Origin of the sequence: Enterobacter cloacae complex sp. P40C2, from assembly GCF_014930695.1 — a bacterium.
GTDB lineage: Bacteria > Pseudomonadota > Gammaproteobacteria > Enterobacterales > Enterobacteriaceae > Enterobacter > Enterobacter pasteurii.
Window position 1 is genome coordinate 1 of record NZ_JADBRP010000009.1, and the last position, 56,723, is coordinate 56,723.

The following is a 56,723-nucleotide window of genomic DNA, read 5'->3' on the forward strand; positions in this document are numbered from 1 at the left end:
CGCTGTAATTCATTTATTTTCCTGAAACAACATTCGTCGCTTTCGGTAAAAAAATTACTGGGGATCCCTCAGCCCACCGGGAGAAGGCGCGAACAAAAAAAACGGTAACGCCTGTTACCGTTTTTTTTACCTGGCAGCCGCCACCGGGCAACGTTCTCAATCCCGGCGCGCGATATCCGCAAATTGCGCGTCCAGCATTTTCGCCAGATCGCCGGCGGCCAGCTCGATATCCAGCCCGCGTTTGCCGCCAGAAATATAGATCGTCTCAAATTCCTGTGAAGGGGCATCGATCAGCGTCGGCAGGCGTTTTTTCTGCCCCAGAGGGCTGATGCCGCCCACGAGGTAGCCGGTGGTACGTTGCGCAACCGTCGGGTCCGCCATATCCACCTTTTTCGCACCCAGCGCCTTGGCGACTTTCTTCAGGTCAAGCTGTCCGGCGACGGGCGTTACCGCCACGGCGAGGTGCTTCATGTCCCCGTTCACCGCGACCAGCAGCGTTTTATAAACCCGGTCCGCGTTCAGCCCCAGCTTGCGCACCACTTCATCACCAAAGTTGGTTTCGTTCGGATCGTGATCGTAGGTGTGGATCCGGAAAGTAATGTTGTTTTTTTCGAGTAATTTAACGGCGGGAGTCATGGCTATCCTTCCTGCGACAGACGATTAATGCCAGCAGCATTCGCCTGACGTTTGTCTAAAAAATAGCACCATCTTGCGCAATAGTATTGGCAGTGATGGTCACTTTGAGCGACAATCGGCTCAACCGAAGGTCACTTCGGCATAATAAAAACGATGAAATTCCTCTTTGACGGGCCAATAGCGATATTGGCCATTTTTTTATTTCAGCAGCGACGGCAGGTTCCCTTCTCCGTACAAATGCAGCGCGCCAACCGCGACAACATAGTGACCGGCAGGCAGGGCGTGCAGCGTTTCCCGCCATGCGCGGTTGCGCGCGTTCATCAGTACGTCATACAGCGATTCGCTGAACGTCGACGGTAGCGCAAGCCTGCTTCCCGTGGGCGGTGCATCCAGCCACCAGCCAATCATCGTTTGCAGCAGACGCGCGTTGGTGTGCCAGTGGGTCAGGGTGTCATCCAGCAGCATCAGGCCGTCATCGGGAAGCTGTCGCAGGAGAGCGATCTGGCTGTCCGTGCCTTCCAGTTCGATGACCGGGAGGTTGCGCGCCCTTGCCGCGTTAAGCAGCTGATAGTCTATTCCGAAATCGCCGCGTAGCCCAAGGCGCTGCGCCTGTGTCGCCTGCAACACCATGGCAATTTGCCACAGGGGCAGGGTGTCGAGCATGGAGAGCGAGACCCCGGTTTCGTCCGTGAGGCGCGTCAGTTCGCTAAGCTGCGCTTCGCTGAGGCGTTCCGCAAGAGGGCGGTCGCTCTCCAGCCCCGCAAACGGTGACTCATGACCCGAGATATCGGCCTCAACGACCAGCGCGTCGGCGTTCCTGAGCAGTTTTATCAGGCCGGCTGGCAGCGGGGACATGTCCTGCGTGCCCATATGGATGCTGCCAACGAGGTGCAGATGTTGCCCGCCGGGAAGAGAGATATCCATACCGGGCCAGGGATAGCGACGGGGGAAAAGGGCGCGAAACGATGCTTTTATACGATTAAACAGACCCATACGCGCTCCATGAACGGAAAGGTTCATGCTAGCGCGTAGGAGAACAAGGTTCAATCCTTCGGTTTAAACCGCAGCAGACGGTTGGCGTTACTCACCACGGTAATTGACGAGAGCGCCATCGCCGCACCCGCAACCACCGGGTTCAGCAGGGTGCCGGTCAGCGGCCACAAAATGCCGGCAGCAATCGGAATGCCCAGCGAGTTATAGACGAACGCTCCGAGCAGGTTTTGCTTCATGTTGCGCAACGTGGCTTTCGATATCGCCAGCGCATCCGCCACGCCCATCAGGCTGTGGCGCATCAGGGTTATCGCGGCGGTTTCAATGGCGACGTCGCTCCCGCCACCCATGGCAATTCCCACGTCAGCCTGAGCCAGCGCCGGAGCGTCGTTGATGCCGTCACCCACCATCGCCACCTGACGACCTTCGTCCTGCAGCTTCCTGATGGCGTCCGCTTTGCCATCCGGGAGTACGCCAGCGATTACCTCGTCAATGCCTGCTTCTTTGGCGATGGCGTTAGCGGTGGTCGGATTATCGCCGGTCAACATCACCAGGCGGTAGCCCGCACGGTGCAGGCGCTGAAGGGCGTCCACGCTGTCCTGGCGTAGCGGGTCGCGCACGGCAAGCAGCGCCGCCGCCTGACCATCAATCGCCAGCAGAACCGGCGTCGCGCCCCGCGAAGCCTGCGCGTTCAGCTCATCTTCGAACGCGGACGTATCAACACCGTTTTCATTCAGCAGCGCCTGATTACCCAGCAGCAGCGCGTGCCCTTCGGCTTCACCGCTGACGCCTGAACCTCGCAGCGTGCGGAAGTTGCTTACCTGCGGCAGGCGGATAGTTCCGGCCTTCTCCGCGATGGCGCGGGCCAGCGGGTGGCTGGAACCTTGCTCCAGCGCGGCGGCAAGGCGCAGCGCGTCAGCCTCCGGGAAGCCAGCGGTTTTTACCGCCACCACCTGCGGCTTGCCTTCGGTCAGCGTACCGGTTTTATCAAAGACAATCGTATCCAGCGTGCTCGCCCGCTGCAGCGCATCGGCATCACGGACCAGCACGCCAAACTCGGCGGCGCGCCCGACGCCAGAGATAATCGACATCGGCGTTGCCAGGCCAAGCGCGCAAGGGCAGGCGATGATTAGCACCGTGGTGGCGATTACCAGGGTGTAGACAATCTGCGGTGCCGGGCCGAAGAAATACCAGATTGCCGCGCTCAGCAGGGCAATACCGACTACCACCGGCACAAAAATGGCGGAAATTTTATCGGCAAGCTGACCAATCTCCGGCTTGCTGCTCTGGGCCTGGCGGACCATGCGAATGATGCGCGACAGGGTAGTGTGGCTACCGACGGCGCTGGCGCGGAACAGCACGCTGCCGTCCTGCACCACCGTACCCGCATGCACCGCGTCGCCCTGCGATTTCTGCTGAGGAACGGGTTCCCCGGTCAGCATCGCTTCATCAAGCCACGCGTCGCCCTGGGTGATTTCACCGTCAACGGGCACGCGGTCGCCGGTGGTCAGGCGCAGCGTCATACCCGGCTGTACCTGGGCGAGCGGCACGCTTTGCTCCCCGTTGTCCGTCACCACGCGGGCCGTCGGCGGGGTTAAATCGAGCAATCTTTCCAGCGCCTTCGACGAGCGCTGACGAGCGCGCGCTTCCAGCATATGGCCCAGGTTAATCAGGCCGATAATCATCGCGCTGGCTTCATAATAGAGATGGCGGGCTTCCATCGGGAACCACTGGGGCCAGACGTTTACGCTCATCGAGTACAGCCAGGCGGCGCCCGTTCCGAGCGCGACCAGCGTATCCATCGTCGCCGTGCGGTTTTTCAGGCTTTTCCAGGCGCTGGTATAAAAATGGCCGCCTGCAAACACCATCACCGCAAGGGTAATGAGGCCAATCACCAGCCACAGCGTGCGGTTATCAGCGGTGACCATCATGTTGTCACCCATCATGCCCCACACCATCACCGGCATACCGACCAGCAGGGCGACAATCGCCTGCCAGCGGAAGCGCTTCATGGTAGCAATAGCCGTTTCCTGCTGGCGCTCGCGGCGCTCGGCATCGTCTTCGATGGCCTCAGCCCCGTAGCCCGCTTTTTCCACGGCCTGCACTAAATCTGCGGCGGAGGCACTGCCCATCACCAGCGCGGTGCGCTCCGCAAGGTTTACCCGTGCCTGTGCGACGCCCGGAACCGCCTGAAGGGCATTCTGTACGCGTGAAACGCAGCTGGCGCAGCTCATGCCGTTGATCAGCAGCTGTTGGCTGTCATCAATATCATCCGCTGCCGGAAGCTCAGGAGTGGCCGCTGTCAGTGCTTCCGACGGGGATGATGACTCTGCCAGCGGTTTAGCCTTTGGGTGGCTTAACTCCGCCCCGTAACCGGCCTGCTTAATGGTATCAATCAGGGCGTCGGCGCTGGCGCTGCCGGTTACGGCGGCACGATCGATAGTCACCTCTGCGCTTTCGACGTCAGGACGCTGTTCCAGGCTTTCTTTAACGCGTTTGACGCAGTGGCCGCAGGAGAGGCCATCCAGCGTCAGGTCAATAGTGTGAGACATAACAAAACTCCCGTATAATAGTCTGGTCAGTTGTTGACCGGAGTAACGCTTTTCGCTAACTGTTATGAAGGTTAAACCTTCCATCAAGGGGAAGGTCAAGGGGGAAATGTGAATATCAGTGATGTTGCGAAAAAAACCGGCTTAACCAGCAAAGCGATTCGCTTTTATGAAGAAAAAGGGCTGGTGACGCCACCGTTGCGCAGTGAGAACGGCTACCGCAGCTATACGCAACTGCACCTTGATGAACTGACGTTACTGCGCCAGGCAAGACAGGTGGGGTTTAACCTCGAAGAGTGCGGCGAGCTGGTTAACCTGTTTAACGATCCGAAGCGCCACAGTGCGGACGTGAAAAAACGCACGCTGGAAAAGGTGGCAGAGATTGAACGCCACATCATCGAGCTACAGGCGATGCGCGAACAGCTGCTGCAGCTGGCTGAATCCTGCCCGGGGGACGACAGCGCCGAATGCCCGATTATCGATAATCTTTCCGGCTGCTGCCATCGTAAAACGCATGCTTAACAGGCCTTAACCCGCAGGGTTATCCCTTCCACCGCAATGACCTCAACCCGCGTTCCGGCGCTGAGGTCATCGTCGGCCATCACCGGCCACGAGCTGTCGCCCACGCGCATATGGCCGCGTCCGTTGATCAGCGCGGTATCGAGCGTAAACCGTTTACCCACGATCTGCTGCCCGCGCTGGTTGAGATGCGCATCGACCGGTTTCTGCGCCTGTACCCGTTTGTTCAGCCAGCGCCACCACAGCCAGGCGGCCACCAGCGTCAGGCCGGCAAACAGGGCGCCCTGCCACTCCCAGCCGACAGGCAGCAGCCAGACGAGCAGCCCGGTAATCACCGCGGCAACGCCGCTCCAGAGCAGGTAACCGTTGCCGCCAAGCATCTCGGCGGCCAGCAGCAGGCCGCCAAGGCTTAGCCAGAACGCATGAGGATGTGCAACGATGAGCTCAATCATTTTTTACGCTCGTTTCCGCTGTCTTTGATCAGTTCGGTAATCCCCGCGATAGAGCCCATCAGGCTGCTGGCGTCCAGCGGCATCATCACCACCTTGCTGTTGTTCGCGGAGCCAATCTCCTTCAGCGCATCGGTATATTTTTGTGCGACGAAGTAGTTCACCGCCTGAATGTCCCCGGCGGCGATCGCCTCTGACACCATCTGCGTGGCGCGCGCTTCTGCTTCTGCGGAACGTTCACGCGCTTCCGCCTGCAGGAAGGCGGACTGCCGCTCGCCCTCGGCTTTCAGGATCTGCGACTGTTTTTCCCCTTCCGCTTTGAGGATCTCGGCCTGACGCACCCCTTCGGCTTCCAGAATATAGGCACGCTTGGTACGCTCGGCCTTCATCTGGGCGTTCATGGAGGCGATCAGCTCTGCCGGTGGGCGCACGTCGCGGATCTCAATGCGGGTGACCTTAATCCCCCACGGATTGGTTGCCTGATCGACAATATGCAGCAGGCGGGTATTAATGCTGTCGCGCTGGGAGAGCATCTCATCCAGCTCCATCGAGCCAAGCACGGTACGGATGTTGGTCATCGTCAGGTTGACGATGGCCAGCTCCAGGTTGCTCACCTCATAGGCCGCTTTCGGCGCGTCAATGACCTGAATAAAACAGACCGCGTCGATGGTGACGTTGGCGTTATCCTTCGAAATGACTTCCTGCGAAGGGATATCAAGCACCTGCTCCATCATGTTGATCTTGCGGCCAATTCGGTCCATGAACGGGACGATCAGGCTTAACCCAGGCTGAAGGGTGGTGGTATAACGGCCAAAGCGCTCAACGGTCCACTGGTAACCCTGCGGAACAATCTTGACGCCTGCGCCAACGATAACCAGCGCAACGAAAATAAGTACGGGTATAACGATGAGCATAAAAACCTCCTGTTTTGCATGCTGTAACGAGAAAAACGGCGTAATTGTTGAACGTAAGTATATCGGCTAACGGGCTGGATTTCGCCCCTGTAAAGAGGTGGGAACCGGACTGGTAAAAATAAAACGCCCCGCCCGGAGAGCAGGGCGCAGAATATTAGTTTTCTGAGTGGGTGTAACTGAAGTCGGTGATAAACCCGTCACCGGCGTCAGCAATGGCTTTCGATAACCCCTGATAGTATTTTTCCAGCCCGATGGCCTCTATCTGGCGGATCTGCTCGCGAATGGGGGCGCAAAACAGGATTGCGTTACCCGCGCCGACGCGTTTGTTATTGGGCGGCAGATCCCCCGCGATCGCCTTAAACCAGGTTCTGATCCCCTGCTTTAAGCTGTGCGGTGCCCTGGCGAGATCCTCCCGGCCGGTCAGCACCTGTAGGGTCGGAAATTCGTTAGCGTTAACGGCCGCTTTCATACGCGCGAAGAACGCGGTGAAAAGCTCGAATGAGCTGAGATCCGTAACGCGAGGCTTGGTGGTTTTGCCGTTTTTATTCCCCATTTTTCCGGCAGGCGCCGCGGGGGCCGGCACCACGTTGACCTTATGCAGGTCCAGACCAAACAGCAGGTTACAGTGCGCGCGGCGCTCTTTGAGCGGGTAGGACATCAGCACCTCGATAAACTCGGTCGCCTTTACCTCGGCCAGGTCATGGTTGATCAGCCACTGGGAGCGGGCAAATTCCGCAGGCGTGACGAACCAGTCCGGCACGTCGGTAAAGCGCCTGGATTTACCCTTGCCGTCAAATTCCAGAAAGTAGGCCCCGTCATCGAAAGCAAAATAGCAGTTCTTAAAGCTGCCAATCGTGGTGTTGACGATGAGCGCCTTCTTAACAAAATCGACCACCTCTGCACCCATAACAAAACGCGTGAGTTCCGAAGAATTGATGACTTCCATTAATGTTTCGACATCAGGAACGCCTGGCTTCAGGGAAGAAAACTCGTAAAAGATATGTGTCATGCGGCTTACTACCTGTAGTGATAGAGGTGACAATTAGCAAACAAAAAGTTTAACACTAGCCATAGCTTAAGGCTATTCGCACTGTGAACCTGAAAGGATTATGCTACAGGCTGTTCATACAAAAGCGGTTAATGGAATCGGAATGGATAATAAAAAAAATCTTCTGGATATCAGGGACGTTGGGTTTCGCGTGGGGGACAACACGATCCTTCAGCACGTCGATTTTTGCCTTGCACCGGGTGAGTTCAAGCTTATTACCGGGCCATCCGGCTGCGGCAAAAGTACGCTTCTCAAAATCGTGGCGTCGTTACTGAGCCCAACGGAGGGAACGATCCTGTTTGAAGGCAAGGATATCGCTACGCTTTCACCGGAACACTATCGCCAGCAGGTGTCCTACTGCGTGCAAACGCCGTCGCTGTTTGGCAATACGGTTTACGACAATCTGATTTTTCCCTGGCAAATCCGCAGCCAAACGCCTGAACCTGAGAAGTTTACCGCCGATCTGGCCCGGTTTGGGCTTTCGAAGGAGACGCTGACCAAATCGATCAATGATCTGTCGGGCGGGGAAAAGCAGCGCGTATCGCTGATCCGTAACCTGCAGTTCTTGCCGAAGGTGCTGTTGCTGGACGAGATCACCAGCGCGCTGGATGACGCCAACAAGCGCAACGTCAACGACATTATTCATCGCTACGCCCGGGAACAGCATATTGCCGTGCTCTGGGTGACGCACGATTCTAACGAAATTACCCATGCGGATGACGTCATCACGCTCGTGCCGCAGGGCGGAAAAATGCAGGAGGCTGGCCGTGGGTGAACATAATATAACGAACGAATCGCTGGCGCTGTCGATGGTGCTGGTGCTGGTGGCGATTGTAGTGAGCTACCGGGAAAAGCTGGGGCTGGAAAAAGACATCCTGTGGAGTATCGCCCGAGCGGTGATCCAGCTCATCATCGTTGGCTATGTGCTGAAATACATCTTCAACGTCAACCATGCGGTGTTGACCCTGCTGATGGTGCTGTTTATCTGCTTTAACGCGGCGTGGAACGCGCAAAAGCGCAGTAAATACATCGATAAAGCCTTTATCTCTTCGCTTATCGCCATCACTACCGGAACCGCATTAACGCTGGCCGTGCTGGTACTGTCCGGATCGATCGAGTTTACCCCGATGCAGGTGATCCCCATTACCGGGATGATTGCCGGTAACGCGATGGTGGCGGTGGGGCTGTGCTACAACAACCTGGGGCAGCGCTTCAGCAGCGAGCAGCAGCAGCTTCAGGAAAAGCTGAGCCTGGGGGCAACGCCGAAGGTGGCCTCGGCGCAATTGATCCGCGACAGCATTCGTTCATCGCTGATCCCAACCGTGGATTCCGCAAAAACGGTGGGGCTGGTGAGCTTGCCGGGGATGATGTCAGGGCTGATTTTTGCCGGCATCGATCCGGTCAAAGCGATTAAGTATCAGATTATGGTGACGTTCATGCTGCTCGCAACGGCGAGCCTGTCGACGATCGTTGCCTGCTACTTAACCTATCGGAAATTCTACAACTCACGTCACCAGCTGGTGGCGTCATCGTTGAAAAACGAGCGGTGAGGGGGCCCGGTAAGCGCGAGCGCTACCGGGCATCCGGCATCAGTACAGCAGCGCGTACAGCTGACGACGATACTTCGACGCCAGCGCGTCGCCGGTGCCGAGCGCCGCCAGGATATCCTGGAATACCTTACGCGCCTGCCCGTCTGCGGCGGCCAGATCCGTTTGCAGATGGCCGAACAGCAGGGCTAGCGCCTCTTCGTTGCGGCCGACCTGATGCAGCTGGAGCGCAAGCTGGCTTGCCAGCGCGGCATCCGCCGGGTTATCCGCCACCTGCTGCTGGAGCTGCTGAATTTCCGGGGTATCGGCCGCCTGCTTCAGCAGTTCAATCTGCGCCACCAGCCCCTGATAACGGGTGTCCTGATCCTGCATTGGCACCGTTTTCAGAACCGCTTCCGCGTCTTCCGGGCGGTGCAGCGCAATCTGGGTCTCAGCCAGCAGCAGACCAATCTGGCTGTTCTGATTCGATAGCTGCCACGCGTCTTTTAACAGCGGCAGCGCCTCGTCGTATTTACCTTCCTGCATCAGCGCCATGGCTTCCTGCGCCTTCAGCTCTTCTTCGCGCGGCAGGACTTTGTCCAGCAGGGCGCGGATCGCCTCTTCCGGCTGCGGCCCCTGGAAGCCGTCGACCGGCTGCCCGTTCTGGAACAGGTAGACGGTTGGGATCGCACGAAGGCCAAACTGGGAGGCCACCATCGGCTCGGCATCGCAATCCAGCTTCGCCAGGATGAACTGACCACCGTATTGCGCTGCAAGGCTTTCCAGGACTGGCGTCAGCTGCAGGCAGTGTTGGCTGCGTTCAGACCAGAAGTAGAACAGCACCGGTGTAGTCATCGACTGTTCGAGCGTCTGTTGCAGGTTAGCTTCAGTGATGTTGACGATATTCTGTACGGACATGCGGCATTCTCTTTTGTCGGTTTACTCTTTACATGGGGGTAAGCGTCGTCGCTTCAACTCAACCCTGCAAAATTTTGTCCATCATCCGTCCCGGCAGCAGGCGTTTTAACCAGCCGACGGCATGGGTCACCAGCGTGACCGGATAGCGCATTTTTGGGTTGTCGCTCTCGAAAGCGTGGCGTACTTTGGCGACAACCGCTTCCGGCCCAAGCGTAAAACGCGCGGCAATACCGGGGTTTTCGACCGGTTTGTCCGCCTGCGTCTGGTTAACGTTTTCCGTAAAGCGGGTGCGGATGGGGCCTGGCTCAATCAGGCTGACCTTGATCCCGCTGTGGCGCAGCTCCATGCGCAGCGCATCGGACCACGCTTCAAGGGCATACTTGCTGGCAGCGTAAGCACCGCGGCCCGGCGTGGAGATCAGGCCCATGACCGAGGAGGTCATCACGATACGCCCTTCGCCGTGCGGCAGCATGGCGGGGAGAAGGCGCATGGTGAGCTGATGCGCGCCGAAGACGTTAGCGGAGAACTGCTGCTCCAGCTGTTCCCGTGAGAGGGTCTGTAGCGGACCGTACACGCCGTAGCCCGCGTTGTTGAACAGGCCGTAAAGACGGTTGTTGGTCAGGGCGATGACCTCATCGGCGGCCTGCTCCACGCTCTCTGGCGAATCCAGATCCAGCAGGATGCCGGTAAGTCCAAGCCCTCTCATGCGTTCCACATCATCGGGTTTGCGGCAGGCTGCCAGCACCCAAAACCCCTGACGCTTCAGTTCAAGGGCGCTTTCAAGGCCAATTCCGCTGGAACATCCTGTTATTAAGACCGATTTTTGCATAACTTTACCTGTCAGGTTCTCAGCTGTTTGACGAGTCATGTTTTACTAAAGGTGCCAGCCGGGTTGCCATCCAGTCGGCAATAAACGGCTGGGCATCGCGATTGGGGTGAATGCCATCGTCCTGCATCCACTGGGGCTTGAGGTAGACCTCCTCCATGAAAAATGGCAGCAGCGGAATATCAAACTCTTTGGCAAGCTTAGGATAGATAGCGCTAAACGCCTCATTATACCGACGGCCGTAGTTAGCGGGCAGGCGAATTTGCATCAGCAGCGGCCGGGCGTTAGCGGCCTTAATCGTCTGCAGAATGGTACGCAGCGTTTGCTCCGTCTGCTGCGGCTGGAAGCCGCGCAGGCCGTCGTTGCCGCCCAGTTCAACCAGCACCCACCGCGGTTGATGCTGCTTAAGCAGGGCAGGCAGGCGCGATAAGCCCTGCTGCGACGTATCGCCGCTGATGCTGCCGTTAACGACAGACGTCCGGGACTGCCATTTGTCATTGAGCAGGGCGGGCCAGGCCGCACTGGCGGCCATGCGATAGCCCGCGCTCAGGCTATCGCCCAGAATCAATAACGTGTCCGCAGCCGCCGCGCGGAAGGTCATCAGCATCAAAAACAGGAAGGGCAAATGCCAGCGGAAAACATTGTTGAAGTTCATCGTCTTAAGAAGTCCGTCGGTCAGGGAGAACACGAGCTTTCCATCCTCACCGGAGTTGAACTCGTTGTCAAACGTGCCGAAACCATCGCCCTCATTGGTGAATCCGGTTCCGGCAAGTCCACGCTGCTGGCGATCCTGGCCGGTCTGGACGACGGCAGCAGTGGGGAAGTGAACCTTGTCGGCCAGCCCCTTCATGCGCTGGATGAAGAGGCGCGCGCCGCGCTGCGTGCCCGGCATATCGGGTTTGTGTTTCAGTCCTTCATGCTTATCCCAACCCTGAACGCGCTGGAAAACGTCGAGCTGCCGGGCCTGCTGCGCGGTGAAAATACCCGTGAAAGCCGCGACCACGCCAAAGCCCTGCTGGAACAGCTGGGGCTGGGAAAACGTCTCGACCACCTTCCGGCGCAGCTTTCCGGCGGTGAGCAGCAGCGCGTGGCGCTGGCCAGGGCGTTTAACGGACGCCCGGAGGTGCTGTTTGCCGATGAGCCTACGGGCAACCTCGACCGCAAAACCGGCGACAGAATTGCCGACCTGCTGTTTTCGCTCAACCGCGAGCACGGCACCACGCTGATTCTGGTCACCCACGATCCGCAGCTGGCCGCCCGCTGCGACCGCCGCCTGCGGCTGGTGAACGGTATTCTTGAGGAGGAAGCATGATTGCCCGCTGGTTCTGGCGCGAATGGCGCTCGCCCTCGCTGCTGATTGTCTGGCTGGCGTTAAGCCTGGCGGTAGCCTGCGTGCTGGCGCTCGGCAGCGTCAGCGACCGCATGGAAAAAGGGCTCAGCCAGCAGAGCCGGGAGTTTATGGCCGGGGACAGGACGCTGCAAAGCTCTCGCCCCGTGCCGGCGGGCTGGATCGAGGCAGCGCGCAAGGAGGGGCTGAAGGTAGGGGAGCAGATCACCTTCCAGACCATGACCTTCGCCGGTGATACGCCGCAGCTTGCCAGCGTGAAGGCCGTGGACGATATCTATCCGATGTACGGTGAATTACAAACCAGCCCGCCGGGGCTAAAACCGACCACCGGTACGGTGCTGCTGGCATCGCGCCTGATGGCGCTGCTGAACCTCAAGCCCGGCGACAGTATCGACGTTGGCGACGCAACCCTTAAAATTGCCGGGGAGGTAGTGCAGGAGCCCGACTCCGGGTTTAACCCGTTTCAGCTCGCGCCGCGTCTGCTGATGAACACCGCCGACGTGGCGAAAACCAGTGCTGTTCAGCCGGGAAGCCGCGTTACCTGGCGCTATAAGTTTGGCGGCACGCCTGCGCAGCTGGAGGCGTATGAAAAATGGCTCCTGCCGCAGCTCAAGCCGGAACACCGCTGGTACGGGCTGGAGCAGGATGAAGGGGCGCTCGGCAAATCCCTCGAACGTTCTCAGCAGTTCCTGCTGCTGTCGGCCCTGCTGACCCTGCTGCTGGCCATAGCGGCCGTTGCGGTGGCGATGGGGCACTACTGCCGCAGCCGTTACGATCTGGTGGCGATCCTCAAAACCCTCGGCGCGGGACGTGCGCAGCTGCGCAGGCTGATCGTCGGCCAGTGGCTGATGGTGCTGGCGCTGTCGGCCGCTACCGGCGGGGCGATAGGGCTGCTGTTTGAAAAGCTGCTGATGGTGCTGCTCAAGCCGGTGCTGCCCGCCGCGCTGCCCCCGGCCAGCCTCTGGCCGTGGCTCTGGGCCATCGGCGCGATGACGGTGATCTCCCTGCTGGTGGGGTTACGCCCGTACCGGCTGCTGCTCGCAACGCAGCCGCTGCGCGTGCTGCGCCGCGATGTGGTGGCGAACGTCTGGCCGCTGAAGTTTTACCTGCCGGTGATAATTGCGGTGGCGGTCGGGCTGCTGGCCTGGCTGATGGGCGGCAGCACGCTGCTGTGGGCGGTGCTGGCGGGCGCGGTGGTGCTGGCGCTCCTGTGCGGCGCGCTGGGCTGGCTGCTGCTCAGCCTGCTCAAAAAGCTGACCGTGAAATCGCTGCCCGTGCGGCTGGCGGTGAACCGTCTGCTGCACCAGCCGTGGTCCACCCTCAGCCAGCTTTCGGCGTTTTCGCTGTCGTTTATGCTGCTGGCGCTTCTGCTGGTGCTGCGCGGGGATCTGCTGGACCGCTGGCAGCAGCAGCTTCCGCCGGAAAGCCCGAACTATTTCCTGATCAACATCGCTCCTGAGCAGGTGACGCCGCTGAAGGGCTTCCTGTCCGAGCACCACATTATCCCCGAGTCGTTCTACCCGATCGTGCGTGCCCGGCTGACGCAGATCAACGGCCAGTCGACGGAGGGAAATAAAGATGAGTCGCTCAACCGCGAGCTGAACCTGACCTGGCAGGCGAAGCGGCCGGACCACAACCCGATTGTCGCGGGCAGCTGGCCGCCTGAAGCGGGAGAAGTCTCAATGGAGGAGGGGCTGGCGACGCGCCTGAACGTGAAGCTGGGGGATACCGTGACCTTTACCGGCGACACGCAGGACTTCAGCGCCAGGGTTAGCAGCCTGCGCAAGGTCGACTGGGAAAGCCTGCGGCCTAACTTCTTCTTCATCTTCCCGCCGGGCGCGCTGGACGGGCAGCCGCAGAGCTGGCTGACCAGCTTCCGATGGGAAAACGGCAACGGCATGCTTACGCAGCTCAACCGGGAGTTTCCGACGGTGAGCCTGCTGGACATCGGCGCGATCCTCAGACAGGTCGGGCAGGTGCTGGAGCAGGTGAGCCGCGCGCTGGAGGTGATGGTGGTGCTGGTGACGATCTGCGGCGTGCTGTTGCTGCTGGCGCAGGTGCAGGTCGGCATGCGTCAGCGTCACCAGGAGCTGGTGGTCTACCGCACGCTGGGCGCAGGCAAGCGACTGCTGCGCGCCACGCTCTGGAGCGAGTTCGCTCTGCTTGGGCTGGTGGCGGGCCTGGTGGCGGCCATCGGCGCGGAAACCGCGCTGGCGGTGCTCCAGTCGAAAGTGTTCGATTTCCCGTGGGAGCCTGACTGGCGGCTGTGGCTCACGCTGCCTGTCTGCGGCGCCGTTCTGCTGTCCCTGTGCGGCGGCTGGCTCGGTACGCGCCTGTTAAAAGGAAAAGCGCTGTTCCGCCAGTTTGTGAGCTAGTTTACCCTCGTGATGGTTACGCGCCGGCTTATGTGCTGGTGCGTAACCCTTTAACGGCACAAATCGTTAATCACCCTACGTTTAGTAGCACAAAACATTAAAAACCCGCCCACACAGTGCGAATATTTCCGGTTAATATTCACCAGCTAAATATTTAGCAGCGTGTCTATCAAGGAAAAATAATGACTATAAGAAAAACAGCGCTGGCGACAACGATCGGCGCAGCAGTGGCATTGGCTTCTTTCGCATCTCAGGCGGAAATCACCATTCTGAAACAGGATCCGCAGGCGGGTAACCCGCTGAGCCGACTGAACTTCACCGTTGGCGGCAGTATCCGTCCACAGTTCCAGAACATGACCGGCGATGACGGCAAAAACAGCTACAAGCGTAACGGCTTTGACGGCGGCACTCGCTTCCGTTTCGCAGCGGACTACTACCTGTTTGATGACATCAGCTGGATCACCTATTACGAGCTGGGTGTGAACATTCCGGCGCAGTTTAACTGGGATAATCACTACGCCGACGGCGCGCACGACACCTCTCGCCGCATGCTCTATACCGGCCTGAAAAGTGACACCTGGGGTACGCTGACCTTCGGCCAGCAGAACAGCGTGTACTATGACGTGGTGGGCGCAAAAACCGATATCTGGGACTACGACATGATCGGTCAGGCACCGGGTAACGGGATCAACGGCGACTACGACGGCTCTTATCGTTCACGTCAGATGCTGAAATACAAGAAAACCGTGGGCGATGCAGATATCTATGCCTCTTACCTGTTTGAGGACAGCGAATACCTGCCGGGCAACGGCCTGCGCTACAAGCGTAAAGGCGGCGGTTCACTGGGTATCGATTACCACCTGACCACCGATCTGACCTGGGGTGCCGCGTGGAACTACACCCGTGCCGACATGCGTAACCCGGACAACGGCGACAGCAAAACCTACGACCAGAATATCCTCGGTACCGCGCTGAGCTGGACGCCGGATAACTGGACCTTCTCCGCGGGCGGCGGCTGGTATCAGAACTTTATGACCACCAAAAAAGTGTCGGTTAACGACTACTTCGCCGGTGACGCATGGGGTATTGAATACTTTGCCGGCTATAAATTCCCGGTCGGTCAGTACGCGGTGAAATCCATCCAGCCGTACTTCATGGGCGACCGCATTGAGTACGTGAACGGACGTAACTACCAGCGCACCGACAACGGCGTGGGCATCAGCTTCCAGCTGGACTACGGTTTCCGCGTGGATTACGAACACGTGTTCACGTCCAGCACCGACAACCTGGGCGATATGAACCTGGTGCGTCTGCGTTACGACTTCTAAGGTCGAACCACAGGGTGTGGTCTGATGTCCTCACCCTGGCCCTCTCCCACGGGGAGAAGGAAAAACGCTTAAAGCGGCAACGTGGTTGCCGTCTTTTAGCGATTAAGCCAGTCAGCGACCTCGCCATACGTCCCGCGATAGACAATCTTCTCCGCCTTTTTCTCCAGCTGATAGCCGTACATCGGATCGTAATAGTCGTTCAGGAGCGGCGCAAGCCAGCTGAAGTGCGCGTCAGTGCTGCCGGTACGCTGCTGCTCGGCTAGGGCTGCGTCCAGCAGCGCCGTAAACTCCGCGAAGCGCTGCAGCCCGAGCCGGCGGCGAATGGCGAACAGGCCGTGATGCAGATACTCGCTGTACGCCTTCCAGCCCGCTTCTTCACCGTAGGCGGCAGAAAAATCCGCCCACATGTGGTCGAAATACTCCTCGCGCAGGCGCTCAAGACGGATCTCAAACGGATCTTCGACCACCACGATAGGGGCTTCAGCCATGCGGTCACGCAGGCATTCCGGCAGGTGGTTAGAGCCAATCATCCGGCCTTCATCCTCCAGCACCCAGCGCGCGGCATCTTTTTTCAGCAGCTCGACGGCAAGGTGATTCTCGAAGCTCGCCTGTGAAAGCTGCGGCGTGAGCGTGCGGCCAAACGATGAGCCGCGGTGGTGCGCCAGCCCTTCCAGATCGATACCCTGCGCATGCTGCTTCACCAGCAGCGTTTTTCCGTTTCCGGTGCAGCCGCCGATAAGCACCATCGGCTTTTGCGACTGCTCGGCGGTGACCTGAATCGCCGTCTGACGCAGGGCCTTATAGCCGCCGCGGATCAGCGGATAGTCGATACCCGCCTCCTTCAGCCAGGCCTGTGAAATATGCGAGCGCTGGCCGCCGCGCGCGCAGCACAGGTAGCCCTCAGGGTGAGCAAGGCAGGCTTCGCGCCAGGCGCCGATCCGCGCCTCACGCGTTTCGCCGTTTACCAGGCTATGGCCGAGCGCCAGCGCGGCGTCGGGACCCTGACGCTTGTAGCAGGTGCCGACGGCGGCGCGCTCGTCGTCGTTCATTAAGGGCAGGTTGAGTGCGCCAGGCATCGCACCCTGGGCAAATTCGATCGGCGCGCGAACGTCGATTAATGGGGTATCAGACGCGAGGATCGCGCGATAGTCCGTTCCATCGTTCATGGTGATTCCAGAAGAAAACTGAGCAGCAATGGGCGGGAATTGTACGCCGGGGAAGGGGAAGGTCAACTCCCCGGCGCAGATAGGGCTTACCTGAGCTTTGATTGTGCCCAGACAATGCCGCTCGCGTACTCTGGCGGCAGCAGAGGGACGATCGCTTCCAGGGTGGCGCTCAGGCGATCGGTATCGGTGTCGTTCAGGTTAAGGTGACCCACCTTACGGCCCGCGCGAACCTCTTTGTCGTACCAGTGCAGGTGCACCAGCGGCAGCTTCAGCCAGTCGTAGTTCAGATCGGTGCCGATCAGATTGATCATCACCGACGGGCTGGTTACCACCGGCTGCGGCAGGGGCAGGTCGGTAATGGCGCGCAGGTGCAGCTCAAACTGGCTGATGGAGGCGCCGTTTTGCGTCCAGTGGCCGCTGTTGTGTACGCGCGGGGCCAGTTCGTTAATCAGCAGACCCGACGGCGTGACGAAACACTCCATCGCCATAACGCCCACGTAGCCCAGCTCGTGCATGATGGCTGAAAGCATCTCCTCCGCCTGCGCCTGCTGGTCAGCATTGGCCTGCGGGAAGACGACGCTGGTGCGCAGAATACCGTCCTGATGCAGGTTGTGCGTGAGGGGATAAAACACCGTACGGCCGTCGTGGCCGCGCGCGCCAACCAGCGACACTTCGCCGCTGAAGTTAATGCCCTGCTCAACGATGCACTCGCCGTAGCAGTCATCCGGCAGCTCTGCGGTCTCGTGCGCGCGCAGACGCCACTGCCCGCGACCGTCGTAGCCGCCGACGCGCCGCTTCACAATCGCCAGCTCGCCCAGCATCGCAAAGACGTCGCTCCACTCGCTTTTATCGGACAGCAGCTGCCACGGCGCGGTTGCCAGCCCGAGCTTGTCGAAAAGCTGCTTTTGCGTCAGGCGGTCGGCAACGATCGGGAACACGTCGCGGTTTACAAAGGCGTTATGGCGCGCCAGTTCACGCGTCAGGGCGGTTTCCGGCCAGCGTTCAATCTCGGCGGTGATCACGCTCTGATGGAACGGCACGGCCTCCGGTTCGGCATCCAGCCCGACCGGCCAGACGGAAATACCCAGCGGTTCACCGGCCTGACGCAGCATACGGCCAAGCTGACCGTTACCGAGAACGCAAACCTGCTTCATGCCGCACCCCGCGGATCCGGGTTATCCAGCACCTCATCTGTCTGAGCTTTACGCCAGTCCGCCAGGCGCTGGTGGAGGTCTTTATCGTGGGTGGCAAGGATCTGCGCCGCCAGCAGAGCGGCGTTTGCCGCACCCGCTTTGCCAATTGCCAGCGTGCCGACGGGAATGCCGCGCGGCATCTGGACGATAGAATAGAGGCTGTCGACTCCGCTTAATGCGGCGCTCTGTACCGGCACACCCAGTACCGGCACCAGCGTTTTAGCGGCAATCATGCCCGGCAGATGTGCTGCGCCGCCCGCACCGGCAACGATCACCTCGTAACCGTTCTCTTCGGCGCTTTCGGCGAAGCTGAACATTTTGTCCGGCGTGCGGTGTGCGGAAACCACTTCAACGTGGTGCGGAACATTCAGGATTTCAAAGATTTCGGCGGCGAACTGCATGGTAGCCCAGTCGCTTTTGGACCCCATCACGATGGCGACACGCGCCGGATTATTGCGGGAAGACATGCGTCTTAAAACTCCTGTGGTGCGGAACACACTGCTTTCGAGGGCACAGAGAATAGCATGTAATACCGGCAAGGAAAACGGTTGCGTGGTTGAGAAATGGGCGAAAAGACGAGAAGCCGTTAAAACGGGAAGGAGATCAGCTCCACACCTTCCGGCGTCACTTTTACCATTGATCCTTCGCTGTGCCACGCGCCTAAAACCACGCGATGGGCGGGCTCGCCGTTGGCGACAAGGGAGTGCACGTCGGGGCGATGGGTATGACCGTGGATCAGCCACTGGACGCGATGCTTCTCCATCACGCTAACCACCGCCTGCGGGTTAACGTCCATGATGGTCATCGACTTACTGCTGTTGGCGGCTTTGCTGCCCGCGCGCATTCTGGCGGCGATGCGGCTGCGGATAAAGAGCGGCAGAGTGAGAAACAGTTTTTGGATCCACGGGGTGTGGACCCTGGCGCGAAACGCCAGATAGCCGGTATCGTCGGTGCAAAGCGTGTCGCCGTGCATGATCAACACCTTGCGGCCATAGAGGTCGAGCACCTGTTCTTCCGGCAGCAGCAGCATGCCGCTCTCGCGGGCATAGCGCTTGCCGATCAGAAAATCACGGTTGCCGTGAATGAAATAGCAGGGGACACCGTTATCAACCAGCGCTTTGATGGCGGCTGCCATTTCACGGTGCAGCGGGTTCGGATCGTCGTCGCCGATCCAGGCTTCAAACAGGTCGCCCAGAATGTACAGCGCGTCGGCGCTTTTTGCTTCACCGCGTAAAAAACGCAGAAAACCGGCGGTTATCGCCGGTTCTTCCGTTTGCAGATGCAGATCCGCAATAAAGAGTGTCGCCACGAATTATTCGCTGACGGTCACGCTTGTGATCACAACGTCTTCTTTAGGAACGTCCTGGTGCATGCCGCTGCGGCCAGTAGAAACGGCTTTGATCTTGTCGACCACGTCCATTCCTTCAACCACTTCTGCGAACACGCAGTAGCCCCAGCCCTGCAGGCTTTCGCCAGAGAAGTTCAGGAAGTCGTTGTCCGCCACGTTAATGAAGAACTGTGCGGTTGCAGAGTGCGGGGCCTGAGTACGGGCCATCGCCAGCGTACCACGGGTGTTTTTCAGGCCGTTGTTCGCTTCGTTTTTGATCGCTTCTTTGGTCTCTTTCTGGCGCATGCCAGGCTCGAAACCGCCGCCCTGGATCATAAAGCCGTTGATCACACGGTGGAAGATGGTGTTGTTGTAGAAACCTTCGCGGCAGTAGTCCAGGAAGTTTTTAACTGTTTCAGGCGCTTTGTCATCAAAGGTTTTGATTACGATATCGCCATGATTAGTGTGGAAAGTAACCATTTTTGCATCCTGTTCCGTTATTGTGGTGCGTCGACCCGTGCTCGGGTCACATATAGGGGCTTGTTATAGCATAACCACAGGACACGATCACCTTGCATTGTGTGCTGACCGTGCTCCCAATTATGGGTATTATAAGGAACAAACAATCCACACACGTGTTTACATGGAATCTTCGATGTTAAAAATCTTTAATACAATGACGCGCCAAAAAGAGGAATTTAAACCTATCCATGCCGGGGAAGTCGGCATGTACGTGTGTGGTATTACGGTTTACGATCTCTGTCATATCGGCCATGGCCGTACCTTTGTCGCGTTCGATGTGGTGTCGCGCTACCTGCGCTTCCTGGGCTATAACCTGAAGTATGTGCGCAACATCACCGACATCGACGACAAGATCATTAAGCGCGCTAATGAAAATGGCGAAAGCTTTGTGGCGCTGGTGGATCGCATGATCGCTGAAATGCACAAGGACTTTGACGCCTTAAATATTCTGCGCCCGGACAGCGAGCCGCGTGCAACCCACCACATTCATGAAATTATCGAGATCACCGAAAAGCTGATCGCGCGCGGTCACGCCTATGTGGCGGACAACGGCGACGTCATGTTCTCGGTGCCGACGGATCCAACCTACGGTGCGCTTTCCCGTCAGGATCTGGAGCAGCTCCAGGCCGGTGCGCGCGTCGACGTGGTTGACGTGAAGCGAAACCCGATGGACTTCGTGCTGTGGAAGATGTCCAAAGAGGGCGAACCAAGCTGGCCATCCCCGTGGGGCGAAGGTCGTCCGGGCTGGCACATTGAGTGTTCAGCGATGAACTGCAAACAGCTGGGTAACCATTTCGACATTCACGGCGGCGGTTCGGATCTGATGTTCCCGCACCACGAAAACGAAATCGCGCAGTCTACCTGCGCGCACGGCGGCGAGTACGTGAACTACTGGATGCACTCCGGGATGGTGATGGTGGATCGCGAGAAGATGTCTAAATCGCTGGGCAACTTCTTCACCGTGCGTGACGTGCTGAAGTATTACGACGCGGAAACCGTGCGCTACTTCCTGATGTCCGGCCACTACCGCAGCCAGCTGAACTACAGCGAAGAGAACCTGAAGCAGGCGCGCTCTGCGCTCGAGCGTCTGTACACCGCCCTGCGCGGCACCGACCGGTCTGTTCCGGCCGCAGGCGGCGAGGCGTTCGAAGCCCGCTTCATTGAGGTTATGAACGACGACTTCAACACGCCGGAAGCCTACTCGGTGCTGTTCGACATGGCGCGTGAGGTGAACCGCCTGAAGTCAGAGGACATGGCAGCGGCCAATGCGCTGGCGTCTCATCTGCGTAAGCTCTCTTCCGTGCTCGGCCTGCTGGAGCAGGAGCCGGACGTGTTCCTGCAAAGCGGCGCGCAGGCGGACGACGGCGAAGTGGCGGAAATCGAAGCGCTGATTAAGGCGCGTTTCGAGGCGCGTCAGGCGAAAGACTGGGCGGCAGCGGATGCGGCGCGTAACCGTCTGACCGAGATGGGTATTATTCTGGAAGACGGCCCGCAGGGTACCACCTGGCGTCGTAAGTAATTCTGGTGCGCGCTGATGCCCTCACCCCAGCCCTCTCCCACAGGGAGAGGGGGCAAACACTAAAAACGGCAACGTGAGTTGCCGTTTTGCTTTTACCTCCGCTTCCACCACAGCAATCCCATCAGTACCGCCCCCGGCAGCCACACCCACAGCAGTTCCGAAATAATGACCTGATGCCCGTACGGCGTGGTATAGCGCGACAGCGCAAACGGCGCGACTTTTATGACCTGCCACGGCGCAAAGAAGCGTTCATCTGACCATGGCCACAGCCAGCCGACGCCTTTCCCGCCGGTGGTTACAGAATCCAGCAGGCTGTGCGACAGCAGCGACACGGTTAAAAACAGCCAGCAGCGCGTCAGGCTGGCCCTGAACCATCGTCGACCCGCCAGCACGCAGAGTATGGGCACCACAAAGGCAAACAGCAGCGAATGGGTAAAGCCCCGGTGGCCGAAAATATTGCCGTAGGCAACGCCGAATTTAAACGCCAGCACGTCGGCATCCGGCAGCATGGCGAGGACGATCCCGACAAACAACAGGCGGGGAGGGATGATTTTTGTTCCGAGCCCTAAGCCCAGACACAGGGGAACAGCGGCGTGGGTGATAACGGTAGGCATTGCATTTATCCATGGCAAATCATGGAAATATAGCAGCAGTTCCCTTCCGGCAAACCCGTGCTAAATTCTGATTTTACGCCGACTCGCGCGCGATAAGCTGCCCGGAGAGGGTAATGCGCTGGGTTTGCAGCTCCGGCGCTTTTAGCTTGCGGATCATCAACCCCGCGGCCTGGCGGCCCGTCTCTTCACTGGCAGACGAAACGTAGGTAAACGACGGTGACGTGAGATTCACGTGGAGCATATCTTCAAAACCAATCAGCGCCACCTGCTGCGTCAAGAAGACATCTTTTCCCACCGTACGCCCCACCTGGTGAATGCCGGTTATCGAGCCGATCATCGCATCAGGCGAGTGGCAGAGCAGGGCGGTAATCGTATTGTTCTTCTCCAGCAGCTGGCGAGTCACCAGTGCAGCCGCCCGCGTGTCGTCGGTGCAGGCCGGGGAGTAGTCGTCACGCCAGACCAGCCCGTTTTGCGTCATCGCGCTGCGAAAACCGAGCAGACGCTCCTCGCGGATGCGGCAGCCGTCGCGCCCCCCGATGTAGGCGATGTTGCGGTGCCCGCGCCCGATTAGGTAGCGAGCGGCCAGGCTCGCCGCCTGGCGGTTATCGCGCATGACCAGGTTGCATTTCTCGTCCAGCAAAGACTGCGACACCGCGACAAGCGGAAGCGGGCACTGGCGAATGTGTTCCGGCAGCGCTGCGGTGCGGGTATCCGACGCCAGGTAGATAACGCCCGCCACGCCCTGCTGCTTAAAAGAGAGCAGGGTCCGTTCAAGGTGTTCATCGTCGTTCAGCGGCTGACCGAGAAAAACCATATAGCCCTGCTTCTCCAGCTCCTGGACGATGCTCGCCATCACCTTGATGGAAAAGCTGTCGCTAAAGTCTCGCAGGATCAGGCCGATTACGTTGGAGGTGTTGGCGCGGAGGTTGGCAGCGGCGACGTTATGAACATAGCCCAGCGTATCGATGGCAGCATTGACCTTCCCGATCGTCGCTTCTGAGATTTTTCCCTTCTGGCGCAGCACCAGCGAGACGGTGGAGACCGACACGCCCGCATGCTTTGCAACATCAATAATGCTGACTTTCTTCAAAACCGCTCCCTGAATTGTACCGAATATCAGCCGGATAAGACGCGTCCCCCAGCGTACAGGAGACGCCTCCTTCAGGCATCTTATTATTTGCCAATCATCGTGGACATGGTCTGGGCGATAAACTGTGCTCTGGCACCGAAAATCACCTGTATGCCGTTGTCGCCGACGAATACCACGCCGCGCGCGCCCAGCCCGTTCAGACCATCCTTATCCACCGCCTCGCTCTTCGCCACCTCCAGACGCAGGCGGGTGATACAGGCGCCGACGGAGTCGATGTTCTGCGCGCCGCCAAGCAGTGTGATGATTTCGGTGGCAAGTTCGGAATCGGACTTGTCATTCACGTTGGCGGTCACTTCAGTACGACCCGGTGTTTTTACGTCGAAACGGCGGATCACAAAGCGGAACGTGAAGTAGTAGATCAGCGCCATCGGAATGCCGATGATGATGGCGTTCAGGAAGTTGGTCTGATAGCCGTTAAACGACGGCAGGATCCCGAACGACAGGTAGTCGATAAAGCCCGCCGAGAAGGATTTGGCGATATGCGCGTGCATCAGGTACATGGTCATGTACGCCAGGCCCGCCATGACGGCGTTGAAGATGTACAGGATCGGGGCCACAAAAATAAAGGTGAACTCTACCGGCTCGGTGATCCCCGTCAGGAAGCAGGTCAGCGCCGCAGAAAACAGAATACCGGCCGCGATTTTTTTGTTTTTAGTGTGCGCTTCGTGGTACATCGCCAGGCACGCCGCAGGGAGCGCAAACAGCATGAGCGGGAACTCACCCTGCATGAACTTACCGGCGTTCTGGTAGGTGTCGCTGCTGAACGATTTCACCCCCTCTTCAAGCATCTTGAACCAGATGGTCTGGTCGCCGTGGATCACCTGTCCCGCCTGAGTGGTGTAATCGCCAAACGAGTACCAGAAGGACGGATACCAGATATGATGCAGGCCGAGCGGGATCAGCGCGCGCTCCACGAATCCGAAGATAAAGGTCGAGGCCGCCTGGTTATCACCATTCACCACTACGGACAGGGCGTCTATCCCGGACTGAATATGCTGCCAGACGTACGGCAGCAGCAGGCCAAGCAGGAACGACAGAAACGCCGTCGCAATTGCCACAAAACGCTTGCCGGAGAAGAAGCCGAGAAACTCCGGCAGCTGCATGGTATGAAAGCGGTTATAGCACCCTGCGGCGAGAATACCGCAGATCAGCCCGCCAAAGACGCCCATCTGCAAGGTCGGTATCCCGACCACCATGGCGTATTTCCCGCCCTGAGCGGCCATTTCCGGCGTAATGCTCAGCACCGTGCTAATGGTGATATTGGTGACAAACACCGAGACCGCCGCAGAGAGGGCGGCGATGCCCGATTCCGATGCCAGGCCCACGGCAGAGCCGATAGCAAAGAGCATCGGCAGATTATCAAAAATAACCCCGCCGGCGTTCATCATTAGCGGCAGGTGGAACTTGTCGCCGAAGGCCAGCAGCAGGCCAGCGGCGGGAAGCAGTGAAATTGGCAGCATTAAGGCGCGACCAATCATCGATAGCTTAGACAACGATTTAACAAACCCTGATATCAGACTCATGCTGACTTCCCCCGAGTAGCGCTTTTTTAGCGCCGTTATTGTAAGTAGAACGTTTTAGTAGAACGTTCTACTTATCGTGGGGAAAGTCTGAAAATCGTGCAACTTAATTTTCACATTTCACCAGAGGGAAAAGTGATTATTTGAAGTTGATCGATAATTAACCGCGATGAGTGTGGGGGGATATTTATCCCCTCTCCCTGTGGGAGAGGGTTAGGGTGAGGGCATCAGACAGCTCAGGCCGTAACCGTCACGCTCTGACCTTCAAAGCTTACGGTCTGGCCCGCGACAATTTTGCAGCGCTTGCGGGTTTCCACCACGCCGTCGACCTTCACCAGGCCGTCGGCAATCACGATTTTCGCCTGCGCGCCGCTTTCGCTCCAGCCTTCCAGCTTCAGCAGATCGCACAGCTCAACGTGCGGGTGTTTACCTAAAGAAAAAGTTGCCATGGTTACGCGTCCTCTACGTCGTGATACTCCTCGCACGCCTGCAAGGTATTCTGAATGAGTGTTGCTACCGTCATCGGGCCTACGCCGCCCGGGACCGGGGTAATGTAAGACGCGCGCGCGGCGGCATCTTCGTATACTACGTCGCCGACCACCTTGCCGTTTTCGAGACGGTTAATGCCCACGTCCACGACGATTGCGCCCTCTTTGATCCACTCGCCCGGAATAAAGCCCGGCTTGCCGACCGCGACGATCAGCAGATCGGCGTTTTCAACGTGGTGGCGCAGGTTTTTGGTGAAGCGGTGGGTGACGGTGGTGGTGCAGCCCGCCAGCAGCAGCTCCATGCTCATCGGGCGGCCCACGATGTTGGAGGCGCCAATCACCACGGCGTTCAGGCCGTAGGTGTCGATGTTATAGCGCTCCAGCAGCGTTACGATGCCGCGCGGCGTGCACGGACGCAGGCGCGGCGCGCGCTGGCACAGGCGGCCGACGTTATACGGGTGAAAACCGTCAACGTCTTTGTCTGGGGCGATGCGCTCCAGCACCTTCACATTGTCGATGCCCGCAGGCAGCGGCAGCTGAACCAGGATGCCGTCGATTGCTTTATCGGCATTCAGGGTGTCAATAAGTTCCAGCAGTTCCGCTTCGCTGGTTGTTTCCGGCAGATCGTAAGAGCGGGAGACGAAGCCCACCTCTTCACACGCTTTGCGCTTGCTGCCGACATAAATTTGCGAAGCCGGGTTGCTGCCAACCAGCACAACGGCCAGCCCGGGCGCGCGAAATCCGGCCGCTTTACGCGCCTTCACTTTTTCCGCGACCTCAGAGCGCACCTGCTGCGCAATCGTTTTACCGTCAATAATCGTTGCTGCCATCAGAGAGAAGATTCCGTCTGTAACGTTAGAAAGGGGGGATTGCCCGTATTTTGTCAGAAGCGAGGGCCGCTGTCAGTCACCCTTTGCCAGATTTCATCAACGAACCGCAAAATCCCTTCCTGGGGCATGGTCAATTTCTTAGTCGGGATTAGGATGTGACCTGGCTAAATGGCAGCGTTTTGACATATTACAAAATACATTCCTGAGCTACTTTGTTTCCTCCGAAATAAGCCTTCAATTTTTTAATTGAACGTATTTCTTATTCCCGATCGTTTACGGGAAGGGTTATTTACATTTTAAAGGAATAGACATGAAACTCAGCAACATTGCTTCTACTGTTATTGCAACTTTGGCCCTGGTCGCGGGTGCCGCTCACGCAGAAGATCCTGTTACCCCTGTCACCGTTAACGGTGGTACCGTGCATTTTAAAGGTGAATTAGTGAATGCCGCGTGTTCAGTAAATACTGACTCTTCCGAGCAGACGGTTAAGCTCGGTCAGTACCGTACCGCGAAATTCACCAAAGTCGGTGATACCTCTTCCAACGTTCCGTTCACCATCGAGCTGAACGACTGCGATCCTGCGGTAGCGAAAACCGCTGCTGTTGCGTTCACCGGTCAGATCGACGCAACCGACAAAACCCTGCTGGCGGTAAGCTCCGGTAACAACGACAACTCCGCGAAAGGCGTGGGCATTGAGATCCTCGACAGCAAATCCACCACGCTTACCCCAGACGGCTCCTCCTTCTCTGCGGCGCAGAGCCTGATCGAAGGGACCAACATCCTGAACTTCACCGCGCGCTATAAAGCCACGGCTGCGACCACCGCGCCAGGCCAGGCAAACGCGGACGCTACTTTCGTAATGAAATACGAGTAATGCCTGTTTACAGGGACGTGGCTGGCCTCAGGGAGGAGGTCTTTTAATCGCTGATACCGGGAGCGAAGGATGACAAGGACTGGGATACTGCTGTTTGCCCTTGCGATTGCCCCAGCGGTAAACGCCCATACCGTTGTGATTGACGGCGGCAAAGTGCACCTCAGAGGAGAACTGGTCAACGGCGGCTGCGCCGTGGCTCCGGACAGCCAGAACATGCGCGTGGATATGGGGCAATACCGCACGAACTCATTTTCCGGCGTCGGCAGTTTTTCCACGGTTAACGTGCCCTTCACCGTAAGGCTGCTGGATTGCAGCGTGGATGTCTCCCGCACCGTGGGGATCCAGTTCCAGGGGGTGACGCCCGCAGAAGATCCGCAGGTTTTCCTGGCGACATCGCGGCCGGGGGAAAACGCGGTCAGCAGCGGGGTCGGGCTGGCGCTTTTTGACGACCAACAGCGTCAGATCATCCCGAACGCGACGGCGGTCAGCTGGTTACCCGTTAACGCCCCGGAGCTGGCATTTCATTTTAGCGCCCGCTACCGCGTAATTTCCGAACACCTTGTGCCAGGCAATATTCAGTCGAATGTCTGGTTTACGCTGATTTATCCCTGACGCCTGCGAACCCATTATTAAAGGTACGGTTGTGATGAACACCCTGATTAAACCTGGACTGTTTTTAACTTTTATTTTGATGACGATCTCTGCCAGCGCGAATGCGTCCGGCGGAATTGCGCTGGGCGCGACGCGCGTTATTTATCCGGCCGATGCAAAACAAACGTCGCTGGCGATCACCAACAGCAATAAAAAAGAGCGCTATTTAATTAACGCGTGGATTGAAAATGCGAACGGGCAAAAAGAAAAAACCTTTGCCGTCACGCCGCCGCTGTTTGTCAGCGAGCCGGACAGCGAAAACACGCTGCGCATTATTTACGCCGGCCCGGCGCTGCCCGCCGATCGCGAATCGCTCTTTTACATGAACGTCAAAGCGATTCCGTCCGTCAGCAAAAAAAATCAGGACGGCAACAACGTACTGCAGCTGGCCATTCTGTCACGCATCAAGCTGTTTGTTCGCCCGGCTAACCTGGCGATGCCGCCAGAAGAGGCGCTCTCGCAGCTGCGTTTTGAGCGCGCCGGCAACCACCTGAAGGTGAGCAATGCCTCGCCGTATTACGTCACGCTGGTCAATCTGAAGCTTGGCGGTAAGACGCTGGACAACCTGATGGTCGCGCCGAAAAGCTCGGCCCAGCAGGTGCTGCCGTCCGCGGCCAGCGGCACGCTCTCCTGGCAGAGCGTAAACGACTATGGCGCCATTACGCCGGCGCGTAGCGTCAGCCTGTGAGCAGAGACAGGGCGATGAACACTCAATGGCGTTACTGCCCGGTTGCACTGGCACTGATGGCAACGCTCTGGCCGCATGCCGGCTGGGGCGAGAGCTACTTTAACCCGGCGTTTCTCTCCGATGACGCGGCGAGCGTGGCGGATTTGTCGCGCTTTGAAAAGGGCCACCAGCAGGCCCCGGGCGTCTATCGCGTCGATATCTGGCGTAACGATGAGTTTATCGGCACCCAGGACGTGCGTTTTGAGCAAGCCGACAACACGCCGCCGGTCGCGGGCGGCCTGGCGCCCTGTATTACGCCCGCGATGCTCGACCGCTTTGGCGTCAATATCGCCGCCTTCCCGGAGCTGAGCAACGTGCAGGGCGATACCTGCGTTCCGCTTGCCACGGCTATTCCCGGCAGCGAAACGGCGTTCAACTTCGCGTCGCAGCGTTTGAACGTCAGCCTGCCGCAGGTGGCGATGCAAAACAGCGCCCGGGGCTACATCCCGCCCGAGCAGTGGGATGAAGGCATTCCTGCCGCGCTGGTAAACTATAGCTTTACCGGCAACCGCGGCAGCGACGACGACAGCTATTATCTGAACCTGCAAAGCGGGTTGAACTACGGTGCGTGGCGATTACGCAACAACGGCGCGTGGCGCTACACCGAAAGCAACGGCCAGCGGCACAGCAGCTGGCAAAATATCGGCACCTGGGCGCAGCGCACGGTCATTCCGCTGAAAAGCGAGCTGGTGCTCGGCGACAGCAACACCGGTAACGACGTCTTCGACAGCGTCGGTTTTCGCGGCGGGCGACTCTACTCGTCCGACAGCATGTACCCGGACAGCCTTCAGGGCTACGCGCCTACCGTGCGCGGGATCGCCCGCACCCCCGCTAAGGTCGTCATCCGCCAGAACGGATACGTTATCTACCAGAGCTACGTGCAGCCGGGGGCCTTTGCCATTACCGATCTTAACCCGACCTCCTCAAGCGGTGACCTGGAGGTGACGGTAGAAGAGAAGGACGGCAGCCAGCAGCGCTACACCGTCCCGTACTCCACCGTTCCGCTGCTCCAGCGTGAAGGGCGCTGGAAGTACGATCTGGTGGCGGGGGACTATCGCAGCGGTAACAGCGAGCAGGACACCCCGTTCTTCTCCCAGGGGACAATGATTGCGGGCCTTGCCGACGGCTACACGCTGTACGGCGGGACGCAGCTGGCCTCGCGGTATACGGCGATTGCCATTGGCGCCGGGAAAAACCTCGGTGACTGGGGCGCGGTCTCGCTCGATCTTACCCACGCCCGCAGCCAGCTGGCAGACGACAGCCGCCATGAAGGGCAGTCCCTGCGTTTCCTGTACGCCAAATCCCTTAACGGATTCGGCACCAACTTCCAGCTGCTGGGGTACCGCTACTCCACCAAAGGCTTCTATACCCTCGACGACGTGGCCTGGCGCTCTATGGAAGGCTATCAGTATGGCGACGATCGGGATGATGACGGCGTGCCGGACGTGCAGAGCTACCATAACCTGACGCTGAATAAAAAAGGTCGTTTCCAGCTCAACATTTCTCAGTCGCTCGGGGATTACGGCTCGGTTTACGTGTCAGGTAGCCAGCAAAGCTACTGGGGCACCAGCGAGTCAAACGTCTGGTACCAGCTCGGCTATGCGGGCGGGGTGAAGGGGGTCAACTACTCCCTGTCGTGGTCGTGGAACAAGGCCGTCGGGATTGACGGAACCGACCGTATCGCCTCGTTCAATGTCTCGGTACCGTTCAGCCTGTTCACCCGTCACGGCTACCGCCGCGATAGCGCGATCGACCGGGCCTATGCCACCGCCTCCGCCAGCCGTAGCAGCGACGGCGATACCAGCTGGCAGACCGGCGTGAGCGGCACCCTGCTCGACGATCGTAACCTGAACTACAGCGTCACGCAGGGCCACACCAGCAACAACGGCGCAAGCGGCAGCGCCAGCGCCAGCTGGCAGGCAACGTACGGCACGCTGGGCGCGGGCTACAACTACTCCCGCGACCGGCACGATTTCAACTGGCAGCTTTCCGGCGGCGTGGTGGGGCACGCAGACGGCGTGACGTTCAGCCAGCCGCTGGGGGATACCAACGTGCTGATCAAAGCGCCGGGCGCCTCAGGGGTAAGCGTCGAAAACCAGACCGGGGTCAAAACGGACTGGCGTGGCTATGCGGTGATGCCGTACGCCACGGTGTACCGCTACAACCGCGTGGCGCTCGACACCAACACCATGAGCAACAATACCGACATTGAAAATAACGTCTCCAGCGTCGTGCCGACGAACGGGGCGCTGGTGCGCGCCAGCTTCGATACCCGCATCGGCGTGCGCGCGCTGCTCACCGTGAAGCGCGATAACCAGCCCGTGCCGTTTGGCGCCGTGGTGCGCGAGACGCAAAGCGGCGTAACCAGCATGGTGGGAGATGACGGGCAGATTTACCTGAGCGGGCTGCCGCTGGAAGGGGAACTGCTGATTCAGTGGGGCGACGGGAAGCAGTCCCAGTGCCGTGCGCCCTACAGCTTGCCGGAACAGAGCCTGCAACAGGCGATCACACTTAAGGGGATCCGCTGTGATTAAAATCCGTTATCTGGGGTTATCCCTTCTGGCGTTAATGCCCGTAGCTAGCGCCTTCGCCACCGTCTGCGTCAATGAAAAAGGCGTGCCAACCGAGGTGCATTACGACCTGACGGACAAATTCAATAGCTCCAATAACCAGGTGGGGCAGGTCGTCACGCTTAGCGAGAAATCCCAGTGGGTAGGCGTCAACGCCGTCTGCCCCAAGGGAACGTCAGGCAACACCACCAAGCGCAGCTACGTTACCGATTACCCGATCACCAGCACCAGCGACGGCTACCAGTATCTGAAGCTTAACGACTATCTTGACGGGGCCATGAAAATCACCGACAGCTACGCTGGCGTCTTTTACCCCCCAAAAAAATATATTCAGATGGGTAGCCACCCGAATGTTTCCAAAAACAGACCATTTGGCGTACAGGATTCCAGCCTCGTCTTCCGTCTGAAGGTCACCCGGCGCTTTATCAATATGGTGGTTATTCCGCATGCGACCATGTTTCGGGTCTACGTCACCACGACGGCGTCGGATCCGCTCACCACGCCGGTTTATACCATCAGCTACAGCGGCATTATTCAGGTGCCGCAGAGCTGTGAAATTAACGCCGGGAACGTGGTGGAGTTCGACTTTGGTGATATTGGCGCGTCCCTGTTCAGCAAGGCGGGCATCGGGAACAAGCCGGAGGGGGTCTCGGCGCAGAGCAAAACCATCGCCATCAAATGCACCAACGTTGAGGCGAACGCCATGCTCACGATGCGCGTCGAAGCGGAGAAGGTGTCGGGCAGTACGCTGGTCTCCGATAACGCGGACGTGGGATTTGTGATAGCCAATGAAAACGGCGTACCGCTGACGCCAAACAACCTGACCAGCAAAATCCCGTTCCGCCTGGACGACAGCGCTCAGGCAAAGGTGGGGATCCGCGCGTGGCCCGTCAGCGTTACGGGCAAAAAACCGGCCGAGGGACGCTTCACCTCTCGCGGCTATTTGCGCGTTGATTACGACTAAGGAGCAGGTATGCGAAACGGGATGCGGTATATCTCTCTGGCGCTCCTGACGCTTTGCGCGCAGGCGCAGGCAGAGACGGCGCTTGGGGAAATTAACATTCAGCTCTACGGCAATATTGTGGATTTTACCTGCGTGGCGGAGGGGGACGACAGCAATAAAACCGTCACGCTCGGCACCTGGCCGACGAAACAGCTCAGCACCACGGGCAGCCGAACGCAGCCCGTGCCGTTCACCCTTAAGCTAACCGGCTGTCCGCCCGGGGCGGCGTCGGTAACGTTTACGGGTAAGGTTGACGGGCGCGACAGCAGCCTGCTCGCGTTAAATGATGCCAGCGCGGCCAGCAACGTTGCGGTGGAGATCCGTGACAGGGATAAAACGCGCCTCGCGATGCAGAAGGCCAGCCAGCCGGTAGCGATCGATGCGCAGGGAAATGCTGAGCTGTCGTTTTATGCCAATTATATCGCCACGGCAGATAACCCGCAGCCGGGCCGCGCCGACGCGGATGCAACCTTTATGATTAATTATAATTAATCACGTCAGCTCTCCCTGTAACGGTTATTCGCTGCAGGGAGAGGATCCGGTTAGAGTAATTCGTGCGCTTTCGCGTAATCAATTAATTCAACGATACTTTGCACACCCAGCTTGGAATAGATATTAGACTTATGGGCACTAATTGTTTTGTTGCTAAGTAATAATTGATCTGCAATCTCCTTATTTGATAATCCGTTCGCCAGGTATCGCAGCACCGTCACCTCACGGTTCGATAATGGCATATCCGCAGCGGCACCTGTTCGGGAGCCCAGATGATTTATAAAGCTCAACGTTTCTGACGGGAAAAAAGAATAGCCCATCAGGATCATTTCCACCGCGTTATAAATTTCTCCCAAATCTTTTCGCTTGCTGACAAAACCGTTGGCCCCGGCGCGAATGGCGCGGCCGGCATAGAAGGCTTCCGATTTTGAAGAGAGGAAAAGCACTTTAATATCTTTGTTTAAGTTCCTGATTCTTTTGAGTAAAACGAACCCGTCCGTGCCTGTCATTTCAATATCAAGAATGACCAGGTCGATAGGGTGGTTACGTATACAGTCAAGCACTTCGTGGCTGTCGCCTGACTTCAGCTTTACCTGGATATTTTTATTTTTCTGTAGCAGGACTTCTATCGACATTCTGACGATAGGATGTTCGTCCATAATGATAACGGATGCCGGTTTCATTTTTTATGCCTCAGATTGTTAAAAGCGTTATGCTGAGTTTTGTAAAAACTCTCGAAAAGCCGGAAGGATAATTGCGCAGATCCTTCTACGGTAAATGTCCCGGTGAAGAGCGAAAGCATCCTTGTTTACGTAGTGTGATATCAATGCCTCAGCGCAGTTATCTCATAAGGCTGGTCAGGGCAAAATGATTTTTCTTATTCGTGTGTCAAACACGTCTTATTATACCGCTTAAGTATTGTCCGAAAAGCCTGTAAATTAATATCGCTGTATTGCTGATTATTATCTTCTGGATCTGAAACGCTAATTTTTTAAAATTAGCAAAATTATCCTGATATTGCATTTACCACACGCTTTCGTCTTTATGTAATAACAAAAAATAAACGATCTTCCTGTGTGTTGCAAAAATGTTAACAGAAATGGCGCTTAGATAGCCTCCTTCTCGGACGTTTAACACCCTTCAGTGCCGCCGTCCCGCGTGCTTTTTCTTCCTTTTTTAAACCCGATCCCGGCTGGACGCCTGAGGAACCTCAATAGCAGGATCTGCTGTTCTCTGACCGTCATATGGGCTTCTTTAACAGCTGAATCGATTGTTTTTACACCATTATCATCCTGTTAACGCATGCGCCAAATCCTTAACGCATGGATTAAAGCCCTGGCGTTTTTTATAAATGCAGCATTTCACATGGTTCAAACGGAGAAATTAGGAATAGTTATAAAATCGAAACTTATGTTAAAAATAACATAAATTTAACATATATCCTAAGTAAATTCCTAAAGCCCTTTAGGAATTATAGGGTTACTGAATACGTTAATACGTGAAATCTGATAAGTTGTTGAGAAGATGTAGCAACTCGTGCCGATGATTCAGCCCTAGTTTCGCCAGAATGCAGCTGAGACGGTAAATAATGCGGCTGTAGGGGCGGTTTTGTAACTGTGCGATCTGCCGCAGGGAATTTCCCCGCGACAGCGCCTGGAGGATGGGCCACTCCTCACGCGAAAACCACTCTTTCCGCTGGCCGGGAGGCGCAGGCGTTTCGAGAAGCACTTGCTGCATGGCGGGGGCCGTAAGCTGCCGTTCAAGCACGTGGAAAGGGCCGGCCGCTTTGCAAAACAGGCGTGTGTCGTAGTCGTCAGCGCGGATAAGCAGGTAGGGCGTCAGGTAGGGCGGGAACAGGCTGTGGCGTCTTAATCTATCCAGCAAATCGATTAGCGGAGAGGCGCGGCTCTCTATGTCGACCACCAGACGAGAAGAAGGCCAGTGATTTAAATCGCTGAGGGCGGCTTCCAGCGTGGGATAGTCACAGCAGTTGCTGAGGGGCGACTGCCCGCTCAGAAAACCGGAACGGAAAAAATTATCCTGCGTGACCAGAATGATAAAGGGAGCATCGGTTTTGCGGGTCTGGTTGATTGACTGGCTCAAATATTCGAGACGATCAAAAAATGGGAGAGCAAAAGGCGAGTGCGTAAAACCCAGTGAATCACTTCCTGTCCGACGCCGCCGGTAACGGCGTACTGTCATTCGCATAGCTTCCCTCTTGGCGATGACCGTTCAGTCCTCCTGCCATCTCCAGGATGGCCAATAATATCCCTGACCGAAGCGCGCGCCAGCCTGAAGCGCGCACGCACGATCCTTTTCCGTTTCAATGCCTTCGATAAGCACATCCGCAGCGATTTTCGAACAAAGAGTGACCAACTCCGTCAGCGCCGGCGTTGCACGTAAACGCCAGAACGCGATTTTATCGATTTTTATCCCGCTTAACGGTAGACGGCAGGGTAAAAATGCGCGACCTGACGCCTCGTCAATATCGTCCAGCCAGATCCTGTGCCCCCGCGCGGTCAGCTGCTCAAGTGCACAAACCACCCTCAGACGCGTCGTTTCTGAGAGCGAAAAGAACGTGGCTGGCTCTGTGAGCTCAATGTTCAGCGGTGGGCTGTTAAGTTCCAGTAAACGCTGGAACATTTCCGGGATGATCAGAACTGTTATCGGCAAATTTATGAAAAGGTTGTCACAGGGAAAGGGGTTTTTTAACGCGGCGATCTGCGCTTCCAGCAGCATAAGCGCGCGGGCCGCGGACCAGTTGCGGAAAAATCCTTCACTTTGCTGATGCCCTGACAGCACGCTGAGCACTTCGGCCCCCACGGTGCGTGAAGAGGAGAGGGCGACAATGGGTTCAAGCTTGATGCCGGTAATGTCGCGTGAGATGTGCTGCACGCACGAGGGGAAGCATGTCTGATTTGGCGCCGTCACTCCGTCGTCCTGTTTTATTCCGGCCTCCTGGCGGCCGGGATACCGCAGGACAGTGTGAAGGCGAAGCAAACAGGAAAACAGCAGGCGTTACTTAAAAGCGGCTAAGCCTTTTCGCAGCAGGAGAAAGGGGGGGAAATGTTGAAAAAACAGCCGTATTTACAATCAGCTAGTTATTATCGGCAGAGAAGACGGAAAAGGCATTGACTCACTACGCATTGACCGTATAATTCCAGGCGTTTCATCACCGCGAAGTACACTCTTCTCCGTGCGCCCTTAGCTCAGTTGGATAGAGCAACGGCCTTCTAAGCCGTAGGTCGTAGGTTCGAATCCTACAGGGCGTGCCATTAAATTTCATAGCATTTCGCCTGCTTTACTCCCTCCTCATTTCTCCTAAGGGACATATTTGGGACACCCAACCCGAAAATCGAGTTACCGCGCATTTTTGACAGCACAATTGTCTGTTATAACAGTATTTTCCTTAGGCTATGGCAATTCTGCCGTTCCTCTACCATGCTCATACTACCTCGCTCTGAATGGCGGGGCTTTTCGTAATTGCTGCTTAATCTCAAGGAAAAATGTTATGAAAAAAACGACTGCTGTTTTGCTGGGAACCGCGTTTCTGTTCACCACTAACGCTTTTGCCGCTGAACTGATGACAAAAAATGACTTCGAGAAAGTAGAATCACAGTATGAAAAAATTGGCACGGTGAATACGTCTAATGAAGTCTCGGTTGATGACGCGAAAAAAGAGCTGATCGAGAAAGCCGATAAAGAAGGCGCAGACGTGCTGGTGCTGACTTCCGGTAACACGAACAACAAAATTCACGGCACCGCAGATATTTACAAGAAGAAATAATGACTTAGCAATCACCCCGCGCGCGGGGTGATTGCGCGTCACGTTTTCCCGCCTCCCCGTCTTCCCGGCCCCTCTCAACGCTTAAACTTTTTTCTCATCCAGAAATGCGCAGCGACGCTTGATAACGCATAGATAATACGTATAGTTCTCATTTGCATTTCATTCATTAAATTCTAAGGCCCGACGACGGGCCATTTTTGCGCGCACTTTAAGAGCTCACTATGAACAACACCACAATGCACAAAACGCTGCTGGCGCTTGCCGTTGGCGCGGTGACACACTCCGCTTTCGCGGCGGATGAGAAAAAAGAGGAGACCATTGTTGTTCAGTCGTCTCCGGCCAGTGAATTTACGCCCGGCGGCGACCAGCTGGTGCCCGCCTTCCTCGACGGTCAGGTGGCCAACGGCGGCCGCATGGGAATGCTCGGTCAGCAGAACGCCATGGACGTGCCGTTCAGCATCATCAGCTACACCTCGAAGCTGGTGGAGGATCAGCAGGCGAAAACCATTGCCGACGTGGTCGCTAACGACGCGGGCGTGCAGTTCGTTCAGGGGTACGGCAACAGCGCCGAAACCTTCCGCATCCGCGGCCTGAAGTTTGACGGCGATGACATGACCTTTGGCGGCCTGTCCGGCGTGCTGCCGCGTCAGGTGGTGGATGCCCAGATGGTCGACCGCATCGAGATCTTCAAAGGGGCAAACTCCCTGATGAACGGCGCGGCAAGCTCCGGCGTGGGCGGGATGATTAACCTTGAGCCAAAACACGCGGGCGACGTCCCGCAGGCAAAAGTGGGCGTGGACTACACCTCGGATTCCCAGATTGGCACCACGCTGGATGCGGGCCGCCGCTTTGGCGATAGCGACCAGTTTGGCGCGCGGGTAAACCTTGTGCATCGTGAAGGCGAAACCGGCGTGCCGAACGACCGCCGCCGCACCACGCTGCTTTCTACCGGTCTGGATTACAAAGGCGACCGTTTCCGCACCTCCCTGGATCTGGGCTATCAGAAAAAAACCTTCCACGGCAGCCCGACCAGCGTCAACATCTCGGCGGTGGACTTCGTGCCTGAACCACCGAAGAACGATCGCAACTTCTCGCAGAAGTGGGCCTACAGCGATATCGAAAACGAGTTCGGGATGTGGCGCAGCGAGTACGACATCACCGATAGCTGGACGGCCTATACCGGCCTCGGCGCGCAGCACGCGCATGAAGAGGGGATCTACAGCGCGCCGAAGCTGATGGATAAAAGCGGTAATGCGGTGGTCAGCCGTCTTGATACCAACCGTATCAGCGATTCCGTCAGCGGCATGGCGGGCATTCGCGGTAACTTCACTACCGGCTTCGTATCGCACAAGGTCAACGTGGGGTACTCCGCGATGACCAAAAACGAAAAAATTGCCTGGAAAATGTCGGCGACGGCGGATAACCCGACCACCAACATTTACCACAACACCGGCGTCGCGATGCCGGACAGCTCCAACTTCAACGGCTCAGGCGGCAAATACAGCGATCCGCTGACCAGCGGGCGTACCCGCACGCAGGGCTGGCTGTTGAGCGATACCCTGGGCGTGCTGGACGACAGGCTGCTGTTTACCGCAGGCGCACGCCATCAGAAAGTGGTGATTCGCGGGTACAACAAAATTACCGGTGCGGAAAACGACGCGGACGGTTTTGACGGCAGCCGCTGGATGCCAACCTACGGCGTGGTTTATAAGCCGTGGGAGGAAATCTCGCTCTACGCCAACCATACCGAAGCGTTACAGCCCGGTGAAACCGCGCCTCGCTCAGCGAACAACTACGGCCAGAGCACCGGTATCGTTCACTCTAAGCAGAATGAAGTGGGCGTAAAGGCGGACTTTGGCCGCGTGGGCGGCTCCCTGGCGCTGTTTGAGATCAAAATGCCGTCGGCGATCCTCGACGACAGCGGCCACTACGGCCTGGACGCTGAACAGCGTAACCGTGGCGTGGAGCTGAACGTCTTCGGCGAGCCAACGCTCGGGATGCGTCTGAACGCCAGCGCCACCTGGCTTCAGGCCGAGCTGACCAAAACCAAAAACGGCGTGAACCAGGGGAACGACGCGATCGGTATTCCGAACTTCTACGCCGTGCTTGGCGCAGAGTACGACATCAGGCCGATTGAGGGCCTGACCGCTACCGCGCGCGTTAACCACTCCGGCGCGCAGTATGCCGACCTCGCGAACACCAAAAAGCTGGACAGCTACACCACGCTGGATCTGGGCATGCGCTATCGCTTCGCGGTGAACCACAATGAAAACCAGATGACGGTGCGCGCAGGCATCGACAACGTGACCAACGAAAACTACTGGTCAAGCGTGGACGATTCCGGCACCTACATCACTCAGGGCGAACCGCGTACCTTTAAGGTCTCGGTGGGCTACGAGTTCTAAGCGTTCCACCTCGTTATCCGGGGCAGGGATGCCCCCATCCTTCCGTATCGTGTTATAAAATTGTAATAAAAGCTTCTTACACTGTTCGCCAACTCCTTACCTCTTGGCCAATGACAGGAAGCCGCTATGGGCAGACCCCTCAAATCCGTATTTAAAAAAGAACATCAAGACGATATCGCTAACCGCAGCGCTAACCCGGTATTCTCCGAGGTGGCGGAGGTGTTCCTCTCCCGCCGCCGTTTTCTCCAGATGGGCGCCGTTGCGGGTGCCGCCGTTTCATTCCCGTTTCTGATCAAACCTGAGAACGCCATTGCCGCGGTCTCAAAACCATCCGCGCTGGCAAAAGCGGTGTCGCTTGGGTTCACCAGTATCGCTGTCTCAACGGAAGACACGGTCAGGGTGCCGGAAGGCTATATTGCCCGCCCGTTCTATCGCTGGGGTGACCCGACGGGCATCAAAAACAGCATGCCGGCGTTTAAGCCGGACGCCAGCAACACCACGGACGAACAGGCCGTGCAGGCGGGCATGCACCACGACGGCATGGCGTGGTTCAGCCTGCCGCAGGGGGAGCAAAACCCGGATCATGGCCTGCTGGCGATGAACCATGAATACATCGATAACGGGATGCTGTTTACCGACGGTACGGCGAACTGGAGCCTCGACAAGGCCCGCAAGGGGCAGAACGCGATGGGCGTGTCGGTGGTGGAGGTGAAAAAAGCGGGCAGCGGCTGGGAGGTGGTTCGTCCGTCTTCGTTCGCGCGCCGTATTACCGTCAATACACCAATGCAGCTTACCGGCCCGGCGCGGCATCAGGACCTAATGAAAACCGCCGCCGACCCGCAGGGGGAGCGCGTGCTGGGCACCATGCAAAACTGCGCCAACGGCCATACGCCGTGGGGCACCTATCTCACCTGCGAGGAGAACTGGTCGGACATTTTTGTGAAAAAAGCCGACCTCAACCCGCTGGAAAAACGCTACGGCATCAGCGACAGCGATGAATCGTACCGCTGGAACGAGGTGGATGACCGCTTCAGCGTCGATAAAACCCCTAACGAGCCCAACCGTTTCGGCTGGGTGGTAGAGATTGATCCCTACGACCCCACCTCCACGCCGCGCAAGCATACCGCGCTTGGCCGCTTCAAGCATGAGGGCGCAGCCGTCACGCTCGCCGCCGATAACCGCGTGGTGGTCTACATGGGGGACGATCAGAAGTTTGAGTACATCTATAAATTCGTCTCGGACAAAAAATACGATCCCGCGAACCGTGAAGCCAATATGAACCTGCTGAGGTCCGGCACGCTGTACGTTGCCCGGTTCAATGAGGACGGGAGCGGCGACTGGCTGCCGCTGATCTTCGGGCAAAATGGGCTGGATAAAAGCAACGGTTTCGAAAGCCAGGGCGATCTGCTGATCAAAACCCGCCTGGCGGCCGACGCTGTAGGGGCAACGAAGATGGATCGCCCCGAATGGATAGCGGTCGATCCGCACGCCAGCGGTAGCGTCTACTGTACGCTCACCAACAACAGCGATCGCGGGAAGGAGGGTAAGGCGCCGGTCGATGCCGCCAACCCGCGCGCCAACAACGTGTTTGGTCATATTATGCACTGGCACGAAGAGGGAGCAGATCCTGCTGCCGCCCGCTTCAGGTGGGATATTCTGGTCATGGCAGGACGCACCGACGGCGACGATCCTAAGTCTAAAGGCTCCATGCAGGGCGCGGCGTTCGGCAGCCCGGATGGGCTGTCGTTCGATCACCAGGGCGTCCTGTGGATCCAGACCGACGTCTCCTCCAGCACCATCAATAAGAAAGCGTACGAGGGGATGGGCAATAACCAGATGGTGGCAACCATTCCGGGCACCAATGAGTATCGCCGCTTCCTGACCGGCCCGCGCGGGTGCGAAATCACCGGCATTGCGTTTACGCCGGACAACCGCACGCTGTTTATTAATATTCAGCATCCGGGGGAGGGCGGGGATGATATTACCGATCCGGCCAATCCGCGCGCCGTCTCCAACTGGCCTGACGCCAGCCCGAACGGCCGCCCGCGATCGTCTACGGTGGTGATTACCAAAGCGGATGGCGGGATCATCGGGTCGTAACGTTTATCCGCCGGGCGCAGGCGGTGGCCCGGCGTTAAGCTTGCTACCACCAGCATGAAGTGTTAAAACGTGCCCCTTCTAAAAAAGAGACAGGGGTAGGGCGTGAAAGACGCGTCATCCGCTTCAGGCCGTGGTAGCGCTGAAGCCTCGTCGGATCAGAATCCGACGCTGCAACGTGGTTTGCAAAATCGACATATTCAGTTAATTGCTCTTGGCGGCGCGATCGGTACCGGGCTGTTTCTCGGTATCGGCCCCGCCATTCAGATGGCCGGTCCGGCGGTGCTGCTGGGTTATGCTATCGCGGGGATTATCGCCTTCCTGATCATGCGCCAGCTCGGCGAGATGGTCGTCGAAGAGCCGGTGTCAGGCTCCTTCGCACACTTTGCCTATAAATACTGGGGCCCGTTCGCAGGCTTCCTTTCCGGCTGGAACTACTGGGTAATGTTTGTGCTGGTGGGAATGGCCGAGCTGACCGCCGCAGGCATCTATATGCAGTACTGGCTGCCGGACGTGCCGACGTGGATTTGGGCCGCGGCCTTCTTCATCATTATTAACGCCGTTAACCTCGTAAACGTGCGCCTGTACGGCGAAACCGAGTTCTGGTTCGCGCTGATCAAGGTGCTGGCGATTATCGGCATGATCGGCTTCGGCCTGTGGCTGCTGTTCTCCGGCCACGGCGGCGAGCGGGCGACCATCGACAACCTGTGGCAGCACGGCGGCTTCCTGGCGACCGGCTGGAAGGGGCTGATCCTCTCCCTGGCGGTGATCATGTTCTCCTTCGGCGGGCTGGAGCTGATTGGCATCACCGCGGCCGAAGCGCGCGACCCGCACAAAAGCATACCTAAAGCGGTCAACCAGGTGGTTTACCGTATTCTGCTGTTCTATATCGGCTCGCTGGTCGTTCTGCTGGCGCTTTATCCGTGGGTGGAGGTGAAATCCGACAGCAGCCCGTTCGTGATGATTTTCCACGATCTGAACAGCAACGTGGTGGCGTCGGCGCTGAACTTCGTTATCCTGGTGGCGTCGCTGTCGGTGTATAACAGCGGGGTGTACTCCAACAGCCGCATGCTGTTTGGCCTTTCGGTGCAGGGGAATGCGCCGAAATTCCTCACCCGCGTCAGCCGTCGCGGCGTGCCGGTCAATTCGCTGTTCCTTTCCGGCGCTATCACCTCGCTGGTGGTGCTGATCAACTACCTGCTGCCGAAACAGGCCTTTGGTCTGCTGATGGCGCTGGTTGTCGCCACGCTGCTGCTGAACTGGATCATGATCTGCCTGGCGCACCTGCGCTTTCGCGCCGCCATGCGCCGCAAGGGCCGCGTGACGCAGTTTAAAGCGCTGCTCTATCCGGCGGGGAACTATATCTGTATCGCGTTCCTGGCGCTGATTCTGGTGCTGATGTGCACCATGGATGAGATGCGTCTGTCAGCGATGCTGCTGCCGGTGTGGGTAGCGTTCCTGTTTGTCGCGTTTAAGCTCTCTCGAAGGTAAAAGCAAAACGGCAACCTGGTTGCCGTTTTTAATGTCTGCCCCCCTCTCCCTGTGGGAGAGGGTCGGGGTGAGGGCACCAGACCGCACCCCGGCCGCACCCGTTTAAGCCCGGCGGCACTGCGCCTGCCGGGCCCTGATTATACCGCTCCACCTTTATCGTGACCCCCCTCCCAAATCTTCGACGATCCGCAGGATCTTTATTTTGTAATCGATTACTTTTTACGTGAACCGTTTTGTAATCGATTACTTTTTGAGGGTGGGGCTCATCATGGTGTCAACTGAAAGGGGTGAAAAGGCGATAACGCAACACCGGCTGCTGGTGCCGCGTCTGTCGCTGATGATGTTTCTGCAATTCTTCATCTGGGGTAGCTGGTCGGTCACGCTCGGCCTGGTAATGACCCGGCACAATATGTCTTTGCTGATTGGCGATGCGTTCTCCGCCGGGCCAATCGCCTCCATTCTTTCGCCGTTCGTGCTCGGGATGCTGGTGGACCGCTTCTTCGCCTCGCAGAAGGTCATGGCGGTGATGCACCTGGCGGGCGCGGCAATCCTGTGGTTCGTGCCGGGAGCGCTGATTGCCGAAAACGGCGCCCTGCTGATTGGCCTGCTGTTTGGCTACACGCTCTGCTATATGCCGACGCTGGCGCTGACCAACAATATCGCCTTCCACAGCCTGGCGAACGTGGATAAAACCTTCCCGGTGGTGCGCGTGTTCGGCACCATCGGCTGGATCGTGGCGGGCATTTTTATCGGCGTCACCGGCGTGGCGTCCAGCGTCACCATCTTCCAGGTGGCGGCGGCAAGCTCCGTGCTGCTGGCTCTCTACAGCCTGACGCTGCCGCACACGCCGGCTCCGGCGAAAGGCCTGCCGGTCAGGGTGCGGGATCTCTTCTGCGCGGATGCCTTCGCGCTGCTCAAAACCCGCCACTTTTTCGTCTTCTCCGTCTGCGCGATGCTGATCTCCGTCCCGCTGGGAACCTACTACGCCTATACCGCCTCGTATCTGGCGGATGCGGGTATTGCGGACGTCAGCACCGCCATGTCCTTCGGGCAGATGTCTGAGATCTTCTTCATGCTGGTTATCCCGCTGCTGTTCCGCCGCCTGGGCGTGAAGGTGATGCTGCTGATCGGCATGCTGGCGTGGTTCGTGCGTTATGCCATGTTCGCGCTGGGCGTCAGCGAGGAGGGACGCATCCTGCTCTATCTCGGCATTCTGCTGCACGGCGTCTGCTACGATTTCTTCTTTGTCGTCGGCTTTATCTATACCGACCGGGTCGCCGGTGAAAAGGTTAAAGGTCAGGCCCAGAGCATGATCGTAATGTTTACCTACGGCATCGGCATGCTGCTCGGCTCGCAGATTTCCGGCGCGCTCTATAACCGCCTGGTGGCCGGGCAGGCCGTGCCGCAGGCGTGGGTGACATTCTGGTGGATCCCGGCGGTGGCTGCCGCGGCGATCGCGCTGATTTTCCTTCTCACGTTTAGGTATGACGATGACAAGGCGTAACGTTCTGGAGGTGGTATGAAAACGATTAAGGGACCGGGTATTTTTCTGTCGCAGTTTATTGGTGAGAAAGCGCCATTCAACACGCTCGACGGGCTGGCCGAGTGGGCCGCGGCGAAGGGCTACAGGGCGGTGCAGATCCCCTGCAATCATCCGCACATTTTTGATGTCGAGAAAGCCGCAGAGAGCCAGGCCTACTGCGATGAAATCACCGCCAGGCTGGCCGCTCACGGGCTGGTCATCAGCGAGCTGTCGACCCATCTGGAAGGGCAGCTCGTGGCGGTGAACCCGGTTTACAGCGACGCGTTTGACCACTTCGCCCCCGCGTCCGTGCGCGGTGACGATGCGGCGCGCCGGGCGTGGGCAACGGAAAAGCTGATGCAGGCGGCGGTGGCGTCCGCCCGGCTAGGCCTGAAGGCCCATGCCACCTTCTCCGGCTCGCTGGCGTGGCCGTTTTTCTACCCCTGGCCGCCGCATAACGAGCAGCGTTTTCAGGAAGCGTTTCAGGAACTGGCTAACCGCTGGCGGCCGATTCTGGACGCCTTCGACGAGCAGGGCGTTGACGTCTGCTTTGAGCTGCATCCGGGGGAAGATCTGCACGACGGCGTGACCTTCGAGCGTTTTCTTGCCCTGGTGGATAACCATTCGCGCTGCAACATCCTCTACGACCCGAGCCATATGCTGCTGCAGCAGATGGATTATCTGACCTTCATCGACATCTACCATAAGCGTATTAAAGCGTTTCACGTTAAGGACGCCGAGTTTCGCCCCAGCGGGCGCAGCGGCGCTTACGGCGGCTATCAGCCGTGGATCGGCCGCGCCGGGCGCTTCCGGTCGCTCGGCGACGGGCAGATCGACTTCCGGGGCATCTTCAGCAAGCTGACCCAGTACGACTACGACGGCTGGGCGGTGCTGGAGTGGGAGTGCTGCCTGAAGGACGGCGATACCGGCGCGAGGGAGGGCAGCGAGTTTATACGCCGCCATATTATTCCCGTTTCCGGACGCGCGTTTGATGATTTTGCCGCAGGGGGCAACGATGATTAACGTCGGCATTATCGGCAGCGGGTTTATTGGCCCGGCGCATATCGAGGCGCTCAGGCGCCTCGGGTTTGTGCAGGTGGTGGCGCTCTGCGACGGATCGTTTACCCGGGCGCAGGAGAAAGCGCGCCAGCTTAACGTGCCGCACGCCTGCGGCAGCGTGGAGGAGCTGCTCGCGTACCCCGATCTGCACGTGGTGCACAACTGCACGCCGAACCACCTGCACGCGGAGATCAACCGCAAGATCCTGCGCGCGGGCAAGCACGTATTTTCCGAAAAACCGCTGTGCATGACCCCGGAAGAGGCGCGCGAGCTGGTGGCACTGGCGGAGCAGGCGGGCGTGGTGCACGGCGTGAGCTTCGTCTATCGCCAGTTTGCGATGGTGCGCCAGGCGGCGAGCATGATGCGCGCGGGCAGCGTCGGGCGGCTGTTTGCCTCGCACGGCAGCTATTTGCAGGACTGGATGCTGCTGGAAACCGACTACAACTGGCGGGTGGATGCAGCCCTCGGCGGCGCATCGCGGGCGGTGGCGGATATCGGCTCCCACTGGTGCGATACGGTGCAGTTCGTGACCGGCAGGCGTATTACAGAGGTAATGGCCGACTTATCCATCGTCTGGCCGACGCGTAAGGCCAGCGTGGGGGGAAACCAGACCTTCTCCCACGACGAGCGGGCGGAGTATGAAGACAAACCGGTTACCACCGAAGATTTTGGTTCGGTGCTGTTCCGCTTTGACGACGGCAGCAAGGGCAGCTTTAGCGTCTCGCAGGTGAGCGCCGGGCGCAAAAACCGCCTGACGTTTGAGGTAAACGGCAGCGAGCGGTCCGTCGCGTGGGATCAGGAAATCCCCCAGCGGCTGTGGATCGGCCATCGCGCGCAGGCCAACCAGGCGCTGAGCGACGATCCGGGGCTGATGAACCGCGATGTGGCCGACAGCGCCCACTTCCCCGGCGGGCACATTGAAGGCTGGCCGGATGCCTTCAAAAATATGATGGCGCAGTTCTACCGGGCGGTACAGGCGGGCGCGATGCCGGAGGCGCCGCAGTTCGCAACCTTCCATGACGGCGCAAACGTGATGTATATCATTGATGCCATTGTGAAAAGCCATCAGCAGCAGCGCTGGGTGCGCGTTGAACAATGACGCGTTGCCCGGTTCGCCGGGCAACAAATTTATGATAGCCTGCACTAAACGCTAACCGCAGGATGTATCGTCGCTATGTCAATTCAGAAAATCGCTCAGCTGGCCGGGGTATCCGTGGCGACGGTCTCCCGCGTGCTGAATAACAGCGATACGGTGAAGGCGAAAAACCGCGAGCGCGTTATGCAGGCGATCAGGGAGAGTAACTACCAGCCCAATCTGCTGGCGCGTCAGCTGCGCACCGCCCGCAGCTATATGATCCTGGTGATGGTCTCGAACATTGCCAACCCGTTCTGCGCCGAGGTGGTTAAGGGGATCGAAGCCGAGGCGGAGAAGAACGGCTACCGGATCCTGCTCTGCAACTCCGGCTCGGATATTGAGCGCTCCCGCTCTGGTCTGAGCCTGCTGTCCGGCAAAATCGTCGACGGCATTATCACCATGGACGCCTTCTCGAAGCTGCCTGAACTGGCGGCCCTCATCGGCAGCGCGCCGTGGGTGCAGTGCGCGGAATACGCGGATGCGGGGGCGGTTTCCTGCGTGGGGATTAACGACGTCGATGCCTCCCAGCACGTCGTGAGCCAGCTTGCCGACGGCGGGCGCAAACGTATCGCCCTGATCAACCACGACCTCAGCTATAAGTATGCGCGCCTGCGCGAGCGCGGCTATAAAAGCGTCATTCACCTGCGGGATCTCGACTATCAGGCGGTGGAGTACGCCAGCGAGCTCAGCTCCGGCGCGGGCATGGCGGCGATGCAAAATCTGCTGAAGGAAAATCCGCCGGATGCGGTATTTGCCGTTTCCGATACGCTGGCGGCGGGCGCGCTGCGCGCCATTCAGCAGGCAGGGCTGCGGGTGCCCGAGGATATCGCGGTTGTTGGTTTTGACGGCACCGAGCTGGCGGAGATGATTTCACTCACCACCATCGAGCAGCCCTCGCGGGATATCGGGCGCAAGGCGGTCGATCTGCTCTTGAATAAGATCGACAACCCGGATGCGCCCACGGAAAGGGTGATGATGGGCTGGCGCTTTATTTCCCGCGCCAGCGCCTGATTATTTAGCGATAACGCCCGCCAGGGAGCGAATATCGTTCCCGGTTGGCGACTGGTGAATGCGCAGGCCAAATTCATCCACCACCGCGAATATATGGTCGAAAATGTCGGCCTGAATATCTTCATATTCCGCCCAGATGACCGTGTTGGTGAAGGCATATATTTCAATCGGCAGGCCGTTGGCATCCGGCGCCAGCTGGCGCACCATCAGCGTCATATCTTTGCGAATGCGCGGATGGTTACGCAGATATTCGTTCAGGTAGGCGCGGAAGGTGCCGATATTGGTCATCTTGCGCAGGTTTAATACCGATTCCCCTTCGCCGTTCTGCTGATTCCACAGGTTAATTTCCTCATGGCGCGCGGCCAGATAGGGCTTCAGCAGCTTCGCCTGAATCAGCTTCTGCTGCTCCTGCTCGTCGAGGAAGTGAATGCTGGTGGTGTCGATATTCAGGCTGCGCTTGATGCGGCGGCCGCCGGAGGCGGACATGCCGCTCCAGTTGATGAACGCGTCGGAGACCAGCGCCCACGTCGGGATGGTGGTGATGGTGTTATCGAAGTTGCGCACCTTCACGGTGGTCAGGCCGATGTCCGTCACCGTGCCGTTGGCGCCGTATTTCGGCATCTCCAGCCAGTCGCCGAGCTTGAGCATGTCGTTGGCGGAGAGCTGAATACCGGCAACCAGCCCCAGAATGGGGTCTTTAAATACCAGCATTAATACCGCCGCCATGGCGCCCAGGCCGCTTATCAGAATGGCGGGAGACTGGCCGATCAGCAGGGAGATAATTAAGATCCCCACCAGAATGGCGCTCACCAGCTTGATGCCCTGGAATATCCCCTTCAGCGGCAGCTGTGACGCGGTGGCCATTTTCTGCGACAGGTTAAAAATCACGTCCAGCAGCGAGAAGAAGGAGAGCAGGGCATATACCATCACCCACAGTTTCGCGCAGGTGGTGAGCATTTCCGCCGCTTCGCTGCCTTTTTGCAGCCACAGAACCGCCTGAACGTTGACGATTATCCCCTGAAGGGTAAACGCCAGACGGTGAAATAGCTTGTTCTGGGTAATGATCTGCAGCCATAAATGGCTGCTGGCCCGCGCGCGTTTCTCGAAGGCGCGAAGCACCACTTTGTGCAGAATAAAATGAACGATAAGGGCAGTAAGAAAAATAATACCAAAGATAATCACTAAAGAGGTGGTGTGATTAATTTCAATCCCTAACTCTTCAACCTGAGCAATTAATTCCTGCATAACGTCTCCTGTATTGATGCAGCCCCATAATGGCGGCTGCGGATCTATTATGCAAATTCGACGGCTTATTTGGCCGCCTGACAGGCCTTCACTGCCGGCAGGCGCAGGCGATGGCGCATGCACAGCGTCGCCAGCGCCAGGATCGCCATCAGGCCGGTCTCCACCATAAGGAAGACGTTAATGGCCTGGGTATAATCGCCGTGATCATTATGCAGCCCGTGCAGCAAAATCGCGCCGAAAATGGCCGGGCCAAGCCCCAGCGCGGCCTGCTGCAGCGTGCTTAAAATCGCGCTCGCGGCCCCCGCGTCGTCGGGCTGGATATCGCGCATCCCGATGCGATAGAAGCTGTTCACGATCAGCGCCTGCCCGTAACCCACCAGCCCGGTGGCGGGAGCCAGCGTCAGCGCGGTATTTTGCATTCCCCAGTAGCGGAACGTGGCCATCAGCGCCAGCAGGCCGACTATCTGAACGGCCAGCCCGCTCAGCAGGATGGCGCTGGTGCTGTAGCGGGCAATCAGGCGTGGGGCGAACCAGGCGGAAATAAAATAGGTCACCCCCAGCGCGATAAAGCTGTTCCCGGACTGCCACGGCGCCATCTCCAGGCCGCTCTGCATGGTCAGCGCCATGCAGAACATAAACCCGGACCAGACGCTGAAAAAGAGCATCGCAATTAATACGCCAAAACGAATGCTGGGAAGCTGAAGCAGGCGCGGCGGGATCAGCGGATGTGCGTCATCGCGCTCTTTTTTACGCGCGTTCAGCACCATCAGGTATCCCAGCGGGATAATCGCTATCAGCGCGGCCTTCAGCGGCCACGACCAGTGCTGCTGCGGGCCGAGCGCCATCGGGAACAGCAGGCAGCAGAGAATAAGCGCCAGCAGGACGGTGCCGGTCCAGTCGATGCGCGACGGCGTTTCGCGACGGGTTTCCGGCACGTAGCGACGGCTCAGCGCCAGCACCGCCAGGCAAATCGGTACGTTTATAAAGAAGGCGTTGCGCCAGCCCAGCCCGGCGATATCCGCCGATACCAGCCACCCGCCGCCCATCTGGCCGACGATAAACGCAATCCCGCCGATGCCGCCGAAGAGGCTGATGGCTTTGGCATGCGCGGTGCCTTTGAGCGTCACGTGCAGCGTGGCCAGAATTTGCGGCATTATCAGCGCCGCGCCTGCGCCCTGAACGATTCGCGCGGCCAGCAGCTGTTCAATGTTGCCCGCCATGCCGCACAGCAGCGAGGCCAGGCCAAAGCTCGCCACGCCCCACATAAACAGGCGACGGCGGCCAAGGTTATCCCCCAGCCTGCTGCCGGGTGCCAGGCAGACGGCAAAGGCCACCCCGTAAAGCGCGACAATCAGCTCCAGCTCGGTGGCGGTGGCGTGTAAGGAGCGCGTGATGGCGTCCAGCGCGACGTTCGTTATCGAGGTATCAATCAGCGGCAGCATCTGGCCGGTTAACAGCAATATCAGGCCTGCGCGACCCGGTGAAACAACTGACGTATTCATGGTGACTCCATTGCGTCAAACAGCGTAGAGTCGTAGCATCAACCATCTGATAAACGGGTACCAGTTCTTGCTTATACTGGTATTGCCACTACCATGCAGGAGCATTTATGGCGCTGATGTCTGAACCCGTCGTCTCTCTCCAGGATGACACCCGCAAGCAGCTGGGCGCTTTTCTGCGCGCCCGGCGCGAGAGCCTCGATCCCCAGCGCCTCGGCCTGCCGCGCAGCGGTCGCCGCCGCACGCCGGGGCTGCGCCGTGAGGAGGTAGCGATGCTCGCTGACGTCGGCGTGACCTGGTACACCTGGCTGGAGCAGGGCCGGGACGTCAACCCGTCGAGCGCGGTGATGGCCGCCGTGGCGAAAGCGCTGCAGTGCACCCCGACCGAGGCCCGACATCTTTTCGTGCTGGCGGGTTTGCCGCCGGGCGAGGCCCCGCAGGCGGTCTGCTGCGAGGGCATCAGCGAAGGCACGCGCCGCCTGCTCGATACCCTGATGCCGAAGCCTGCCAGCATCCAGAAACCGAATTTCGATATCGTGGCGTGGAATGCGAGCTTCGGGCACCTGATGGGCGTTGATTTCAATGACATCCCCCCGGAAGACCGCAACTGTATTTACCTGTTCCTCACCCATCCGGCGTGGCGCGCGCGGCTCGGCAAGCGCGACGACGTGCTGCCGGTTTTTGTCTCCTACTTCCGCGCGGCGATGGCCGAGCACCGTGGCGACCCGCTCTGGGAAGCGAAGCTGGCGCGCTTCTTTGCGGTGTCTGAGGAGTTTAAAGCCCTGTGGCACCAGCGCAACGACGTGCGCGGCGTGGAGAACCAGCTCAAGCTGTTTACCCATCCGGAGCTGGGAGATTTTACGCTGCAGCAGATGTACTGGTACTCCGCGCCGCGAAACGGCTCGCGGCTGCTGGTCTATTTACCGGTGGACGAGGCGGGGGAGAGGGCGATGGCGTGGCTGGAGGCGCGGGGGAAATAATTTTTTGCGAGACGCTTTCAGGGAAATGACGCGGATTCGGCCCAGACCGCTAAAAGCAGGTAAGGTAGGTCAGGAAAGGCAAAATTAGCCTTTAATGCAAATTGCCTTATATGCTAATATTATCAGGGATGATACGCCGTGTTCAGACTTGTGGTTCATGAGGCCGTCAGAGAAGAGATCCTCTCATTGCCTGCGGGGGTACAGGCGAAGCTGATTCGCCAGCTTGATAAATTACGCACTAACCCGACCGTACTACGGGAGCCTGACAGCAAGCCGTTACCCCATGGCTTGTTTGAAATAAGAACCGTCGGGCTGATCCACAGCCGTGGGATCTACGTATACCAGCGGGAAAGGACCATTTTTCTGCTGCGAGTGTTTATCAAGAAAACGCAAAAAACGCCCATCGCTGAACTTCGTCTGGCATTGAAACGACAACAGGAGATGTTGGATGAGCAAGAAGATTATTGACTGGGACGTATTAAGAGCAGAGCTGCTAAGCGATTCTGCGGTGCGGGATTCTTTTGATGCTGAAGCGCGCAAGGAACGCCTGCGAAAGATGCTGGCGCAGTGGCGCGACCATGCAGGCCTGACGCGCGCTCAGGTGGCGGAGCGTATGGGCGTCAGCGCACCGACGGTATCAAGAATGGAAGCGAATATTACCCGGGCGAGTCTTGATACGTTAACGCGTTATGCTCTGGTATGCGGGGTAAAGCATCCGCAGATAACGCTTTACTGAAAACAGGCACGCCGGTACCCGGCGTGCCTGAAGCGCTTAGCACTCCGTCACAATCGTGCTCAGCGGCAGGCGAGACTTCGGCAGCGTGGCGTTGAAATCCTCCACGCTGTGATGCCCAACCGGCACCACCACCAGGCTGGTGAAGCCTTTCTCTTTCAGGCCGAACTCTTCGTCGAGGATAGCGGCATCGAAGCCTTCAATCGGCACCGCGTCCAGGCCCATCGCGGCCACGCCCAGCAGGAAATTACCGACGTTCAGGTAAACCTGCTTCGCCATCCACTGGTCGTCATCTTTCAGATCGACGCGGTGCATGTCGGCAAAATAGCAGCGGCCTTTATGGTTCGCGGCTTTCGCTTCTGGGGTGTTAAAACGACCGTCGGCCTCTTCCTGATCGACCACGCGCTCAAGCCAGGCGTCGTCCATCGCGGTTTTCGCGCAGAACACCACCACGTGAGAGGCATCCATGATTTTGCGTTCGTTAAACACATAGGTTCCCGCCGCAGATTTTGCCACGCGCGCTTTACCTTCCTCAGTGCTGGCAACAATAAAGTGCCACGGCTGGGAGTTCGTGCTGGATGGGCTGTATTGCAGCAGCGTTTTGATGTTTTCCGCTTCTTCAGCGGTCAGTTTTTTAGCCGGATCGAACGCCTTGGTAGAGTGGCGTTTCAGGGCGACAGAAATGATATCCATAACAACTCCTGGTATTAACATTCGCCCGCTGGCGGGCGTGAAAGGCATGCAGATTACCGCGCGAAGCGGGAAAAGATAAGTGCGATTCGAGCGCTTAACCTGTTCGTTTCAGACGAACAATCAGGCCGGGCGTATCCACTTCTGGTCTTTTTTCGGCAGTTTGTCGACGACCAGATTCCACGAGTCCGCGATCAGGTCGGTGACCAGTTCGGGCGTGATGTCGTCGGTGCCGTAAACGGAGATCCAGTGCTTTTTATTCAGATGGTAACCGGGCTCAACGCCGCGGTAGATCTGCTGATTTAACAGTGATTTTTCCGGATCCGATTTGAGGCTGACGTGAGGCCGTCCGCGGACGGTAGCCATCAGCATAAAAATCTTGCCGCCAACCTTAAACACGTCGTACTCGGGGCCAAACGGCCAGCAGTGTTCGGTAAAAGGCATCTCCAGCGCCACGCGTTTTGCGTGCTCCTGCAGTGATTTACTGTCCATCGTTATCTTCCTGGGCAAGCCCGCGCCACATGGCCTCAAAGCCCAGCGCTTTAAAATCAAGGGCACGGGACGGATCGCGGGTGGCAAACTCCATGGTGGTTTCCGCCAGCGATAAGAAAATGGCATCACCGAAGGTGCGGAACTCGTCAGACATAAACACCGGCCGGACCGAACGACGACACAGCTCGTGTAGCTCCGGGAACATGTCTTTCACCGCCTGCTCCGTTTCGGCGTTCAGCTTTTCACTGACGCCGATCTGGCGGATGGCCGCATGCGCCACGGGGTTACGAATGCCCCAGTCCACGTAGCTGTTCCAGATATTTCGGGTGTGCTCTTTCGGCAGGGTGATGGTGCGATCGAGGTTCGCCAGCATGGTCTGGCAGAGATCCTGCTTCAGGTGCAGGTAGAGGGCATTCAGCAGATCGTCTTTGGTAGCGAAGTAGCGAAACAGCGTACCTTCAGCGACGCCCGCGTTACGGGCGATTAACGCCGTTGAGGCGGCAATACCTGACTGCGCAAATGCAGCGGTTGCTGCTTCCAGTAAGGCCTGTTTTTTATCTTCACTCTTCGGACGTGCCACTAAATTTTTCCTCCCGTCAATTGTAAAAACCCCGATTGAACCACGAGCTTTGTTACGCCGCAACGCGGAATGTCAAAGATCGAAAACCTTCTTGACGACGTAAGCTTCCTATCTATAATGAGTGCTTACTCACTCATAATCAAGTGTCACCTGCGCAATCCACCGGACGGGGCGCGTTGGCGGGTCAGGACATGAAAAAGCCTCTATTCATCTGCGTGGTGTTAGTCATGATTATTGCTTCAGCTGCCAGTTTACCGTTTGTTCTGAATGCCGGATTTGGCCAGCCACCGCAGGGTGCGCAGCTTACCGAAGTGGAAGCCTCACCGCAGTATCGCGACGGGAAATTCCACAACACGCTCCCTACGCCGGGCTTTACCGGGCAACAAAATATGCTGGTGGCGTGGTGGCAGTTCCTGACCCGTAAAACCGAAAACGCCCGTCCCGCGCAGCCGCTGCCGCTGGTGAAAACCGATCTCGCGAGCCTGCCGCCTGAGCAGGACACGCTGGTGTGGCTCGGCCACTCGTCCTGGTATATGCAGCTGGCGGGACAACGCATCCTGATCGATCCGGTTCTGGGTAACTACGCTGCGCCGTTTTCTTTCCTCAATAAAGCCTTTGCGGGGGAGTACCCGTGGAGCGCGCAGAGTATGCCCGAAATTGACCTGCTCATTATCTCTCACGATCACTACGACCATCTGGATTACGCCACCATCCGGGCGTTACTGCCGAAGGTAAAGCGCGCGGTAACGCCGCTGGGCGTGGGATCGCATCTGCGCTACTGGGGGATGGATCCGGCGATCGTCAGCGAGCGCGACTGGAACCAGTCGGTGCACATTACCGATGATCTGACGGTGCACGTGCTGCCGGCGCGCCACTTCTCCGGGCGCGGCATTAAGCGTGACCAGACCCTGTGGGGCAGCTTTATGTTTGTCACCCCGGCGCAGAAGATCTACTACAGCGGTGACTCGGGCTATGGCCCGCACTTCAAAGCCATCGGCGAGCAGTTCGGCGGGGTGGACCTTGCCATCATGGAAAACGGCCAGTACGACCAGGACTGGAAGTACATCCACATGCACCCGGAAGAAACCGCGCAGGCCTCGGCGGATCTGAATGCCAAAGCGGTCGTGCCGGGGCATAACGGACGTTTCGTGCTGGCGAAGCACACCTGGAACGATCCGCTGATCCAGCTGGCGAGAGCCAGTAAGGATAAAAACTACCGGCTGCTGACGCCGGAGCTGGGCGAGCCCGTTCGGGTGAGTGATACCACGCAAGAATTTCGCGAGTGGTGGGAATAATGTTCAAGCGAGAAGCAGAGGGGGAGAGCAGTATGACGATTTCCGCTCAGGTCATTGAAACCATTGTCGAATGGATCGATGACAATCTACACCAGCCGTTACGCATCGAGGAGATTGCCCGCCACGCGGGTTACTCAAAATGGCATTTGCAGCGGCTGTTTATGCAGTACAAAGGCGAAAGTCTGGGGCGCTACATCCGCGAACGCAAGCTGCTGCTGGCGGCGCGCGATCTGCGTGAATCAGATGAACGCGTCTACGACATCTGCCTGCGCTACGGCTTTGACTCGCAGCAGACGTTTACGCGCATCTTCACCCGCACCTTCCACCAGCCGCCCGGCGCGTACCGCAAAGAGAATCATAGTCGGGCGCACTGAAATACCTCTCTCGTCACCCTCTCCCCAAAGGGGTTAGGGTGAGGGGACAAACCCTTCCTGGCAGCGATAATTCACCCTCTCCCTACTAAACGTCCTTCGACTGTAATAATTTGATGATATTGCAAATCATTAACATTTGCATTAGCGTTAGTGCCAAATTTCGTTCTGGAACAAGCATTAATGAAAAGGGTATGGAGTGGGTTGCTGATGGGGATCGGCGCGCTGCCCGCCGTGGCGGCAACGTGCGAACAGTCGTCCCTGCTGGGAGACGTTCAGGGAAAGTTTGACGCCAGCGGAGAAGTCTGCTTTTTGCTGCCCGAGCTGGGTGAAAATTACGTTTCCGCCACGCTGAACGGCGTGACGGATGCACGCCTGCTGGACGAGCAAAACCGCCGCATCCGTACGCTGGTCGAAAGCGGGCCTGCGGATGGTGAGCACACGCTGCTTTTTGCCCTGCCGGTGAAGCAGGGCACCTCCCTGCTGCTGCGCGGCGAGGCGGGCAAGCCGTGGCGTTTTCAGTGGCGCATGAAAGAGACCTCCGCGTTACCGCGCGTGCAGATGCTGGAGCCGGAAAGCCCGACGCTTCGGGCGCTGGCAAAAACGGTGGCTGCCGGTGGCAGTACCGACGCGTTCTGGCAGGCGCAAATCCGGGAGGGAACGCCGATGGTGGAGCCGGTGGACGCGCGCCACAGGCGTGTGACCTTCCTGTGGCGCGGCGCGCGGAATAACGTCTTTATTCTCGGCTCTCCGGCGGGGGATCACGATCCGCTGTTCAGACTGGGCAACAGCGACGTCTGGTTCCGCAGCTACGTGGTGCCCGCCGACACGGTGATGCAGTACAAGCTCGCGCCCGATGTGCCGATCGTTGAGGGCTCCCCTCGCGACCAGCGCCGCGCGATCCTGGTGAGCGCGCAGGCCGATCCGCTTAATCCGAACGCCTTTGGGGAACAGAAGTCCGATCGCTGGAATCGCTCATCCCTGCTCGATCTCAGCCCGGCGCGCTATTGCTCCGTCCAGGCTACGGCACAGCCGCTGGTGCACGGGACGCTGAGCCGCCAGATGCTGAGCAGCACCATCCTCGGCAATTCTCGCGAAGTGACGATCTACAAACCGCGCGGCGCACAGCCCGCACGCTGGACGTTAATCCTCTTCGACGGACAGATTTATCAGGACGAGTATCATTTTGCCAACGCGCTGGATGGTCTGATTGCCCGCCATCGCCTGCCGGCGATTAACGTGGTTTTTATCGACAGCCTCGATCATGCCCGACGCGGCAAGGAGCTGCCGCCGAACCCGGATTTCGCCGATTTTATGGCGCACGAGCTGCTGCCGTGGCTGCGCGGGCAGGGCATTGCGATGCAGCGGCAGAAAACGGTGCTGGCGGGGTCAAGCTACGGGGGCATTGCGTCGTCATGGGTGGCGCTGCGCTACCCGCGCCTGTTTGGCAACGTGCTGAGCCTTTCCGGCTCTTACTGGTGGGCGCCAAAGGGCGAAGCGCCCGGCTGGCTGACGCGTCAGTACCAGCAGTCGCCGCACTATCCGGTACGCTTCTGGCTTCAGGCCGGGAAGTTTGAAACCGCGGGGCCGGGCGGCGGCATTTATCGTACCACCCTGGATTTTGAACAGATTCTGCGGGAGAAAGGCTACCGCGTCAGCTTCCATCCGTGGTCCAGCGGGCACGACTATGCGGCCTGGTGTGAAGCGCTGATCCACGGGATGCGCGATTTCACCGGCTTACGACGCCAGTGAAAACCAGCGGCGCCAGACGAAACGCAGGATAAAGAACTCGATGGCGCCGAGCGCTAAAAACCACAGGCAGAACAGGATGGTGTAAAGCTGATTCAGATCGACCATGTGAAAGGTCTGAACCAGCTTTTGTGCCAGCACCAGCCCAAGCGACGGCGCGGGTAACAGCAGGCAGGAGAGCAGGGCCAGCAATAAGATGCCTCCCGCGGTAAGCAGCGATTCTAACGGGTGTTTCATCGTAATGTTAATCGTCAGTTAAAAATGTCATTGTCCGGCATCCTGAAACGTAAAGCAATATAATCCCGGCGGGCAAAATTGAGTCAAAGGCCACCGTTATTCTGCGAATAAATAACCAGAAAAGAATATTATTCCCGGGGCGATTAAATTAATATCGCGTTATGTAAATAAACGTATTTCTTACGAAAATAATTTTACAAAGCTATAGGTGCTATAGCCAATTAACGTGGCAATAACAATGGCTGCGACAATGTATAACGCCAGGCGCCGTCC

Annotated in this window: 55 protein-coding genes and 1 tRNA gene; 28 read left to right on the plus strand and 28 right to left on the minus strand. The window is 58.2% G+C overall.

The features are described from left to right. Nucleotides 1-156: 156 nt before the first annotated feature. The 3 genes from ybaK to copA all read right to left on the minus strand — a co-directional run bounded on the left by ybaK (nt 157) and on the right by copA (nt 4,178). Nucleotides 157-636, minus strand: coding sequence for a Cys-tRNA(Pro)/Cys-tRNA(Cys) deacylase YbaK (ybaK, locus tag IM304_RS15455; protein ID WP_176611017.1), 480 nt, complete (start codon nt 634-636; stop codon nt 157-159). 198 nt (nt 637-834) lie between these two features. Further along, nucleotides 835-1,629, minus strand: a complete 795-nt coding sequence (locus IM304_RS15460; protein ID WP_193355936.1) for a TraB/GumN family protein — start codon at nt 1,627-1,629, stop codon at nt 835-837. A 50-nt stretch (nt 1,630-1,679) separates the two neighbouring features. Beyond that, a complete protein-coding gene (copA, locus tag IM304_RS15465) occupies nt 1,680-4,178 on the minus strand; it encodes a copper-exporting P-type ATPase CopA (RefSeq protein ID WP_193355937.1) in 2,499 nt (832 codons plus the stop codon). A gap of 108 nt (nt 4,179-4,286) precedes the next feature. Between copA and cueR the strand changes: the two genes are divergently transcribed. Next, nucleotides 4,287-4,697, plus strand: a complete 411-nt coding sequence (cueR, locus tag IM304_RS15470) for a Cu(I)-responsive transcriptional regulator (RefSeq protein WP_017383222.1) — start codon at nt 4,287-4,289, stop codon at nt 4,695-4,697. Here cueR and IM304_RS15475 read toward each other — a convergent pair. The 3 genes from IM304_RS15475 to IM304_RS15485 all read right to left on the minus strand — a co-directional run bounded on the left by IM304_RS15475 (nt 4,694) and on the right by IM304_RS15485 (nt 7,066). Continuing rightward, nucleotides 4,694-5,146, minus strand: coding sequence for an NfeD family protein (locus IM304_RS15475; RefSeq protein ID WP_193355938.1), 453 nt, complete (start codon nt 5,144-5,146; stop codon nt 4,694-4,696). The genes cueR and IM304_RS15475 overlap by 4 nt on opposite strands. Further along, complete coding sequence (locus IM304_RS15480) at nt 5,143-6,057, minus strand: SPFH domain-containing protein (protein WP_148419404.1); 915 nt, start codon at nt 6,055-6,057, stop codon at nt 5,143-5,145. The genes IM304_RS15475 and IM304_RS15480 overlap by 4 nt, the downstream gene beginning before the upstream one ends. Nucleotides 6,058-6,211: 154 nt before the next feature. Next, nucleotides 6,212-7,066 (minus strand): hypothetical protein, encoded by an 855-nt coding sequence (locus IM304_RS15485; RefSeq protein WP_193355939.1) that lies wholly within the window; start codon nt 7,064-7,066, stop codon nt 6,212-6,214. 142 nt (nt 7,067-7,208) lie between these two features. Between IM304_RS15485 and fetA the strand changes: the two genes are divergently transcribed. Continuing rightward, entirely contained in the window at nt 7,209-7,880 is a 672-nt protein-coding gene (gene fetA, locus IM304_RS15490) for an iron ABC transporter ATP-binding protein FetA (RefSeq protein WP_193355940.1), read from the plus strand. Further along, the gene (gene fetB / locus IM304_RS15495) at nt 7,873-8,655 is read left to right on the plus strand and encodes an iron export ABC transporter permease subunit FetB (protein ID WP_193355941.1); all 783 of its coding nucleotides are present in this window, start codon (nt 7,873-7,875) and stop codon (nt 8,653-8,655) included. The genes fetA and fetB overlap by 8 nt, the downstream gene beginning before the upstream one ends. A gap of 39 nt (nt 8,656-8,694) precedes the next feature. Here the strand turns inward: fetB and IM304_RS15500 are convergent, their stop codons facing one another. Genes IM304_RS15500 through tesA form a run of 3 tightly spaced genes read right to left on the minus strand, consistent with a single transcriptional unit; the run spans nt 8,695 to nt 11,030 of the window. Next, nucleotides 8,695-9,549 carry a co-chaperone YbbN gene (locus IM304_RS15500; RefSeq protein ID WP_148419400.1) on the minus strand — a complete coding sequence of 285 codons (855 nt, stop codon included), beginning with the start codon at nt 9,547-9,549 and terminating at the stop codon, nt 8,695-8,697. A gap of 58 nt (nt 9,550-9,607) precedes the next feature. Beyond that, the gene (locus tag IM304_RS15505) at nt 9,608-10,417 is read right to left on the minus strand and encodes an SDR family oxidoreductase (protein WP_193355942.1); all 810 of its coding nucleotides are present in this window, start codon (nt 10,415-10,417) and stop codon (nt 9,608-9,610) included. Further along, nucleotides 10,398-11,030: a multifunctional acyl-CoA thioesterase I/protease I/lysophospholipase L1 gene (gene tesA / locus IM304_RS15510; RefSeq protein ID WP_148419398.1), complete on the minus strand. Its 633-nt coding sequence runs from the start codon at nt 11,028-11,030 to the stop codon at nt 10,398-10,400. Before tesA ends, IM304_RS15505 begins: the two co-directional genes overlap by 20 nt. Here tesA and ybbA point away from each other — a divergent pair. From ybbA to IM304_RS15525, 3 genes are all read left to right on the plus strand, one after another. Further along, nucleotides 11,001-11,687: a putative ABC transporter ATP-binding protein YbbA gene (gene ybbA, locus IM304_RS15515; protein WP_193355943.1), complete on the plus strand. Its 687-nt coding sequence runs from the start codon at nt 11,001-11,003 to the stop codon at nt 11,685-11,687. The two genes, tesA and ybbA, sit on opposite strands and share 30 nt — an antisense overlap. Further along, nucleotides 11,684-14,098: a putative ABC transporter permease subunit YbbP gene (gene ybbP / locus IM304_RS15520; RefSeq protein WP_193355944.1), complete on the plus strand. Its 2,415-nt coding sequence runs from the start codon at nt 11,684-11,686 to the stop codon at nt 14,096-14,098. Before ybbA ends, ybbP begins: the two co-directional genes overlap by 4 nt. A 182-nt stretch (nt 14,099-14,280) precedes the next feature. After that, nucleotides 14,281-15,426: a porin gene (locus IM304_RS15525; RefSeq protein ID WP_148419395.1), complete on the plus strand. Its 1,146-nt coding sequence runs from the start codon at nt 14,281-14,283 to the stop codon at nt 15,424-15,426. Between the two features lie 95 nt (nt 15,427-15,521). On the opposite strand, the gene mnmH is transcribed toward IM304_RS15525, so the two are convergent. From mnmH to ppiB, 5 genes are all read right to left on the minus strand, one after another. Then, nucleotides 15,522-16,592: a tRNA 2-selenouridine(34) synthase MnmH gene (gene mnmH / locus IM304_RS15530; protein ID WP_193355945.1), complete on the minus strand. Its 1,071-nt coding sequence runs from the start codon at nt 16,590-16,592 to the stop codon at nt 15,522-15,524. Between the two features lie 86 nt (nt 16,593-16,678). Beyond that, nucleotides 16,679-17,746, minus strand: a complete 1,068-nt coding sequence (gene purK, locus IM304_RS15535; RefSeq protein WP_176611004.1) for a 5-(carboxyamino)imidazole ribonucleotide synthase — start codon at nt 17,744-17,746, stop codon at nt 16,679-16,681. After that, nucleotides 17,743-18,252 carry a 5-(carboxyamino)imidazole ribonucleotide mutase gene (purE, locus tag IM304_RS15540; RefSeq protein WP_193355946.1) on the minus strand — a complete coding sequence of 170 codons (510 nt, stop codon included), beginning with the start codon at nt 18,250-18,252 and terminating at the stop codon, nt 17,743-17,745. The genes purK and purE overlap by 4 nt, the downstream gene beginning before the upstream one ends. Before the next feature lie 119 nt (nt 18,253-18,371). Further along, nucleotides 18,372-19,094 (minus strand): UDP-2,3-diacylglucosamine diphosphatase, encoded by a 723-nt coding sequence (lpxH, locus tag IM304_RS15545; protein WP_193355947.1) that lies wholly within the window; start codon nt 19,092-19,094, stop codon nt 18,372-18,374. Between the two features lie 3 nt (nt 19,095-19,097). Continuing rightward, complete coding sequence (ppiB, locus tag IM304_RS15550; protein ID WP_000256009.1) at nt 19,098-19,592, minus strand: peptidylprolyl isomerase B; 495 nt, start codon at nt 19,590-19,592, stop codon at nt 19,098-19,100. A 175-nt stretch (nt 19,593-19,767) separates the two neighbouring features. On the opposite strand from ppiB, the gene cysS reads away from it, so the two are divergent. Continuing rightward, nucleotides 19,768-21,153: a cysteine--tRNA ligase gene (gene cysS, locus IM304_RS15555; protein ID WP_176611001.1), complete on the plus strand. Its 1,386-nt coding sequence runs from the start codon at nt 19,768-19,770 to the stop codon at nt 21,151-21,153. Between the two features lie 92 nt (nt 21,154-21,245). Here the strand turns inward: cysS and IM304_RS15560 are convergent, their stop codons facing one another. From IM304_RS15560 to folD, 5 genes are all read right to left on the minus strand, one after another. After that, nucleotides 21,246-21,767, minus strand: coding sequence for a metal-dependent hydrolase (locus IM304_RS15560; protein WP_148419389.1), 522 nt, complete (start codon nt 21,765-21,767; stop codon nt 21,246-21,248). Nucleotides 21,768-21,840: 73 nt separating this feature from the next. Continuing rightward, nucleotides 21,841-22,857, minus strand: coding sequence for a Mal regulon transcriptional regulator MalI (gene malI, locus IM304_RS15565; protein ID WP_148419388.1), 1,017 nt, complete (start codon nt 22,855-22,857; stop codon nt 21,841-21,843). A gap of 83 nt (nt 22,858-22,940) precedes the next feature. After that, a complete protein-coding gene (locus IM304_RS15570; RefSeq protein WP_193355948.1) occupies nt 22,941-24,440 on the minus strand; it encodes a PTS transporter subunit EIIC in 1,500 nt (499 codons plus the stop codon). A 233-nt stretch (nt 24,441-24,673) separates the two neighbouring features. Continuing rightward, a complete protein-coding gene (gene ybcJ, locus IM304_RS15575; protein ID WP_023334767.1) occupies nt 24,674-24,886 on the minus strand; it encodes a ribosome-associated protein YbcJ in 213 nt (70 codons plus the stop codon). A 2-nt stretch (nt 24,887-24,888) separates the two neighbouring features. Next, nucleotides 24,889-25,755 carry a bifunctional methylenetetrahydrofolate dehydrogenase/methenyltetrahydrofolate cyclohydrolase FolD gene (folD, locus tag IM304_RS15580; protein ID WP_148419386.1) on the minus strand — a complete coding sequence of 289 codons (867 nt, stop codon included), beginning with the start codon at nt 25,753-25,755 and terminating at the stop codon, nt 24,889-24,891. 310 nt (nt 25,756-26,065) lie between these two features. Between folD and fimA the strand changes: the two genes are divergently transcribed. The 6 genes from fimA to sfmF all read left to right on the plus strand — a co-directional run bounded on the left by fimA (nt 26,066) and on the right by sfmF (nt 32,072). Next, complete coding sequence (gene fimA / locus IM304_RS15585; protein ID WP_148419385.1) at nt 26,066-26,629, plus strand: type 1 fimbrial major subunit FimA; 564 nt, start codon at nt 26,066-26,068, stop codon at nt 26,627-26,629. Nucleotides 26,630-26,698: 69 nt separating this feature from the next. Then, entirely contained in the window at nt 26,699-27,241 is a 543-nt protein-coding gene (gene fimI, locus IM304_RS15590) for a type 1 fimbrial protein subunit FimI (RefSeq protein ID WP_148419384.1), read from the plus strand. A gap of 34 nt (nt 27,242-27,275) precedes the next feature. Beyond that, nucleotides 27,276-27,968, plus strand: a complete 693-nt coding sequence (gene fimC, locus IM304_RS15595) for a type 1 fimbria chaperone FimC (RefSeq protein ID WP_176610997.1) — start codon at nt 27,276-27,278, stop codon at nt 27,966-27,968. Between the two features lie 14 nt (nt 27,969-27,982). Continuing rightward, the gene (locus tag IM304_RS15600; protein ID WP_193355949.1) at nt 27,983-30,541 is read left to right on the plus strand and encodes a fimbrial biogenesis usher protein; all 2,559 of its coding nucleotides are present in this window, start codon (nt 27,983-27,985) and stop codon (nt 30,539-30,541) included. Next, on the plus strand, nt 30,534-31,541 hold the full coding sequence (fimH, locus tag IM304_RS15605) for a type 1 fimbria D-mannose specific adhesin FimH (RefSeq protein WP_193355950.1): 1,008 nt from the start codon (nt 30,534-30,536) through the stop codon (nt 31,539-31,541). Before IM304_RS15600 ends, fimH begins: the two co-directional genes overlap by 8 nt. Nucleotides 31,542-31,550: 9 nt before the next feature. Beyond that, nucleotides 31,551-32,072, plus strand: coding sequence for a fimbria assembly protein (gene sfmF / locus IM304_RS15610; RefSeq protein ID WP_176610994.1), 522 nt, complete (start codon nt 31,551-31,553; stop codon nt 32,070-32,072). Between the two features lie 50 nt (nt 32,073-32,122). Here sfmF and fimZ read toward each other — a convergent pair whose 3' ends face one another. The 3 genes from fimZ to IM304_RS15625 form a co-directional block, all read right to left on the minus strand. Continuing rightward, nucleotides 32,123-32,755, minus strand: a complete 633-nt coding sequence (gene fimZ / locus IM304_RS15615) for a fimbria biosynthesis transcriptional regulator FimZ (RefSeq protein ID WP_148419380.1) — start codon at nt 32,753-32,755, stop codon at nt 32,123-32,125. 808 nt (nt 32,756-33,563) lie between these two features. Next, entirely contained in the window at nt 33,564-34,280 is a 717-nt protein-coding gene (locus IM304_RS15620; protein ID WP_148419379.1) for a response regulator transcription factor, read from the minus strand. Between the two features lie 24 nt (nt 34,281-34,304). After that, complete coding sequence (locus IM304_RS15625; RefSeq protein ID WP_193356033.1) at nt 34,305-34,967, minus strand: EAL domain-containing protein; 663 nt, start codon at nt 34,965-34,967, stop codon at nt 34,305-34,307. Nucleotides 34,968-35,270: 303 nt separating this feature from the next. On the opposite strand from IM304_RS15625, the gene IM304_RS15630 reads away from it, so the two are divergent. The 9 genes from IM304_RS15630 (at nt 35,271) to IM304_RS15670 (ending at nt 46,579) form a co-directional block, all read left to right on the plus strand. Further along, nucleotides 35,271-35,347: transfer RNA gene (locus tag IM304_RS15630), tRNA-Arg, on the plus strand. Nucleotides 35,348-35,583: 236 nt separating this feature from the next. Next, nucleotides 35,584-35,859, plus strand: coding sequence for a DUF1471 family periplasmic protein YahO (gene yahO, locus IM304_RS15635; RefSeq protein ID WP_148419378.1), 276 nt, complete (start codon nt 35,584-35,586; stop codon nt 35,857-35,859). A gap of 221 nt (nt 35,860-36,080) precedes the next feature. Then, entirely contained in the window at nt 36,081-38,264 is a 2,184-nt protein-coding gene (locus IM304_RS15640) for a TonB-dependent siderophore receptor (protein ID WP_193355951.1), read from the plus strand. Nucleotides 38,265-38,390: 126 nt separating this feature from the next. Further along, nucleotides 38,391-40,364 (plus strand): PhoX family phosphatase, encoded by a 1,974-nt coding sequence (locus IM304_RS15645; RefSeq protein ID WP_193355952.1) that lies wholly within the window; start codon nt 38,391-38,393, stop codon nt 40,362-40,364. Nucleotides 40,365-40,466: 102 nt separating this feature from the next. Then, entirely contained in the window at nt 40,467-41,852 is a 1,386-nt protein-coding gene (gene pheP / locus IM304_RS15650; protein WP_176610990.1) for a phenylalanine transporter, read from the plus strand. A gap of 268 nt (nt 41,853-42,120) precedes the next feature. Further along, nucleotides 42,121-43,356: an MFS transporter gene (locus IM304_RS15655; RefSeq protein ID WP_176610989.1), complete on the plus strand. Its 1,236-nt coding sequence runs from the start codon at nt 42,121-42,123 to the stop codon at nt 43,354-43,356. Between the two features lie 15 nt (nt 43,357-43,371). Further along, nucleotides 43,372-44,397, plus strand: coding sequence for a sugar phosphate isomerase/epimerase (locus IM304_RS15660; protein ID WP_193355953.1), 1,026 nt, complete (start codon nt 43,372-43,374; stop codon nt 44,395-44,397). Next, nucleotides 44,390-45,532, plus strand: coding sequence for a Gfo/Idh/MocA family protein (locus IM304_RS15665; RefSeq protein ID WP_193356034.1), 1,143 nt, complete (start codon nt 44,390-44,392; stop codon nt 45,530-45,532). Before IM304_RS15660 ends, IM304_RS15665 begins: the two co-directional genes overlap by 8 nt. 75 nt (nt 45,533-45,607) lie before the next feature. After that, entirely contained in the window at nt 45,608-46,579 is a 972-nt protein-coding gene (locus IM304_RS15670; RefSeq protein WP_176610987.1) for a LacI family DNA-binding transcriptional regulator, read from the plus strand. Here IM304_RS15670 and IM304_RS15675 read toward each other — a convergent pair whose 3' ends face one another. Beyond that, a complete protein-coding gene (locus IM304_RS15675; protein ID WP_148419370.1) occupies nt 46,580-47,824 on the minus strand; it encodes a mechanosensitive ion channel family protein in 1,245 nt (414 codons plus the stop codon). A 65-nt stretch (nt 47,825-47,889) separates the two neighbouring features. After that, entirely contained in the window at nt 47,890-49,326 is a 1,437-nt protein-coding gene (locus IM304_RS15680; protein WP_193355954.1) for an MFS transporter, read from the minus strand. Nucleotides 49,327-49,433: 107 nt separating this feature from the next. Between IM304_RS15680 and IM304_RS15685 the strand changes: the two genes are divergently transcribed. The 3 genes from IM304_RS15685 to IM304_RS15695 all read left to right on the plus strand — a co-directional run bounded on the left by IM304_RS15685 (nt 49,434) and on the right by IM304_RS15695 (nt 51,039). Next, nucleotides 49,434-50,303: a helix-turn-helix transcriptional regulator gene (locus IM304_RS15685; protein WP_193355955.1), complete on the plus strand. Its 870-nt coding sequence runs from the start codon at nt 49,434-49,436 to the stop codon at nt 50,301-50,303. Nucleotides 50,304-50,441: 138 nt separating this feature from the next. Then, nucleotides 50,442-50,771 (plus strand): type II toxin-antitoxin system RelE/ParE family toxin, encoded by a 330-nt coding sequence (locus IM304_RS15690; RefSeq protein WP_176610984.1) that lies wholly within the window; start codon nt 50,442-50,444, stop codon nt 50,769-50,771. Then, nucleotides 50,752-51,039, plus strand: coding sequence for a helix-turn-helix transcriptional regulator (locus tag IM304_RS15695; protein ID WP_193355956.1), 288 nt, complete (start codon nt 50,752-50,754; stop codon nt 51,037-51,039). Before IM304_RS15690 ends, IM304_RS15695 begins: the two co-directional genes overlap by 20 nt. A gap of 36 nt (nt 51,040-51,075) precedes the next feature. Here the strand turns inward: IM304_RS15695 and nfsB are convergent, their stop codons facing one another. The 3 genes from nfsB to IM304_RS15710 all read right to left on the minus strand — a co-directional run bounded on the left by nfsB (nt 51,076) and on the right by IM304_RS15710 (nt 52,798). Beyond that, complete coding sequence (nfsB, locus tag IM304_RS15700; RefSeq protein ID WP_193355957.1) at nt 51,076-51,729, minus strand: oxygen-insensitive NAD(P)H nitroreductase; 654 nt, start codon at nt 51,727-51,729, stop codon at nt 51,076-51,078. Between the two features lie 120 nt (nt 51,730-51,849). Continuing rightward, nucleotides 51,850-52,218 (minus strand): MmcQ/YjbR family DNA-binding protein, encoded by a 369-nt coding sequence (locus tag IM304_RS15705; protein WP_193355958.1) that lies wholly within the window; start codon nt 52,216-52,218, stop codon nt 51,850-51,852. Further along, on the minus strand, nt 52,208-52,798 hold the full coding sequence (locus IM304_RS15710; protein ID WP_148419363.1) for a TetR/AcrR family transcriptional regulator: 591 nt from the start codon (nt 52,796-52,798) through the stop codon (nt 52,208-52,210). The genes IM304_RS15705 and IM304_RS15710 overlap by 11 nt, the downstream gene beginning before the upstream one ends. A 191-nt stretch (nt 52,799-52,989) precedes the next feature. Here IM304_RS15710 and IM304_RS15715 point away from each other — a divergent pair, with 191 nt between their 5' ends. From IM304_RS15715 to IM304_RS15725, 3 genes are all read left to right on the plus strand, one after another. Beyond that, entirely contained in the window at nt 52,990-54,093 is a 1,104-nt protein-coding gene (locus IM304_RS15715; protein ID WP_193355959.1) for an MBL fold metallo-hydrolase, read from the plus strand. A gap of 32 nt (nt 54,094-54,125) precedes the next feature. Continuing rightward, nucleotides 54,126-54,467, plus strand: coding sequence for a RamA family antibiotic efflux transcriptional regulator (locus tag IM304_RS15720; RefSeq protein ID WP_148419361.1), 342 nt, complete (start codon nt 54,126-54,128; stop codon nt 54,465-54,467). Nucleotides 54,468-54,647: 180 nt separating this feature from the next. After that, complete coding sequence (locus tag IM304_RS15725) at nt 54,648-56,216, plus strand: alpha/beta hydrolase-fold protein (protein ID WP_193355960.1); 1,569 nt, start codon at nt 54,648-54,650, stop codon at nt 56,214-56,216. Here IM304_RS15725 and IM304_RS15730 read toward each other — a convergent pair. After that, entirely contained in the window at nt 56,202-56,450 is a 249-nt protein-coding gene (locus tag IM304_RS15730; RefSeq protein WP_176610978.1) for a DUF1158 domain-containing protein, read from the minus strand. The genes IM304_RS15725 and IM304_RS15730 overlap by 15 nt on opposite strands. Nucleotides 56,451-56,723: the final 273 nt, after the last annotated feature.

Bases quoted from the DNA above. Each gene is read 5' to 3' on its own strand.
- IM304_RS15485 (WP_193355939.1), bottom strand. From the start codon at position 7,066: ATGACACATATCTTTTACGAGTTTTCTTCCCTGAAGCCAGGCGTTCCT.
- ybbA (WP_193355943.1), top strand. From the start codon at position 11,001: ATGCCAGCGGAAAACATTGTTGAAGTTCATCGTCTTAAGAAGTCCGTC.
- IM304_RS15725 (WP_193355960.1), top strand. From the start codon at position 54,648: ATGAAAAGGGTATGGAGTGGGTTGCTGATGGGGATCGGCGCGCTGCCC.
- IM304_RS15720 (WP_148419361.1), top strand. From the start codon at position 54,126: ATGACGATTTCCGCTCAGGTCATTGAAACCATTGTCGAATGGATCGAT.
- yahO (WP_148419378.1), top strand. From the start codon at position 35,584: ATGAAAAAAACGACTGCTGTTTTGCTGGGAACCGCGTTTCTGTTCACC.
- IM304_RS15640 (WP_193355951.1), top strand. From the start codon at position 36,081: ATGAACAACACCACAATGCACAAAACGCTGCTGGCGCTTGCCGTTGGC.
- tesA (WP_148419398.1), bottom strand. From the start codon at position 11,030: ATGAACTTCAACAATGTTTTCCGCTGGCATTTGCCCTTCCTGTTTTTG.
- IM304_RS15675 (WP_148419370.1), bottom strand. From the start codon at position 47,824: ATGCAGGAATTAATTGCTCAGGTTGAAGAGTTAGGGATTGAAATTAAT.
- ybaK (WP_176611017.1), bottom strand. From the start codon at position 636: ATGACTCCCGCCGTTAAATTACTCGAAAAAAACAACATTACTTTCCGG.
- copA (WP_193355937.1), bottom strand. From the start codon at position 4,178: ATGTCTCACACTATTGACCTGACGCTGGATGGCCTCTCCTGCGGCCAC.
- nfsB (WP_193355957.1), bottom strand. From the start codon at position 51,729: ATGGATATCATTTCTGTCGCCCTGAAACGCCACTCTACCAAGGCGTTC.
- ybbP (WP_193355944.1), top strand. From the start codon at position 11,684: ATGATTGCCCGCTGGTTCTGGCGCGAATGGCGCTCGCCCTCGCTGCTG.
- IM304_RS15600 (WP_193355949.1), top strand. From the start codon at position 27,983: ATGAACACTCAATGGCGTTACTGCCCGGTTGCACTGGCACTGATGGCA.
- IM304_RS15500 (WP_148419400.1), bottom strand. From the start codon at position 9,549: ATGTCCGTACAGAATATCGTCAACATCACTGAAGCTAACCTGCAACAG.
- cysS (WP_176611001.1), top strand. From the start codon at position 19,768: ATGTTAAAAATCTTTAATACAATGACGCGCCAAAAAGAGGAATTTAAA.
- IM304_RS15475 (WP_193355938.1), bottom strand. From the start codon at position 5,146: ATGATTGAGCTCATCGTTGCACATCCTCATGCGTTCTGGCTAAGCCTT.
- fetA (WP_193355940.1), top strand. From the start codon at position 7,209: ATGGATAATAAAAAAAATCTTCTGGATATCAGGGACGTTGGGTTTCGC.
- fimI (WP_148419384.1), top strand. From the start codon at position 26,699: ATGACAAGGACTGGGATACTGCTGTTTGCCCTTGCGATTGCCCCAGCG.
- IM304_RS15505 (WP_193355942.1), bottom strand. From the start codon at position 10,417: ATGACTCGTCAAACAGCTGAGAACCTGACAGGTAAAGTTATGCAAAAA.
- IM304_RS15670 (WP_176610987.1), top strand. From the start codon at position 45,608: ATGTCAATTCAGAAAATCGCTCAGCTGGCCGGGGTATCCGTGGCGACG.
- IM304_RS15695 (WP_193355956.1), top strand. From the start codon at position 50,752: ATGAGCAAGAAGATTATTGACTGGGACGTATTAAGAGCAGAGCTGCTA.
- IM304_RS15705 (WP_193355958.1), bottom strand. From the start codon at position 52,218: ATGGACAGTAAATCACTGCAGGAGCACGCAAAACGCGTGGCGCTGGAG.
- sfmF (WP_176610994.1), top strand. From the start codon at position 31,551: ATGCGAAACGGGATGCGGTATATCTCTCTGGCGCTCCTGACGCTTTGC.
- IM304_RS15685 (WP_193355955.1), top strand. From the start codon at position 49,434: ATGGCGCTGATGTCTGAACCCGTCGTCTCTCTCCAGGATGACACCCGC.
- fimC (WP_176610997.1), top strand. From the start codon at position 27,276: ATGAACACCCTGATTAAACCTGGACTGTTTTTAACTTTTATTTTGATG.
- purK (WP_176611004.1), bottom strand. From the start codon at position 17,746: ATGAAGCAGGTTTGCGTTCTCGGTAACGGTCAGCTTGGCCGTATGCTG.
- ppiB (WP_000256009.1), bottom strand. From the start codon at position 19,592: ATGGTTACTTTCCACACTAATCATGGCGATATCGTAATCAAAACCTTT.
- IM304_RS15645 (WP_193355952.1), top strand. From the start codon at position 38,391: ATGGGCAGACCCCTCAAATCCGTATTTAAAAAAGAACATCAAGACGAT.
- IM304_RS15660 (WP_193355953.1), top strand. From the start codon at position 43,372: ATGAAAACGATTAAGGGACCGGGTATTTTTCTGTCGCAGTTTATTGGT.
- folD (WP_148419386.1), bottom strand. From the start codon at position 25,755: ATGGCAGCAACGATTATTGACGGTAAAACGATTGCGCAGCAGGTGCGC.
- IM304_RS15560 (WP_148419389.1), bottom strand. From the start codon at position 21,767: ATGCCTACCGTTATCACCCACGCCGCTGTTCCCCTGTGTCTGGGCTTA.
- IM304_RS15730 (WP_176610978.1), bottom strand. From the start codon at position 56,450: ATGAAACACCCGTTAGAATCGCTGCTTACCGCGGGAGGCATCTTATTG.
- mnmH (WP_193355945.1), bottom strand. From the start codon at position 16,592: ATGAACGATGGAACGGACTATCGCGCGATCCTCGCGTCTGATACCCCA.
- fimZ (WP_148419380.1), bottom strand. From the start codon at position 32,755: ATGAAACCGGCATCCGTTATCATTATGGACGAACATCCTATCGTCAGA.
- IM304_RS15460 (WP_193355936.1), bottom strand. From the start codon at position 1,629: ATGGGTCTGTTTAATCGTATAAAAGCATCGTTTCGCGCCCTTTTCCCC.
- IM304_RS15715 (WP_193355959.1), top strand. From the start codon at position 52,990: ATGAAAAAGCCTCTATTCATCTGCGTGGTGTTAGTCATGATTATTGCT.
- fimA (WP_148419385.1), top strand. From the start codon at position 26,066: ATGAAACTCAGCAACATTGCTTCTACTGTTATTGCAACTTTGGCCCTG.
- IM304_RS15480 (WP_148419404.1), bottom strand. From the start codon at position 6,057: ATGCTCATCGTTATACCCGTACTTATTTTCGTTGCGCTGGTTATCGTT.
- IM304_RS15665 (WP_193356034.1), top strand. From the start codon at position 44,390: ATGATTAACGTCGGCATTATCGGCAGCGGGTTTATTGGCCCGGCGCAT.
- IM304_RS15680 (WP_193355954.1), bottom strand. From the start codon at position 49,326: ATGAATACGTCAGTTGTTTCACCGGGTCGCGCAGGCCTGATATTGCTG.
- ybcJ (WP_023334767.1), bottom strand. From the start codon at position 24,886: ATGGCAACTTTTTCTTTAGGTAAACACCCGCACGTTGAGCTGTGCGAT.
- IM304_RS15525 (WP_148419395.1), top strand. From the start codon at position 14,281: ATGACTATAAGAAAAACAGCGCTGGCGACAACGATCGGCGCAGCAGTG.
- IM304_RS15570 (WP_193355948.1), bottom strand. From the start codon at position 24,440: ATGAGTCTGATATCAGGGTTTGTTAAATCGTTGTCTAAGCTATCGATG.
- IM304_RS15655 (WP_176610989.1), top strand. From the start codon at position 42,121: ATGGTGTCAACTGAAAGGGGTGAAAAGGCGATAACGCAACACCGGCTG.
- IM304_RS15620 (WP_148419379.1), bottom strand. From the start codon at position 34,280: ATGCGAATGACAGTACGCCGTTACCGGCGGCGTCGGACAGGAAGTGAT.
- purE (WP_193355946.1), bottom strand. From the start codon at position 18,252: ATGTCTTCCCGCAATAATCCGGCGCGTGTCGCCATCGTGATGGGGTCC.